The organism is Pseudomonas sp. S2_B07 (assembly GCF_054668435.1).
This window is the reverse complement of the sequence record NZ_CP162769.1, coordinates 4,271,374-4,328,370: the sequence shown is the minus strand read 5'-3', so window position 1 is coordinate 4,328,370 and position 56,997 is coordinate 4,271,374. Positions and strand designations below refer to the sequence as shown.

The 56,997-nt window shown below is 54.6% G+C and carries 57 protein-coding genes, 6 tRNA genes and 3 rRNA genes (2 of these 66 cut by a window edge); 5 read left to right on the top strand and 61 right to left on the bottom strand.

The features are described from left to right. From AB4N43_RS19935 to AB4N43_RS19920, 4 genes are all read left to right on the top strand, one after another. Positions 1–1,169 carry the 3' portion of a class I adenylate-forming enzyme family protein gene (locus AB4N43_RS19935; protein ID WP_460151842.1) on the top strand. It extends 388 nt beyond the left edge of the window, so 1,169 of the gene's 1,557 nt are visible here — the last part of the coding sequence; the start codon falls outside the window, past its left edge; the stop codon is at positions 1,167–1,169. Positions 1,170–1,378: 209 nt separating this feature from the next. Then, positions 1,379–2,617: a thiolase family protein gene (locus AB4N43_RS19930; protein ID WP_460151841.1), complete on the top strand. Its 1,239-nt coding sequence runs from the start codon at positions 1,379–1,381 to the stop codon at positions 2,615–2,617. 57 nt (positions 2,618–2,674) lie between these two features. Further along, positions 2,675–3,469, top strand: a complete 795-nt coding sequence (locus AB4N43_RS19925; protein WP_082240446.1) for an SDR family NAD(P)-dependent oxidoreductase — start codon at positions 2,675–2,677, stop codon at positions 3,467–3,469. Between the two features lie 64 nt (positions 3,470–3,533). Next, on the top strand, positions 3,534–3,923 hold the full coding sequence (locus AB4N43_RS19920; protein WP_460151840.1) for a hypothetical protein: 390 nt from the start codon (positions 3,534–3,536) through the stop codon (positions 3,921–3,923). Between the two features lie 964 nt (positions 3,924–4,887). Here the strand turns inward: AB4N43_RS19920 and AB4N43_RS19915 are convergent. The 6 genes from AB4N43_RS19915 to AB4N43_RS19890 all read right to left on the bottom strand — a co-directional run bounded on the left by AB4N43_RS19915 (position 4,888) and on the right by AB4N43_RS19890 (position 12,135). Further along, positions 4,888–5,298, bottom strand: a complete 411-nt coding sequence (locus AB4N43_RS19915) for a hypothetical protein (protein WP_460151839.1) — start codon at positions 5,296–5,298, stop codon at positions 4,888–4,890. A 3-nt stretch (positions 5,299–5,301) separates the two neighbouring features. Continuing rightward, positions 5,302–7,269, bottom strand: coding sequence for a hypothetical protein (locus AB4N43_RS19910; protein ID WP_460151838.1), 1,968 nt, complete (start codon positions 7,267–7,269; stop codon positions 5,302–5,304). Continuing rightward, entirely contained in the window at positions 7,266–8,828 is a 1,563-nt protein-coding gene (locus tag AB4N43_RS19905; protein WP_460151837.1) for a site-specific integrase, read from the bottom strand. The genes AB4N43_RS19910 and AB4N43_RS19905 overlap by 4 nt, the downstream gene beginning before the upstream one ends. Further along, a complete protein-coding gene (locus AB4N43_RS19900; protein ID WP_460151836.1) occupies positions 8,821–10,056 on the bottom strand; it encodes a tyrosine-type recombinase/integrase in 1,236 nt (411 codons plus the stop codon). Before AB4N43_RS19900 ends, AB4N43_RS19905 begins: the two co-directional genes overlap by 8 nt. Before the next feature lie 144 nt (positions 10,057–10,200). Further along, positions 10,201–10,728 (bottom strand): single-stranded DNA-binding protein, encoded by a 528-nt coding sequence (locus AB4N43_RS19895; RefSeq protein ID WP_017341065.1) that lies wholly within the window; start codon positions 10,726–10,728, stop codon positions 10,201–10,203. 9 nt (positions 10,729–10,737) lie between these two features. After that, a complete protein-coding gene (locus AB4N43_RS19890; protein ID WP_059182082.1) occupies positions 10,738–12,135 on the bottom strand; it encodes an MFS transporter in 1,398 nt (465 codons plus the stop codon). Positions 12,136–12,326: 191 nt separating this feature from the next. Here AB4N43_RS19890 and uvrA point away from each other — a divergent pair, with 191 nt between their 5' ends. After that, a complete protein-coding gene (uvrA, locus tag AB4N43_RS19885; protein ID WP_027924375.1) occupies positions 12,327–15,161 on the top strand; it encodes an excinuclease ABC subunit UvrA in 2,835 nt (944 codons plus the stop codon). Between the two features lie 64 nt (positions 15,162–15,225). Here uvrA and bfr read toward each other — a convergent pair whose 3' ends face one another. The 55 genes from bfr to AB4N43_RS19610 all read right to left on the bottom strand — a co-directional run. Next, positions 15,226–15,690 (bottom strand): bacterioferritin, encoded by a 465-nt coding sequence (gene bfr, locus AB4N43_RS19880; protein WP_027924376.1) that lies wholly within the window; start codon positions 15,688–15,690, stop codon positions 15,226–15,228. A 149-nt stretch (positions 15,691–15,839) separates the two neighbouring features. Beyond that, on the bottom strand, positions 15,840–17,294 hold the full coding sequence (locus AB4N43_RS19875) for a catalase (protein ID WP_027924377.1): 1,455 nt from the start codon (positions 17,292–17,294) through the stop codon (positions 15,840–15,842). A gap of 239 nt (positions 17,295–17,533) precedes the next feature. After that, positions 17,534–17,920, bottom strand: coding sequence for a 50S ribosomal protein L17 (gene rplQ, locus AB4N43_RS19870; protein WP_007918448.1), 387 nt, complete (start codon positions 17,918–17,920; stop codon positions 17,534–17,536). A 42-nt stretch (positions 17,921–17,962) separates the two neighbouring features. Then, positions 17,963–18,964, bottom strand: a complete 1,002-nt coding sequence (locus AB4N43_RS19865) for a DNA-directed RNA polymerase subunit alpha (protein ID WP_003186012.1) — start codon at positions 18,962–18,964, stop codon at positions 17,963–17,965. 22 nt (positions 18,965–18,986) lie between these two features. After that, on the bottom strand, positions 18,987–19,607 hold the full coding sequence (gene rpsD / locus AB4N43_RS19860; RefSeq protein ID WP_003210056.1) for a 30S ribosomal protein S4: 621 nt from the start codon (positions 19,605–19,607) through the stop codon (positions 18,987–18,989). 18 nt (positions 19,608–19,625) lie between these two features. After that, positions 19,626–20,015: a 30S ribosomal protein S11 gene (gene rpsK / locus AB4N43_RS19855; RefSeq protein WP_002555466.1), complete on the bottom strand. Its 390-nt coding sequence runs from the start codon at positions 20,013–20,015 to the stop codon at positions 19,626–19,628. Between the two features lie 30 nt (positions 20,016–20,045). Then, entirely contained in the window at positions 20,046–20,402 is a 357-nt protein-coding gene (gene rpsM / locus AB4N43_RS19850) for a 30S ribosomal protein S13 (protein ID WP_003186020.1), read from the bottom strand. Positions 20,403–20,532: 130 nt separating this feature from the next. Continuing rightward, positions 20,533–20,649 carry a 50S ribosomal protein L36 gene (gene rpmJ, locus AB4N43_RS19845; protein ID WP_002555468.1) on the bottom strand — a complete coding sequence of 39 codons (117 nt, stop codon included), beginning with the start codon at positions 20,647–20,649 and terminating at the stop codon, positions 20,533–20,535. A gap of 27 nt (positions 20,650–20,676) precedes the next feature. Further along, positions 20,677–22,005, bottom strand: a complete 1,329-nt coding sequence (secY, locus tag AB4N43_RS19840) for a preprotein translocase subunit SecY (protein WP_003228718.1) — start codon at positions 22,003–22,005, stop codon at positions 20,677–20,679. Then, a complete protein-coding gene (gene rplO, locus AB4N43_RS19835) occupies positions 22,006–22,443 on the bottom strand; it encodes a 50S ribosomal protein L15 (RefSeq protein WP_007896782.1) in 438 nt (145 codons plus the stop codon). Between the two features lie 3 nt (positions 22,444–22,446). Beyond that, positions 22,447–22,623: a 50S ribosomal protein L30 gene (gene rpmD / locus AB4N43_RS19830; protein WP_003186033.1), complete on the bottom strand. Its 177-nt coding sequence runs from the start codon at positions 22,621–22,623 to the stop codon at positions 22,447–22,449. A gap of 2 nt (positions 22,624–22,625) precedes the next feature. Next, the gene (rpsE, locus tag AB4N43_RS19825) at positions 22,626–23,126 is read right to left on the bottom strand and encodes a 30S ribosomal protein S5 (RefSeq protein WP_007943782.1); all 501 of its coding nucleotides are present in this window, start codon (positions 23,124–23,126) and stop codon (positions 22,626–22,628) included. 3 nt (positions 23,127–23,129) lie between these two features. Continuing rightward, positions 23,130–23,480, bottom strand: a complete 351-nt coding sequence (gene rplR / locus AB4N43_RS19820) for a 50S ribosomal protein L18 (RefSeq protein ID WP_003186037.1) — start codon at positions 23,478–23,480, stop codon at positions 23,130–23,132. Positions 23,481–23,490: 10 nt separating this feature from the next. Beyond that, positions 23,491–24,024, bottom strand: coding sequence for a 50S ribosomal protein L6 (rplF, locus tag AB4N43_RS19815; protein WP_003176412.1), 534 nt, complete (start codon positions 24,022–24,024; stop codon positions 23,491–23,493). Positions 24,025–24,036: 12 nt separating this feature from the next. Continuing rightward, positions 24,037–24,429, bottom strand: coding sequence for a 30S ribosomal protein S8 (gene rpsH / locus AB4N43_RS19810; protein ID WP_003186040.1), 393 nt, complete (start codon positions 24,427–24,429; stop codon positions 24,037–24,039). Positions 24,430–24,638: 209 nt separating this feature from the next. Then, on the bottom strand, positions 24,639–24,944 hold the full coding sequence (rpsN, locus tag AB4N43_RS19805) for a 30S ribosomal protein S14 (protein ID WP_003176414.1): 306 nt from the start codon (positions 24,942–24,944) through the stop codon (positions 24,639–24,641). 13 nt (positions 24,945–24,957) lie between these two features. Then, entirely contained in the window at positions 24,958–25,497 is a 540-nt protein-coding gene (gene rplE / locus AB4N43_RS19800; RefSeq protein ID WP_003176415.1) for a 50S ribosomal protein L5, read from the bottom strand. A 20-nt stretch (positions 25,498–25,517) separates the two neighbouring features. Next, positions 25,518–25,832: a 50S ribosomal protein L24 gene (rplX, locus tag AB4N43_RS19795; protein ID WP_003176416.1), complete on the bottom strand. Its 315-nt coding sequence runs from the start codon at positions 25,830–25,832 to the stop codon at positions 25,518–25,520. Positions 25,833–25,843: 11 nt separating this feature from the next. After that, complete coding sequence (gene rplN, locus AB4N43_RS19790; RefSeq protein ID WP_002555479.1) at positions 25,844–26,212, bottom strand: 50S ribosomal protein L14; 369 nt, start codon at positions 26,210–26,212, stop codon at positions 25,844–25,846. A 23-nt stretch (positions 26,213–26,235) separates the two neighbouring features. Further along, positions 26,236–26,502 carry a 30S ribosomal protein S17 gene (gene rpsQ, locus AB4N43_RS19785; RefSeq protein WP_003176419.1) on the bottom strand — a complete coding sequence of 89 codons (267 nt, stop codon included), beginning with the start codon at positions 26,500–26,502 and terminating at the stop codon, positions 26,236–26,238. Positions 26,503–26,504: 2 nt separating this feature from the next. After that, on the bottom strand, positions 26,505–26,696 hold the full coding sequence (gene rpmC, locus AB4N43_RS19780; protein WP_002555481.1) for a 50S ribosomal protein L29: 192 nt from the start codon (positions 26,694–26,696) through the stop codon (positions 26,505–26,507). Continuing rightward, positions 26,696–27,109: a 50S ribosomal protein L16 gene (gene rplP / locus AB4N43_RS19775; protein ID WP_007943783.1), complete on the bottom strand. Its 414-nt coding sequence runs from the start codon at positions 27,107–27,109 to the stop codon at positions 26,696–26,698. Before rplP ends, rpmC begins: the two co-directional genes overlap by 1 nt. Positions 27,110–27,121: 12 nt before the next feature. Further along, positions 27,122–27,808, bottom strand: coding sequence for a 30S ribosomal protein S3 (gene rpsC / locus AB4N43_RS19770; protein ID WP_003176422.1), 687 nt, complete (start codon positions 27,806–27,808; stop codon positions 27,122–27,124). A gap of 13 nt (positions 27,809–27,821) precedes the next feature. After that, entirely contained in the window at positions 27,822–28,154 is a 333-nt protein-coding gene (rplV, locus tag AB4N43_RS19765) for a 50S ribosomal protein L22 (protein ID WP_003103908.1), read from the bottom strand. An 11-nt stretch (positions 28,155–28,165) separates the two neighbouring features. Then, on the bottom strand, positions 28,166–28,441 hold the full coding sequence (rpsS, locus tag AB4N43_RS19760; protein ID WP_002555486.1) for a 30S ribosomal protein S19: 276 nt from the start codon (positions 28,439–28,441) through the stop codon (positions 28,166–28,168). A gap of 16 nt (positions 28,442–28,457) precedes the next feature. Continuing rightward, complete coding sequence (gene rplB / locus AB4N43_RS19755) at positions 28,458–29,282, bottom strand: 50S ribosomal protein L2 (RefSeq protein WP_003176423.1); 825 nt, start codon at positions 29,280–29,282, stop codon at positions 28,458–28,460. A gap of 14 nt (positions 29,283–29,296) precedes the next feature. Continuing rightward, the gene (gene rplW, locus AB4N43_RS19750; protein WP_002555488.1) at positions 29,297–29,596 is read right to left on the bottom strand and encodes a 50S ribosomal protein L23; all 300 of its coding nucleotides are present in this window, start codon (positions 29,594–29,596) and stop codon (positions 29,297–29,299) included. Next, positions 29,593–30,195, bottom strand: coding sequence for a 50S ribosomal protein L4 (rplD, locus tag AB4N43_RS19745; RefSeq protein ID WP_007896707.1), 603 nt, complete (start codon positions 30,193–30,195; stop codon positions 29,593–29,595). Before rplD ends, rplW begins: the two co-directional genes overlap by 4 nt. Before the next feature lie 12 nt (positions 30,196–30,207). After that, a complete protein-coding gene (rplC, locus tag AB4N43_RS19740) occupies positions 30,208–30,843 on the bottom strand; it encodes a 50S ribosomal protein L3 (protein WP_003186059.1) in 636 nt (211 codons plus the stop codon). Positions 30,844–30,923: 80 nt separating this feature from the next. After that, complete coding sequence (rpsJ, locus tag AB4N43_RS19735) at positions 30,924–31,235, bottom strand: 30S ribosomal protein S10 (protein ID WP_003186070.1); 312 nt, start codon at positions 31,233–31,235, stop codon at positions 30,924–30,926. Between the two features lie 159 nt (positions 31,236–31,394). Further along, positions 31,395–32,588 (bottom strand): elongation factor Tu, encoded by a 1,194-nt coding sequence (gene tuf / locus AB4N43_RS19730; protein ID WP_027924378.1) that lies wholly within the window; start codon positions 32,586–32,588, stop codon positions 31,395–31,397. 30 nt (positions 32,589–32,618) lie between these two features. Beyond that, positions 32,619–34,724, bottom strand: a complete 2,106-nt coding sequence (gene fusA, locus AB4N43_RS19725; protein WP_027926089.1) for an elongation factor G — start codon at positions 34,722–34,724, stop codon at positions 32,619–32,621. Positions 34,725–34,754: 30 nt separating this feature from the next. Then, positions 34,755–35,225: a 30S ribosomal protein S7 gene (rpsG, locus tag AB4N43_RS19720; protein WP_002555493.1), complete on the bottom strand. Its 471-nt coding sequence runs from the start codon at positions 35,223–35,225 to the stop codon at positions 34,755–34,757. 118 nt (positions 35,226–35,343) lie between these two features. Then, positions 35,344–35,715, bottom strand: coding sequence for a 30S ribosomal protein S12 (gene rpsL / locus AB4N43_RS19715; RefSeq protein ID WP_002555494.1), 372 nt, complete (start codon positions 35,713–35,715; stop codon positions 35,344–35,346). 216 nt (positions 35,716–35,931) lie between these two features. Continuing rightward, complete coding sequence (rpoC, locus tag AB4N43_RS19710; protein ID WP_007896632.1) at positions 35,932–40,131, bottom strand: DNA-directed RNA polymerase subunit beta'; 4,200 nt, start codon at positions 40,129–40,131, stop codon at positions 35,932–35,934. A 64-nt stretch (positions 40,132–40,195) separates the two neighbouring features. Next, positions 40,196–44,269 carry a DNA-directed RNA polymerase subunit beta gene (gene rpoB / locus AB4N43_RS19705; protein WP_027926088.1) on the bottom strand — a complete coding sequence of 1,358 codons (4,074 nt, stop codon included), beginning with the start codon at positions 44,267–44,269 and terminating at the stop codon, positions 40,196–40,198. A 220-nt stretch (positions 44,270–44,489) separates the two neighbouring features. Further along, positions 44,490–44,855, bottom strand: a complete 366-nt coding sequence (rplL, locus tag AB4N43_RS19700) for a 50S ribosomal protein L7/L12 (protein WP_027926087.1) — start codon at positions 44,853–44,855, stop codon at positions 44,490–44,492. Positions 44,856–44,933: 78 nt separating this feature from the next. Further along, positions 44,934–45,434 (bottom strand): 50S ribosomal protein L10, encoded by a 501-nt coding sequence (gene rplJ, locus AB4N43_RS19695; RefSeq protein ID WP_027926086.1) that lies wholly within the window; start codon positions 45,432–45,434, stop codon positions 44,934–44,936. 198 nt (positions 45,435–45,632) lie between these two features. After that, a complete protein-coding gene (rplA, locus tag AB4N43_RS19690; protein WP_003186095.1) occupies positions 45,633–46,328 on the bottom strand; it encodes a 50S ribosomal protein L1 in 696 nt (231 codons plus the stop codon). Further along, positions 46,328–46,759: a 50S ribosomal protein L11 gene (gene rplK, locus AB4N43_RS19685; protein ID WP_007933726.1), complete on the bottom strand. Its 432-nt coding sequence runs from the start codon at positions 46,757–46,759 to the stop codon at positions 46,328–46,330. The genes rplA and rplK overlap by 1 nt, the downstream gene beginning before the upstream one ends. 117 nt (positions 46,760–46,876) lie before the next feature. After that, positions 46,877–47,410 carry a transcription termination/antitermination protein NusG gene (gene nusG, locus AB4N43_RS19680; RefSeq protein WP_007896622.1) on the bottom strand — a complete coding sequence of 178 codons (534 nt, stop codon included), beginning with the start codon at positions 47,408–47,410 and terminating at the stop codon, positions 46,877–46,879. Between the two features lie 9 nt (positions 47,411–47,419). Further along, positions 47,420–47,788, bottom strand: a complete 369-nt coding sequence (gene secE, locus AB4N43_RS19675) for a preprotein translocase subunit SecE (protein WP_007896620.1) — start codon at positions 47,786–47,788, stop codon at positions 47,420–47,422. 45 nt (positions 47,789–47,833) lie between these two features. Continuing rightward, positions 47,834–47,909: transfer RNA gene (locus AB4N43_RS19670), tRNA-Trp, on the bottom strand. A 53-nt stretch (positions 47,910–47,962) separates the two neighbouring features. Next, positions 47,963–49,156 carry an elongation factor Tu gene (tuf, locus tag AB4N43_RS19665; RefSeq protein WP_027924378.1) on the bottom strand — a complete coding sequence of 398 codons (1,194 nt, stop codon included), beginning with the start codon at positions 49,154–49,156 and terminating at the stop codon, positions 47,963–47,965. A gap of 84 nt (positions 49,157–49,240) precedes the next feature. Further along, positions 49,241–49,316 (bottom strand) — tRNA-Thr (locus AB4N43_RS19660). A gap of 26 nt (positions 49,317–49,342) precedes the next feature. Continuing rightward, positions 49,343–49,416: transfer RNA gene (locus tag AB4N43_RS19655), tRNA-Gly, on the bottom strand. A 24-nt stretch (positions 49,417–49,440) separates the two neighbouring features. Further along, positions 49,441–49,525 (bottom strand) — tRNA-Tyr (locus tag AB4N43_RS19650). Positions 49,526–49,669: 144 nt separating this feature from the next. Then, positions 49,670–50,110, bottom strand: a complete 441-nt coding sequence (locus AB4N43_RS19645; RefSeq protein ID WP_027924379.1) for a hypothetical protein — start codon at positions 50,108–50,110, stop codon at positions 49,670–49,672. A 7-nt stretch (positions 50,111–50,117) separates the two neighbouring features. Further along, the gene (locus AB4N43_RS19640) at positions 50,118–50,867 is read right to left on the bottom strand and encodes a pantothenate kinase (protein ID WP_027924380.1); all 750 of its coding nucleotides are present in this window, start codon (positions 50,865–50,867) and stop codon (positions 50,118–50,120) included. Beyond that, complete coding sequence (birA, locus tag AB4N43_RS19635; protein ID WP_027924381.1) at positions 50,857–51,816, bottom strand: bifunctional biotin--[acetyl-CoA-carboxylase] ligase/biotin operon repressor BirA; 960 nt, start codon at positions 51,814–51,816, stop codon at positions 50,857–50,859. The genes AB4N43_RS19640 and birA overlap by 11 nt, the downstream gene beginning before the upstream one ends. A gap of 135 nt (positions 51,817–51,951) precedes the next feature. Further along, positions 51,952–52,067: ribosomal RNA gene (rrf, locus tag AB4N43_RS19630) — 5S ribosomal RNA — on the bottom strand. Positions 52,068–52,218: 151 nt separating this feature from the next. Beyond that, positions 52,219–55,109: ribosomal RNA gene (locus AB4N43_RS19625) — 23S ribosomal RNA — on the bottom strand. Positions 55,110–55,359: 250 nt separating this feature from the next. Beyond that, a tRNA-Ala gene (locus AB4N43_RS19620) sits at positions 55,360–55,435 on the bottom strand. A gap of 30 nt (positions 55,436–55,465) precedes the next feature. Further along, a tRNA-Ile gene (locus AB4N43_RS19615) sits at positions 55,466–55,542 on the bottom strand. Between the two features lie 81 nt (positions 55,543–55,623). Next, positions 55,624–56,997, bottom strand: a 16S ribosomal RNA gene (locus tag AB4N43_RS19610) (it continues 163 nt past the right edge of the window). Together the 16S, 23S and 5S rRNA genes with 2 tRNA genes alongside form the textbook arrangement of a ribosomal RNA operon.

The window sequence follows — 56,997 nt, the reverse complement described above, 5'->3', positions numbered from 1 at the left end:
CCGACGCTGTCGATGCACCTTCGTTGGAACTATGGAGTGCCGGCCAGCCGGCGAGCCGTCCCGAAGTCGCCTATGACATGGACGACGTGGTGGCGGTCTCACCCACTGGTGGAACAACGGGCACGCCAAAGGGCGTGATGAACACCCACCGCAGCGTGCAGACGTTCATCGCCCACTTCATGCTGACCTGTGCTTATCGCAATGGTGAAAAGCCGGTGAATATGGCCGCCGCACCGATGACCCACACTGCCGGCCTGTTGTCCGTACCCTGCACGGCGCAAGGTGGCACTGTAGTGGTCATTACCAAACCCGATCCGGCATTGATGTTGAACACCATTGCGCAGCACAGGGTCAGCGAGCTCTTTCTGCCGCCAACGGTGATCTACAGGCTGTTGGAAATTCCCGGTATCGAGACGCTGGATTTCTCCTCGGTGAAGTACCTGATGTACGGCGCGGCTCCCATGTCGGTAGACAAGCTGAAGAAAGCTATCGATATTTTCGGCCCGGTCATGACCGGCGGCTATGGTCAGACCGAAGCACCGGCCAGCATCGCCAACTTTCGTCCCGACGAACATCTGGTGGGTGACCAATTCGCCGACGACGAACGCCTGTCCTCGGTCGGCCGCCCTAACCCGCTGGTGCGCGTCGAAGTGATGAGCGACACCCACCAGATCCTGCCGCGCGGTGAAACCGGTGAAATATGCGTGCGCGGCGACCTGATCATGAAGGGTTACTACAAGCAGCCGGAGAAGACCGCCGAAACCATCGTCGACGGTTGGCTGCATACCGGCGACATCGGCCATATCGATACCGAAGGCTATCTGCACCTCACCGATCGCAAAAAGGACATGATCATTTCCGGCGGCTTCAACGTCTATCCCAGCCAGGTCGAGCAAGTGCTGTGGGGACATCCGGCCGTTCAGGACTGCGCCGTGATTGGCGTACCCGATGAAAAATGGGGCGAGGCCGTCAAGGCCGTGGTCGAGCTCAACCCAGGCCAGGAAACCACCGAGCAGGAGCTTATCGAGCTGTGCAAGGCCAGGCTGGGCAGCGTGATGGCACCGAAGTCTGTCGACTTCACTACCACCCTGCCACGTAGTCCGGTGGGCAAGGTGCTGAAAAAAGAACTGCGTCAGCCGTATTGGAAAAACTCGACCCGCAAGATCTGACACAACCGCAGATCTCAGGCCCGTCGAACGACCCGATCGGGAAAAAAATCGAGTCGATCTCAACCTCGGCCTGCACGTGGCCGAGATACGCCTGCCTGAACCTGGTAACGACCAGCAACTTCAGTAAGCCGCTGCCCAGGCGCACCCAACGTCAACCACTCCGTGGGGTGCGAATTGGACACTGACCCACTGAATATAAGGACCGTTCAATGAGCAATATCTATATCGCCGGCATCGCCATGACCGTCTTCGGTCGACACATTGAACGCAGCCTCGACGACTTGGCACGTGAGGCTTTCCAGGGCGCATTGAAGGACGCCCACTGCACTGCCGCCGATCTCGATATCGCTTTTTATGCAGGCATGACCAATGGCCCATTGCAAGGTCAGCTCTCGATCCCAGGTCAGGTCGTGTTCAGCAAGATCGGTATTGAAGGCATTCCTATCTATAACATCGAGAATGCCTGCGCTTCGGGTAGCTCAGCCTTCAATTTGGCCGTGCAAAGTCTCAAAGCCGGTACAGCCAGTATCGCGCTGGCGTTGGGTGCGGAAAAGATGAACATCCCGGATAAACTGAAGGCCCTCTCGCTGTTCGAGGCTGGTTGGGACGTCTCTCGCGCCAAAGAGAATTATCAGACGCTGGTAAAAATGGGCGAAGGTGTAGTGCCGCCCGCCGGGTCGGAATCGGACAAGCCTTACAGTAAGTTCATGGCCATCTACGCCGCATTGTGCCGCCAGCATATGAAAACCTACGGCACCACGCAGCGGCAGATCGCAGCGGTGTCGGCAAAAAACCACACTCACTCGGTCCATAACCCCTACTCGCAATTTCGCAAAGCCTTCGGTATCGACGAAATCCTTGCCGCCCCTCCGATCACCTACCCGCTCACCCTACCAATGTGCGCGCCGCTGTCGGACGGCGCAGCAGCAGCCATCCTTTGCACCGAGGAAGGACTCGCACGCATCGGTGCAGACAGAAGCCGCTGCATCAAGATAGCGGCCAGCGTCATCCGTAGCTTTAGCCATCGCCGGCTCGATCAGCCGGAACTGAACGTCGGTCACCTGACAGCTAACCAAGCCTATGAACAGGCGGGCCTGGGGCCGCAAGACATGCATGTCGCCGAAGTCCATGACGCCTCGGCGATGGGCGAAATCATTCAGGTCGAAAACTTGGGCCTGGTCCCGTTCGGTCAGGGCGGACCTGCGGCTGAACGTGGCGAATTCACGCTGGGCGGGCGCATCCCGGTCAATACCTCAGGTGGCCTGGAATCGAAAGGCCATCCACTCGGCGCTACCGGGATCGGACAACTCTACGAACTTGTGACGCAACTGCGCGGAGAGGCTGGCGCACGCCAGGTATATGGCGCACGCCATGCAATCCAGGAGAACGGCGGCGGTTTGCAGGGTATTGAGGAGGCAGCCGTCGCGATCCACATTCTCAGCAAATAGTTCTTGTCAGAAAAATCTGTAGTGGCCAAACCAATCAAAACAAGAAGGATAAAAAACATGTTCCAAAACAAAGTAGTCGTCATCACCGGCGCAGGATCAGGCATTGGTCGGGAGTTGGCTATCCAGATGGTTGAAGCTGGCGCGCATGTCGCCCTGTCGGACATCAACCAGGTTGGTCTCGACAAAACCATGAAGCTATTGCCTGACGCCAGCAAAGCGAAAGGTTACCTCCTGGACGTATCGTCCTGGGACGCCTTCCAGGCCCATGCCGACGAGGTAAAGCGAGATTTTGGCACGGCGCACTTCGTCATCAATAACGCAGGTGCCGCAGTCATAGGGACGGTTGCCAACACCTCCATCGATGAGTACGAGTGGCAACTCGGTATCAACCTGTGGGGCGTTTTGTACGGTACCAAAGCGTTCCTGCCGATGATGCAGGCCCAGCGGGAAGGCTGCATCGTCAACATTTCCAGCGTATTTGGCCTGGTAGGTTTCCCGATGCAAAGCGCTTACAACATGTCGAAGTTCGCCGTGCGTGGTCTGACCGAAGCACTATGGTCGGAACTTGAGGGCAGCGGCGTGCGCGCCGTGTGTGTGCACCCTGGCGGAATCAAAACCAATATTGAAAAGGCCGGACGACGCTGTAAAGCTGCCGGTAGTACAGAAGAAAAGTTCAAAGCGCTTGCCGACAAGATGCTACTGACGCCAGCGGCGGATTGTGCCGGCGACATCATCAAAGGGCTGCGCAAAGGAACCAAACGCATTATCACAGGGAACAAGTCGAGCACCTTGTTCTGGATAAGCAGGCTATTTCCGAATAGTTATCCGGCATTACTAAAGCTGCTTGGCTGAGACCCAAAAATTACAAGATATCTCTGTGTGATGCGAGGCATCACCTCCTATCAGGAACAATCTCATGACCGACAGCTATACCCGCAAGCTTTTTATTTCTGCCGCTTGTTTCAACGTACTTGCGGGTCTTCCATTACTCGTAGCTTTGCGACCCGTAGCTGCAATGTTGGGACTGCAAATTACCCCTACCTCAACCCTATTCATTCAACTCACCACGTGCTTAGTTATCATATTCGGCTGGGCCTATTGGATGATCGCTCGCGATCCGCTGCAGTATCGTCCCTATATCCTACTCGGGGTAATCCTAAAAATACTCTTTGTTGTAGTAGTTTATGGCCACTGGCTGGCGGGCAACATAAACTGGCCATTGCCAGTAGTGGCATCGGGTGACATCGTCTATACAATACTGTTCTGGCGTTATTTCCAGCGTGCTGAGCGTTGCACTACGTTGTGAAAAGAACGCACCGATAAGCAAGTGACCGAAAAGCAGCTTCCTTTTATGTAGGTGGCTGCGAGATTCGAGAGCAATCACAGCTTTAAAGCCCTACACCGAGCGTCAGGAGCGGCGAGTTTAGGATTAGGATCGGTGTTACTAGTCAAAGGTAAGCGAACGACCAACACGCCTGCCGAACTCCAAAATTAAGGGCAATCGCGTCCGCCTTTTTTAAGGCGGACGCGATTGTCCTTAATGCGCCAGCGAAGCTCTTACCCTAAACAGATTAAAGCCCAGGTAATTCAGGAATGCCTGCATTCAAGCGCAACCATCTCCAGTATCGCCATCAGCCACGGGCGTCGACGCCCAACCTTACTCGTAAGTGGATGTCGCTTTGACACACGAAAACCTTTTGTCCATCTCCTCCGAAATAGGTGAGGATTCCACCGAGAGAGAGAGTTCGCAGTGGATTTGGTACCGTCCACGACCTTGCAGGATATTCCGAGCTGACCGCTAGAAGTGGCGAACAAGATCTTTGGAGGGTTTGGCGGAACTCCTGCAAAAATGTATCGTCACCAAAACCGTAACTATACGGTTCAATTGCCCCTGATTTGGCACTTCAGTTTGGGTCCAAAACGTCGAATTTGGAGATATGAGTAAAGGTCTCGGACGCGAAGGCTTGGTTCCATCGACCCTTGACGTTGAGATCCAAAGCTCCGCCAGCGAATAGAGACTTTCGTAGATCTGGCGCTTGCCCCTCTTCCTCCCAGCGCACCGTTCCGTTTACATCGAGACGTTGTACAACTCGAAGCTCGTCATGGTTTTCACAATCATCTGTCACCGGTAGAGTTTGAAAAGCGTTACGCAATGAGCTTGCAAAGTGTCTAGAAAATCCGGGGGGATTAAGATCGCCGAAAATTCGGGATGCGATCCTGCAAAACTTTTGCCGTAATTAATCGTAAAACTCGTGCCGCTCATACGCACGTCACTCTTTCGTTCGTTCGCGATCAATTTTGGGTAATGGAATCGTTAACTCGCCTTCCGTCATTCCTTTCTTGTAGGCGTTGTACTGGAGCAACGTCAGATACTCCAGCAAAGCGGAATTTTGTAGTTGCAAGTCAGAAATTTTGCTTTCAAGGTTTCGAATTCTACTTGCCGCAACTGTCAGACTCGATGGCTTCGCAATTAAAGGCTCCGAATTCTTGAGCTTGGCCTTCTTTGCAGTGTAGGCGTTCACTATTTCTGTATGGCCATTCAACGACTGCCGTGTCGGTCGCTTACCCACTACACCAGCAACCGCATCACATACTTCCTCCCATGTGATCTTGGCGTCTTCCCAGCCATATATAATATTTACGATTGCCGCCACATCAAACTTTGTCAAATGTTTGGCCATTCTTCATTTATCCAATGGGTCCGTCCCAATCCGATGAAAAACCCTAGTCAACTGACTAAAATCAGCCCCGCGCAATTTTATGAGTGCGCCGTTAGCGATTTCAGGGTCTTCCATCAACGCTAACAAGCTTTTGACCCTTTGTATCGTATTGACATGATGAGTAACCCACTTATCCGCACCGTACTCTCCTAGGCTTTCTCCTTCCAAGGCCAAGGCTAAAACTCGCTCAAGCTTGTCCAAACGGATCGCCAGACGCTCTCGATTACGCTCGTGGCCTTTGATACAAATCTGTTCTGTACAATTGATACAGTCGCGAAATTTCGTGCAGGGACTGATAATAAAATTATGAACACAGTAGCCAAACTCTGTGATATGCGCGGCGCCATCCCTATAAATCAGTGCATCATCACTATCAATCGGCATCCGCACTTCATGGAGCAGTCCATTGGAGCTCGCATCTTGCCCCAATGTCCTTAGCATTCGTAGCTTTTCAAACACTTCCGCGTCACTGACGTGATTGTAAACTTGATTGCTACGGATATTCGCTCGACCAGACCACTTGGCCAGTGCAAAATTGCTTAGTCCGCCCCGCTGCGCAATCGTGTTCAATAGGTGCCTAGGTTGATGGGTAGTCAGTTTGTAAGGCTCACCAGATGGATGATGGTAGCCATAACGCTCAAACACGCTTCGATGGTATTCGACATTCCGTCGAGGCCCTAAATCTTGCCACAAGGTACTAACAGTCGCTTTCTGAAGTATGACCGGACTGGTCAATCTTCTGGCGTGGAGTTGATTGTCCAGAATCGAGAAAATGCAGTTAGAGTATTTCACACCCTTGGCCTTATCAAACCATGGAAAATCCGGAGGCAATTTAGTAAGCAAATATTCACACAAAGTTTTTAACGAATAGGCGCCGTCTTTTGTACTCAACTTTCGCCCACATGCGAATCGGCCAGCCCCCAGACGATCGATAAACTTGTAGCCAAGAGCTTCCGTTAGCTCATATAAAATCAGTGGTTTATCATCCTCTACGTCAGGACACATTTCATGTCTGTAAAATTCGTAAGGGTGTTCTTCTAGCCATAATGCGAGCTCCCGCGCGCGCCTACTTAACGCAAGCATCCTTTTGAACGCCGCTTTAGCGATATTCACCATCGAGGACGGGATCCATTTGATATCGCCAGCAAAGTTCTTACTGGAATAAAATCGCCAGCCATATCTTAGAATTCCCTCTTGATCCTCCTCCTCGACTTCAGCATCCGCTCGAAGGGCGAGAATCTCGTTGGCCCGCGATGGTGCGCACATTAGAAGAGCAAACGCTGAAGTCGTGAATACATCTTTGGGCTCAGTCGGGTCGCTAGCAAATATCTCAGCAATTGCGTCCAGCTCCTTCTCACCTGGCAGTTTTTTGGAGCGAGACTCTTCGCCCTCGCGACTGGTTGAATTTAACAGGTCCACTGGCCGTGGTAGGGGGCTCACCCAATCCTTGATATTTTGCCCACACATAAAGTTACTGCTCAAAAACTCCGCCAGTTGCATCAAATAAAGACCGGTTCCATAAGCGAAATCACGAGAATAGTGATCCTGCGCTACCTGAGCGGCTTCATCCAGGTCGCCGATCGTGCAGAGGTGGATGCTGCCGGAACCGTGCGCCGTTACGATCGCCGCCTCCAATGAGCGGAACATGCTCCCCAGCTGCCCAGCATGTGCTCGCGGATCCACTGCTTTGCGGTGAAGGATGTAGGCTTTCGCAAAGCTCATGAAGTTGATGTCCATGATCATTTGCGGTGGAATCCGAGTGCTTTTGCATCCAAGTTTGGAAAAGCCTAGACCCGGCCAACGAACCGCATCCCATTCCGCCTCAGTTCCCACGAAGCATCTTTTCATATGGACGATGAAGTTTCGGACGTTGACCGAGGCGGTCCTATCCCTACGCGAAACAAACGGAATGACGCGCGCGGTGTCGATCATATGGCCCCCGGATCGGACGAAAGCGAATCCGGCGCCTTGCGTGCCTTGCAAGCTTCGACGACCTGGGTTACAGCGAGGATGCTGCGGTCCAGCACCGAAGCGACGGTCAAATCCTGGGTGACGTCAATCAAGCGTATTCGGTCCGCCAGTAGCTCGGAGAGTACCTCTTGGTGGGGTCCGTCCAACCAAGGCTGAAAATGAACGCAGGTGTAACAAGGAATCGGTACATTGGCGGCACAGAACGCAAAGCAGCCACAGGTACCTGTGCCGCGTCCGCTGACCGAACGGATATCGCTATCTGGATCAGTGCCTCGGACTGCCGCCGCTTTTGACGTGACGATCACCCCAGCAAATGCCTGGGCAAAGGGTGCAAGCTGAGAAGCCACCGCCTGGTCGATGCGTGCCGCGTGCTCTGGAACATTCTGGATATACACACCAACGTTCTGGGTATCCGAATGGTCGAGTAACTCGGCGATGACCATCGGGCCGTACCCTTCGCGTGCCGCCCTCGTACCGATGGTATATCTGAAACGCACTGCTGATAAACTAAGCATTTGACCGGTTCGTTCAGACATCAAACCGATTTCTTCGGTTACCTGTTGTAAAATCCTGGTCACCCTATTGCTTGGAAGATGAAGCTGATCGTTCTTTGTGGCGGCAAGAAACTCCGCTTCATTCTCAATTCGCTTTATAGCCTTCCAGCTAGGAAATAGGGGCAGTTGCTTAAGAAGGTTCTCATTAAGCTTGAAAGGCCAACACGCTGATGCCGTCGCGATGACATAGGCTGCTTGAGCCTTCAGAATTTTAAATAATTCCTCCGTGAGTGCCCGCCGACGAAAACGAAGCCGAAACCATTGACCGGGTTGTTTGCCGCGGGGCATTAAAATAGAGTAAAACTGCTCGCCCTGTTCATTCACGGAGTCGGCGAGGTCCACTAACCGGGTGTTGGTGATTTGCACAGGACGACTGCCGGTATGGCTCGTTAGCATCGACAGCGCTAGTTCAGTGATGCTGACGCTGCCCATTTCGTAGGCTTGAACGAGGCTATCGTTAAACCCAAGCAATTCAATATCCGACAGTGGTCCTTTTTCATTGTCGAGTTGTTTGACCGCCTCGCCTTTACGGTTTCCTCGAATTACAAGCTCACCTAAAAAAACAACTAATTCTGAGTCCAGCCCTGGATAACCTAAGCGGTGCCATTGTTTGATCAACACTCTTATCGCTGCGAGGTACCATTCATGAGCCGGGTCGAGGGTTTGACGATATTTCGCAATAAGCGTAGGAGTAACTGCCTCACCACCGCTATATTTTAGCAGCGCATGATATCGGTCAAATAAATTTGAAGTATGTGCAGCTGACATATTTACTGAAAAAAATTTTAAGGTACGACGTAACCCTTCAAAAGATTCTGGCGAAAGAAGATGGCTGACCTGCTCAATGTTCAAGGCAATATTTCGATTAAGGCTCCAGCGATCGCCATCAAACGTACAACTGTATCCGTCAAAGGAGGTAAAAAGCTCGATAGCTTGGGGGGCTAAGCCGATCTGAAAATCATTCATTGCGCTCTCCCTTTTTTGACCGGGCTTTACGCTGGAGGGCGAGTCCCGCCTCGTCAGCTTTGGCCTGGATAAATCGCCTGTTGTAGATAGCGGCAGTTCCCGACCCCTCTATCCACCCCATCCAGCGTGACCTTATTTGCTCTTGTTCTTCCGGTGAGGGCGGGTTCGGCAGTTCATCCATTTCCTTAGAAAATGAATGATTCCACATATGGCGAAGGCGATGTCCTGTTACCGCTCGAAGTTCAGCGACTGATGACTGCAAGACGTCCCATATCTTTTGATAAGCAGAAATGGACAGCGGTTGACCAACTGTCGGCCCATTTTTATGGGTCACAAACAAATAAGGGCATCGATTGGCATTGCGCACCGCACGTCTTTGCACCATGATGTACCTGTGGATTTCAGCCATCAAACTGTCCGTCACCGGCAACTTCCGCTCAAGAGTTTTCACTAAAGGCTGGTATTTTCGGGGGTCGTCCACCTGATCCGCCCGGCGGGCGATGAGCAATGTGTTATTAGAGAAGTTGCAGTCGGAAACCCTGATATTCAGCAGCTCGCCACCTCTGATGCCCAATTCCATTTCAATCAGCACCATCAGCCGGTTTCGCACTTGCACGTCATCACCAAATGGGTTGTTGAGTGCATCTACTTCGAGACACTGCGCGAGCAACGCCTGTTCTCGCTCGCTCAAGGCACGGTCTATTAACTGTTGATTTCGTGCCTTATGAATGGGACGCAACGCCAAGATTTGCTCACCCAGTTGACTGAGCGCCTCAGGCTCGGGACTTAGGTGGTCGAAAAAGCGCCTGCCAAACCAGACGATGTATCGTTTAGCGGTGGTCAGACGGGAATAGAGAACGTCCTTGTGAACGACACCGCGCGAGGCCAATAACTCTTCGACCGTAAACATCTGTGGATCGACGGTGCAGCGCTCCCATTCTCGGAATCGATAGGAGAGGAAATCTCGTAAGCTGTCGACCTCGTATGGGTGAAGGAATGCCTTCGATTGGCACCGTTCTACAAGGTCAATGTTTCGTACCGCGAAAAACCGATACAGGAAGGTCAGGTGCCCCGCCGCAGCGACCATCGACGCATAGGAAGCGCTGGCATTACGCACCTGGGTAGTGATGAACAGATTAGAAGCGTAGTGCGGGATCCGTGTGCACTCATCAATCAGTACCACATAACGCTCACCCGACTTCATCACGAACCGTTGAGCACGCAGCATGGCCCACCTTCAAAATTTACATTTTGGTCTAGGTAGCTAAGTTCCTCTTTATCCAGCTGTCAACGCGTTAGCAGATGTAATAAAAAAGCCCTGAATAATCAGGGCTTTAATTAAAATATTTTACAGAAACCTCATAGGTCCATTCTAGAACGGGATATCGTCGTCAAAGCTGTCGAAATCCGGAGCCGGCTGAGGCGCGGCCTGCTGCTGTGGAGCCGGACGCGATTGTTGCGGTGCCGACGACTGCTGCGGACGTGGAGCCTGCTGGCGTGGAGCCGGGGCGGACTGCTGGTAGTTGTTGCCCCCGCCTTGTTGGTCGCCCTGTTGTGGACGGCCGCCCAGCAGTTGCATGGTGCCTTGCATGTCGACCACGATTTCAGTGGTGTAACGCTTGATACCGTCTTTTTCCCACTCGCGGGTCTGCAGCTTGCCTTCGATGTACACCTGCGAACCTTTCCGCAGGTATTCGCCGGCGATTTCCGCAACCTTGCCGAACATCGACACACGGTGCCATTCGGTCTTCTCGACCTTCTGACCGGTTTGCTTGTCGGTCCATTGCTCGCTGGTCGCCAGACTCAGGTTGGTCACGGCGTTACCGTTAGGCAAGTAGCGAACTTCGGGATCCTGGCCGCAAGTGCCGACCAATATGACTTTGTTAACCCCACGGGCCATAACGTTCTCCTAGGCTACGCACGCTGCCTCGGGCGGGTTGTTCACCAGGCGCTCGAGGGTGGTGCGATCCAATAGTTCGGTGTCCAATTTGATGTAAATCGCCGCTTCGTCTGCGACGATCACTGCATCTGTTACCCCTACGACAGCCTTCAGGCGCTCGACCAGACCCGCTTCGCGGATCGCCTCGGGCGACAGCGGCAAGCGCAGACTCGTCACGTAGGGAGGTTCGCGCATGGTAACAGCAAAGGCCAGCCAGAGGGCAGCCAGACCGGCGCATCCCAGGAACACAACCGACAGACCGCCATGCTGGAACATCCAGCCGCCGAGAATACCGCCGAGCGCCGAACCGAGGAACTGACTGGTGGAATAAACCCCCATCGCCGTGCCTTTGCCGCCTGCCGGTGAAACCTTGCTGATCAGCGAAGGCAACGAAGCTTCCAGCAGATTGAACGCGGTGAAAAACACCACCGTCCCGATCACCAGAGCCCGCAAGCTATCGCCGAACTGCCAGAAGAATAGCTCAGTGAGCATCAGCGTCAGCACCGCGCCCAATAAAACTCGTTTCATTTTGCGTTTCTTCTCGCCGTAGATAATGAACGGGATCATGGCGAAGAAGGAGATCAGCAGCGCGGTGAGGTAGACCCACCAGTGCTGTTCTTTAGGCAGGCCGGCTTTTTCGACCAGCGCCAGGGGCAAGGCAACGAAGCTCGACATCAACATCGCGTGCAACACAAAAATGCCGAGGTCCAGGCGCAGCAGGTCCGGGTGCTTGAGCGTCGGGATCAGCGCCTGGCGCGCGACACCGGACTCGCGGTGCTGCAACGGCCCGGTGGATTTTGGCACCATGAACATCACGATCACGATGCCGAACAGCGCCATGCCGCCGGTGGCGAGGAACAATCCGGACAGGCCGAAGGCACGGGTCAGCAACGGTCCTACGACCATGGCGACCGCGAACGACAGACCAATCGTCATGCCGATCATGGCCATGGCTTTGGTCCGATGCTGCTCGCGGGTCAGGTCTGACAGCAAGGCCATGACGGCGGCGGAAATCGCCCCGGCGCCCTGCAGGATTCGTCCGGCGATAACGCCCCAGATCGAATCGGCATTGGCCGCCAGCACGCTGCCGAGGGCGAAGACGATCAGCCCCAGGTAAATCACCGGACGACGACCGATGCGGTCGGAAATGAAACCGAAAGGAATCTGGAAGATCGCCTGGGTCAGGCCGTAAGCGCCAATCGCCAGCCCGATGAGGGCCGGTGTCGCGCCTGCCAGATCCATCCCATAGGTCGCCAGAACCGGCAACACCATGAACATGCCAAGCATACGGAAGGCGAACACCAGGGCCAGCCCGCTTGCTGCGCGGGTCTCGCTGCCACTCATGCGTTCGCTGTGGGGATCGTGCATGGAAAAACCTCATGTGAACCGGCCGCGATTCTACCAGTCCCATCGATTGACAGGGTATATCGCGACGCTTTGACGCGCTCCGCTGACAGACTCTTCATGTAAGACATCAACCCGCTCGTTTGATAGTGTGCATCCATCCAGTATTTGGCCGTATACTCCTACGTTTTCGACGCCCGCCAAGCGAGGCCACTTTGGACAAGATCCTGATTCGTGGGGCCCGGACCCACAACCTGAAGAACATCGACCTGACCCTGCCACGGGACAAGCTGATCGTCATCACCGGCCTGTCCGGGTCGGGCAAATCGTCCCTGGCATTCGACACGCTGTACGCCGAAGGCCAGCGTCGCTATGTCGAATCGCTGTCGGCCTATGCCCGGCAGTTTCTGTCGATGATGGAAAAGCCTGACGTCGACACCATCGAAGGTTTGTCGCCCGCCATTTCGATCGAACAGAAGTCGACCTCGCACAACCCGCGTTCGACGGTCGGCACCATCACCGAAATCTACGATTACCTGCGCCTGCTGTATGCACGCGTGGGTATTCCGCGCTGCCCGGATCACGACATTCCGCTGGAAGCGCAGACCGTCAGCCAGATGGTCGACCTGGTCCTCGCCCAACCGGAAGGCAGCAAACTGATGCTGCTGGCGCCGGTGATCCGCGAGCGCAAGGGCGAACATCTGTCGGTGTTCGAAGAATTGCGCGCGCAAGGCTTTGTGCGGGCCCGGGTCAATGGCCGGCTCTGCGAACTGGACGAGCTGCCGAAGCTGGATAAACAGAAGAAGCACTCGATCGATGTCGTGGTCGACCGCTTCAAGGTCCGCGCCGATCTGCAACAGCGTCTGGCCGAATCGTTCGAGACCGCGCTGAAGCTGGCGGACGGCATCGCACTGGTAGCGCCAATGGACGACGAGCCGGGTGAAGAAATAATCTTCTCCGCCCGCTTCGCCTGCCCGATTTGCGGCCATGCCATCAGCGAGCTGGAACCCAAGCTGTTCTCCTTCAACAACCCGGCCGGCGCTTGCCCGACCTGCGATGGCCTGGGCGTGAAGCAGTTTTTCGACATCAAGCGCCTGGTCAACGGCGAGCTGACACTGGCCGAGGGCGCGATTCGCGGCTGGGACAGGCGCAACGTCTATTACTTCCAGATGCTCGGGTCGTTGGCGTCTCACTACAAATTCAGCCTGGAAGTGCCGTTCAACGAACTGCCGGCCGATCAGCAGAAGTTCATCCTGCACGGCAGCGGCTCGCAGAACGTCGATTTCAAATACCTGAACGACCGTGGCGACATCGTCAAGCGCTCGCACCCGTTCGAAGGCATCGTGCCGAACCTTGAACGCCGCTACCGCGAAACCGAATCCGCTTCGGTGCGTGAAGAGCTGGCCAAGTTCCTCAGCACCCAGCCTTGCCCGGATTGCCGTGGCACGCGCCTGCGTCGTGAGGCGCGGCATGTCTGGGTGGGCGAGAAAACCCTGCCAGCGGTGACGAACCTGCCGATTGGCGACGCGTGTGAGTACTTCGGCGTGCTGAAGCTGACAGGCCGTCGTGGCGAAATTGCCGACAAGATTCTCAAGGAAATCCGCGAGCGCCTGCAGTTCCTGGTCAACGTGGGTCTCGACTACCTGTCGCTGGATCGCAGTGCCGACACCTTGTCCGGCGGTGAAGCTCAGCGGATTCGTCTGGCCAGCCAGATTGGCGCCGGTCTTGTGGGCGTCCTGTACATCCTCGACGAACCATCGATTGGTCTGCACCAACGGGACAATGATCGACTGCTGGGCACGCTCAAGCACCTGCGCGACATCGGCAACACGGTAATTGTGGTCGAGCACGACGAAGACGCGATTCGCCTGGCGGATTACGTGGTGGATATCGGGCCGGGCGCTGGCGTACACGGCGGGCATATCGTCGCCGAAGGCACACCGGCCGAGGTCATGGCTCACCCTGACTCACTGACCGGCAAATACTTGTCGGGCCGGGTGAAGATCGCTGTTCCGGCCAAGCGCACACCGCGTAACAAGAAGCTGTCGCTGTCCCTCAAGGGCGCTCGTGGCAACAACTTGCGCAACGTCGACCTGGAGATCCCGATCGGCCTGCTGACCTGCGTGACCGGCGTGTCCGGCTCCGGCAAGTCGACGCTGATCAACAACACGCTGTTCCCCTTGAGCGCTACGGCTCTCAACGGCGCCACGACGCTTGAGGCCGCCGCGCACGACAGCATCAAGGGCCTGGAGCATCTGGACAAGGTCGTCGACATCGACCAAAGCCCGATCGGCCGGACGCCGCGTTCCAACCCTGCCACCTACACCGGGCTGTTCACACCAATTCGCGAACTGTTCGCCGGCGTGCCGGAATCTCGCTCACGGGGTTATGGCCCGGGACGTTTCTCCTTCAACGTGAAGGGAGGACGCTGCGAAGCCTGCCAGGGCGACGGGTTGATCAAGGTGGAAATGCACTTCCTGCCAGACATCTACGTCCCGTGCGACGTCTGCAAGAGCAAGCGCTACAACCGTGAAACCCTTGAGATCAAGTACAAGGGCAAGAGCATCCATGAAACCCTCGAGATGACTATCGAGGAAGCCCGGGTGTTCTTCGACGCGGTTCCAGCGCTGGCACGCAAACTTCAGACGCTGATGGATGTTGGCTTGTCGTACATCAAGCTCGGGCAATCGGCGACCACGCTGTCCGGTGGTGAGGCACAACGGGTGAAACTGTCCCGCGAACTGTCCAAACGCGATACCGGCAAGACCCTGTATATCCTCGATGAGCCAACGACCGGCCTGCACTTCGCGGATATTCAGCAACTGCTTGATGTACTGCATCGACTGCGCGACCATGGCAACACGGTGGTGGTGATCGAGCACAACCTGGACGTGATCAAGACCGCCGATTGGCTGGTGGACCTTGGGCCAGAGGGCGGCTCCAAGGGCGGGCAGATTATTGCCGTCGGCACACCGGAAGAAGTGTCGGAGATGAAGCAGTCTCATACCGGCTTCTACCTCAAGCCGCTGCTGGCTCGCGACAAGGCCTGAATCACGGCCATGAAAAAGCCCCTGTCACTTTCTCGGTGACAGGGGCTTTTTTGTCTTCGTTGAATCAGGTGTGCGATTGCAGGTAATTTTCCAGACCGATCAGTTTGATCAGGCCTAGCTGCTTTTCGAGCCAGTAGGTGTGATCTTCTTCGGTGTCGTTCAATTGGATTCGCAGCATCTCACGGCTGACGTAATCTCCGTGCTGCTCGCAGAGTTCGATGCCTTTGCAGAGCGCGGCCCGGACTTTATATTCCAGCCGCAGGTCGGCAGCGAGCATGTCCGGCACGGTGGTGCCGACATCAAGGTCGTCCGGACGCATACGCGGCGTGCCTTCGAGCATCAGAATTCGGCGCATCAAGGCATCAGCGTGCCCGGCTTCTTCTTCCATCTCGTGGTTGATACGTTCGTAGAGCTTGGTGAAACCCCAGTCCTCATACATCCGCGAATGGACGAAATATTGATCACGCGCCGCCAGTTCGCCGGTCAGTAACGTGTTGAGGTAATCGATTACGTCTGGGTGGCCTTGCATCGCCCTACATCTCCCTGCTTGAAAGTCTGTAGTTTGAACCACGAAGACTGATTGGTCACTCCGCTAGCGCGATAAAAGCGAAGATATTCCGAGAAAAGTGGTTTAAATAACGCAAAAACCGCCCAATCGAGGGCGGTTCTGCTTCTCATTTAGACTTCGTTAAGCTGTACGTTGAGCAGCGTTGCGATTGCTTCTCCGTACGCCGGATCCGCTTTGTAGAAATGCTGCAATTGACGGTCAACCACATCGCTGGATACCCCCGCCATCGCACCGGCAATGTTGCTGACCAGCAGCGCTTTCTGCTCGTCGTTCATCAAACGGAATAACGCACCGGCGTGGCTGTAGTAGTCGGTATCTTCGCGGTGATCGTAACGATCAGCTGCACCGCTCAGCGCCAATGGCGGTTCTGCATAACGAGGCGCTTGCTTCGGTGCGTCAACGTAGCTGTTCGGCTCGTAGTTGGGAGCCGCACCGCCGTTACTGCCAAACGCCATCGAACCGTCGCGCTGGTAGCTGTTCACCGGGCTGCGAGGCGCGTTCACCGGCAATTGCTGGTGATTGGTGCCGATACGGTAGCGGTGAGCATCCGCGTAAGCGAAAACGCGACCTTGCAGCATGCGGTCAGGCGACAAGCCGACACCTGGGACCATGTTGCTCGGACCGAACGCCGCCTGCTCGACTTCAGCAAAGTAATTCAGCGGATTGCGATTGAGCTCCAGCTCACCGACTTCGATCAGTGGAAACTCTTTCTGCGACCAGGTTTTGGTCACATCGAACGGGTTCTCGTGGTGCGCCGCAGCTTGAGCTTCCGTCATGATTTGTACGCACACGCGCCATTTCGGGAAGTCACCGCGCTCGATCGCGCCGAACAGATCGCGCTGGGCATAATCAGGATCAGTACCCGCCAGGCGTGCCGCTTCTGCCGGAGCGAGGTTTTTGATTCCCTGTTTGGTTTTGTAGTGCCACTTCACCCAGTGACGCTCGCCATTGGCGTTGATCAGGCTGTAGGTGTGGCTGCCGAAGCCGTGCATGTGACGGTAGCCGTCAGGGATGCCGCGATCGGAGAACAGGATCGTGACCTGGTGCAACGCCTCAGGCGAATGCGACCAGAAGTCCCACATCATCTGCGCACTTTTCAGGTTGCTTTGAGGCAGGCGCTTTTGCGTGTGGATGAAGTCCGGAAATTTCAACGGATCACGGATGAAGAACACGGGCGTGTTGTTGCCAACAATGTCCCAGTTACCTTCTTCGGTGTAGAACTTCAGGGCAAAACCACGTGGATCGCGCTCGGTATCGGCCGAACCACGCTCACCGCCAACGGTGGAGAACCGCAGGAAAGTGGAGGTTTGCTTGCCGACGGACTCAAACAGTTTGGCGCTAGTGTACTCGGTGATATCCCGCGTGACGGTGAACGTACCGTAAGCACCCGAGCCCTTGGCGTGTACACGGCGTTCCGGGATGTTTTCGCGGTTGAAGTGGGCAAGCTTCTCGATCAGGTGAAAGTCGTCGAGCAGCAGCGGGCCACGGGGGCCGGCGGAACGGGAATTCTGGTTATCGGCGACAGGAGCGCCACTGGCGGTGGTAAGCGTTTTACTCTGGCTCATGCGATCTCTTCCTTTGTCAGTCTATAGCTGCCGGCTAATCGGCTTGGGACGGAGTATTGACCATTGATCAAGAAGGCTACAAATTCATTAATTTGCAGAGATCAATAGAAAAATACTACCAACGAATGCCGTTAACAGAATGAAGGCATGAAACGCAGGAAAGCTTGTATAAACCGCGCGTTTCTTACAGGCACAAAAAACCGGGCACTAGGCCCGGTTTTTCGTTTCAGACTGACGTCTTACTCGGCGGATACAGCTTCGCCGGCAGTAGCACGATCAACCAACTCGACGTACGCCATAGGCGCGTTGTCGCCAGTGCGGAAGCCGCACTTGAGGATGCGCAGGTAGCCACCCTCACGGGTAGCGTAACGCTTGCCCAGGTCGTTGAAGAGCTTGCCAACGATAGCTTTCGAACGAGTACGGTCGAAAGCCAGACGGCGGTTAGCCAGGCTGTCTGTCTTGGCCAAAGTGATCAGCGGCTCAGCAACGCGACGCAGTTCTTTAGCTTTCGGCAGTGTAGTTTTGATCAGCTCGTGCTCGAACAGCGACACTGCCATGTTTTGAAACATGGCCTTGCGGTGCGAGCTAGTGCGGCTCAGGTGACGACCACTTTTACGATGACGCATGGTTCATTCCTTACCAAACACGACGTTCGGTGATTACGACGATCAGGCAGTCGCCTTGTCGTCCTTCTTAAGACTTGCAGGCGGCCAGTTGTCGAGGCGCATGCCGAGGGACAGACCGCGGGAGGCCAGAACGTCCTTGATTTCAGTCAAGGATTTCTTGCCAAGGTTCGGAGTCTTCAACAGCTCTACTTCGGTACGCTGAATCAGGTCACCGATGTAGTAGATGTTTTCCGCCTTAAGGCAGTTAGCCGAACGTACAGTCAGTTCCAGATCGTCAACCGGGCGAAGCAGGATCGGATCGATCTCGTCTTCCTGCTCGACAACCACTGGCTCACTGTCACCTTTGAGATCGACGAACGCAGCCAACTGCTGTTGCAGAATGGTTGCAGCGCGGCGGATAGCCTCTTCAGGATCCAGGGTACCGTTGGTTTCCAGATCAATAACCAGCTTGTCCAGGTTAGTACGCTGCTCGACACGGGCGTTTTCCACCACGTATGCGATACGGCGAACCGGGCTGAACGAAGAGTCAAGCTGCAAGCGACCGATGCTGCGGCTTTCGTCTTCATCGCTCTGACGCGAGTCTGCCGGTTCATAACCACGACCACGAGCTACGGTGAGCTTCATGTTCAGGGCGCCGTTAGACGCCAGGTTAGCGATTACGTGATCGGGGTTAACGATCTCGACATCATGATCCAGCTGAATATCGGCAGCGGTAACCACCCCCGAACCCTTCTTCGACAAGGTCAGCGTAACTTCGTCACGACCGTGCAGCTTGATAGCCAGACCTTTAAGGTTCAACAGGATTTCAATTACGTCTTCCTGTACGCCTTCGATGGCGCTGTACTCATGGAGTACACCGTCAATCTCGGCCTCGACTACTGCACAGCCGGGCATTGAGGACAACAGGATGCGGCGCAGCGCGTTGCCCAGGGTGTGGCCGAAACCACGCTCGAGAGGCTCGAGAGTGATCTTGGCGCGGGTTGGACTGACAACCTGCACATCAATGTGGCGGGGTGTCAGGAACTCATTTACCGAAATCTGCATGGATGCACCTATTTTCTAGCCCTTACTTGGAGTAGAGCTCGACAATCAGGCTTTCGTTGATGTCGGCGGACAGATCACTGCGAGCTGGAACGTTCTTGAAAACGCCCGACTTCTTCTCAGTGTCTACTTCTACCCATTCTACGCGGCCACGTTGGGCACACAGATCGAGAGCTTGGACAATGCGAAGTTGGTTCTTTGCTTTCTCGCGAATCGCGACCACGTCACCAGCACGAACCTGGTACGACGGTACGTTTACGGTCTGACCGTTAACGCTGACGGATTTGTGCGATACCAGCTGACGGGATTCGGCACGAGTAGAGCCAAAACCCATACGGTATACAACGTTGTCCAGACGGCATTCGAGCAGTTGCAGCAGGTTTTCACCGGTTGCACCTTTCTTGCCAGCAGCTTCTTTGTAGTAGCCGCTGAATTGACGCTCGAGAACGCCGTAGATACGACGGACCTTCTGCTTTTCACGCAGTTGGGTGCCGTAATCGGACTGGCGACCGCGGCGTTGGCCGTGGATACCAGGTGCTGCTTCAATGTTGCACTTCGATTCGATCGCGCGCACGCCGCTCTTCAGAAAGAGATCGGTGCCTTCGCGACGAGCGAGTTTGCATTTTGGACCAATGTAACGAGCCATTCTTTACAATCTCCTGGATTACACGCGGCGCTTCTTCGGCGGACGGCACCCGTTGTGCGGGATTGGCGTCACGTCGGTGATGCTGGCGATCTTGTAGCCACAGCCGTTCAAAGCGCGGACTGCAGATTCACGACCTGGGCCTGGACCTTTGACGTTAACGTCGAGGTTTTTCAGACCGTATTCCAGCGCAGCTTGACCAGCACGTTCAGCAGCTACTTGAGCAGCAAACGGGGTGGACTTGCGGGAACCGCGGAAACCCGAACCACCGGAGGTAGCCCAGGAAAGAGCGTTGCCTTGACGGTCGGTGATGGTCACGATTGTGTTGTTAAAAGATGCATGGATGTGGGCGATGCCATCAACCACTGTCTTTTTAACTTTTTTACGAGGACGAGCAGCAGGTTTTGCCATGATAATTTTCCTGTCGATTCGCGGGGGCGATTACTTGCGGATCGGCTTACGCGGACCTTTACGGGTACGCGCGTTAGTCTTGGTACGCTGACCGCGCACTGGAAGACCACGACGATGACGCAGACCGCGATAGCAACCGAGGTCCATCAAACGCTTGATTTTCATGTTGATTTCGCGACGCAGGTCACCTTCAGTGGTGAACTTCGCCACTTCGCCACGCAGCTGTTCAATCTGCTCGTCGCTCAGATCTTTGATCTTTGCGGCTGGGTTTACCCCAGTCACTGCACAGATCTTCTGTGCAGTAGTGCGACCAACACCATAGATGTAGGTCAGCGAGATAACAGTATGCTTGTTATCTGGAATGTTAACGCCTGCAATACGGGCCATTCAGTGGGACTCCAATTGACAGCTACCTACGCCCCGGAAGCCAAGAAATAGGGCGCGAGATAATATCGCTGTAATAACAAATAATCAACCCGGTAGCGCACTAGCTACCGGGCTTGAAGCACAATCACACTCAGCCTTGGCGCTGTTTGTGACGCGGTTCCGCGCTGCAAATTACTCGAACAACACCTTCGCGGCGAATAATTTTGCAGTTACGGCACAGCTTTTTCACCGATGCACGAACTTTCATCACCAACTCCTCGAACCTTATGGGTACTCAGCGCAACATGCCGCTGCCGTAACCCTTCAGGTTGGCTTTCTTCATCAGGGATTCGTACTGGTGCGAAACGAGGTGCGATTGTACTTGGGACATGAAGTCCATCACAACCACGACGACGATCAGCAACGAGGTCCCGCCAAGGTAGAACGGTACGTTTGCTGCAACCACCAGGAACTGGGGCAACAGGCACACGGCCGTCATGTAAAGAGCACCGAACATGGTCAAGCGGGTCAGAACGCCATCAATGTAGCGCGCAGACTGCTCACCTGGACGGATGCCCGGAATAAAGGCACCGGACTTCTTCAGGTTTTCCGCTACGTCTTTCGGATTGAACATCAACGCCGTATAGAAGAAGCAGAAGAAAATAATCCCTGCACTAAACAGCAGAATATTCAACGGCTGACCAGGAGCGATCGACTGCGAGATGTCCTGCAACCAGCCCATACCTTCAGACTGACCAAACCAGGCACCCAACGAAGCCGGGAACAGCAAAATGCTGCTCGCGAAAATGGCCGGAATAACACCGGCCATGTTCACCTTCAGCGGCAAGTGGCTAGTCTGCGCAGCAAAGACCTTACGGCCCTGCTGACGCTTGGCGTAGTGAACAGCAATACGACGCTGACCACGCTCAATGAACACCACGAAACCGATAATCGCTACTGCCAGCAAACCGATGGCAACCAGGGCGAAGATGTTGATATCACCCTGACGTGCAGACTCGAAAGACTGCCCGATCGCTCTCGGAAGACCGGCGACGATACCCGAAAAAATCAACATCGAGATACCGTTGCCAACACCACGCTCAGTAATCTGCTCACCCAGCCACATCATGAACATCGCACCAGCCACAAAAGTGGATACCGCGACGAAATGGAAGCCAAAGTCACCAGTGAACGCAACGCCCTGCCCTGCCAGACCAATGGACATGCCAATTGCCTGAACGAGAGCGAGGACGACAGTGCCGTAGCGGGTGTACTGGCTGATCTTGCGACGGCCAGCTTCACCTTCCTTCTTCAACTGTTCCAGCTGCGGGCTGACGGCGGTCATCAGTTGCATGATGATCGATGCCGAAATGTACGGCATGATCCCCAGTGCAAAGATGCTCATCCGTTCCAGCGCGCCGCCGGAAAACATGTTGAACAAGCTAAGAATGGTCCCCTCATTCTGTCGAAACAGGTCCGCGAGTCGGTCCGGGTTGATACCTGGAACCGGGATGTGTGCGCCTATTCGGTAGACGATAATCGCCAGGAACAGAAAACGCAGACGAGCCCAGAGTTCAGACATACCGCCTTTGCCGAGCGCAGAGAGAGCACCTTGCTTAGCCATTTATTCCTCGAACTTGCCGCCAGCTGCTTCGATAGCCGCACGCGCACCTTTGGTGGCGCCGATTCCCTTTCCGATGGTGACAGCGCGAGTAACTTCGCCGGACAGCATGATTTTCACACGCTGAACGTTGACGTTGATCACGTTGGCATCTTTCAGGGACTGCACGGTGACGATGTCGCCTTCCACTTTAGCCAGCTCGGACAGACGCACTTCTGCGCGGTCCATGGCCTTCAGGGAAACGAAACCGAACTTCGGCAGGCGACGATGCAGCGGCTGTTGACCGCCTTCAAAGCCTGGAGCAATGGTGCCACCGGAGCGGGAGGACTGACCTTTGTGGCCACGGCCACCGGTCTTGCCCAAACCACTACCGATACCACGGCCCGGACGATGCTTTTCGCGACGGGAACCCGGCGCTGGACTCAGATCATTGAGTTTCATCGATTAACCCTCGACACGCAGCATGTAGTAAGCCTTGTTGATCATCCCGCGATTCTCGGGAGTATCAAGTACTTCTACAGTGTGACCGATGCGACGCAGACCCAGACCCTTAACGCACAGTTTGTGGTTAGGGATACGGCCGGTCATGCTTTTGATCAGCGTAACTTTAACGGTAGCCATGATCAGAAGATCTCCTTGACGCTTTTGCCACGCTTGGCGGCAATGGATTCAGGAGACTGCATAGCTTTCAAACCTTTGAAAGTGGCGTGAACCACGTTTACCGGGTTAGTCGAGCCGTAGCACTTGGCCAGAACGTTCTGAACGCCAGCAACTTCGAGGACAGCACGCATAGCGCCGCCAGCGATGATACCGGTACCTTCAGAAGCAGGCTGCATGTACACCTTCGAAGCGCCGTGACCGGACTTCATTGCGTACTGCAGAGTGGTGCCGTTCAGATCAACTTGGATCATGTTGCGGCGAGCAGCTTCCATTGCCTTCTGGATCGCAGCAGGCACTTCACGCGACTTGCCACGGCCGAAGCCAACACGCCCTTTACCATCACCAACCACGGTCAACGCGGTGAAAGTGAAGATACGGCCGCCTTTAACGGTTTTGGCTACGCGGTTAACTTGAACCAGCTTCTCGATGTAGCCTTCGTCGCGCTTTTGGTCGTTATTTGACATAACTTAGAACTCCAGCCCAGCTTCACGAGCAGCATCAGCCAGCGCCTTGACGCGGCCGTGGTACTTGAAGCCAGAGCGGTCGAAAGCCACCTGCGAGACGCCAGCGGCTTTAGCACGCGTAGCGACCAGCTGGCCAACCTTAGTGGCCGCGTCGATGTTGCCAGTGGCGCCATCACGCAGTTCTTTATCCAAAGTCGAGGCAGATGCCAGGACTTTGTTGCCGTCGGCCGAAATGACCTGGGCGTAGATGTGCTGCGACGAGCGGAACACGCAGAGACGCACGACTTCGAGTTCGTGCATTTTCAGGCGTGCTTTGCGAGCGCGACGCAGTCGAGTAACTTTTTTGTCGGTCATTTGCTATGCCCTACTTCTTCTTGGCTTCTTTACGACGGACGACTTCGTCCGCGTAGCGCACACCTTTGCCTTTGTACGGCTCTGGTGGACGGAAGTCGCGGATCTCGGCGGCCACTTGACCTACCAGCTGCTTATCGATGCCCTTGATCAGGATATCGGTCTGGCTAGGAGTCTCAGCGGTGATGCCTTCCGGCAGTTCATAATCCACTGGGTGCGAGAAGCCAAGAGCCAGGTTCAGCACTGTGCCTTTTGCTTGCGCTTTGTAACCAACACCGACCAGCTGGAGCTTGCGCTCGAAGCCTTGGCTTACGCCTTGGACCATGTTGTTTACCAACGCACGAGTGGTACCAGCCATTGCGCGAGTTTGTTGATCGCCATTGCGAGCAGCGAAACGCAGCTCACCAGCTTCTTCAACGATCTCAACGGACGAATGGATGTTCAGTTCGAGAGTGCCCTTGGCACCCTTCACCGAAAGCTGTTGGCCTGCGAATTTGACTTCGACACCGGCTGGCAGCTTAACGGGGTTCTTAGCGACGCGTGACATGCTTATCCCCCCTTAGAACACAGTGCAAAGAACTTCGCCGCCGACACCGGCAGCGCGCGCAGCACGATCCGTCATCACACCTTTGTTGGTGGAGACGATAGACACACCGAGACCGCCACGAACTTTTGGCAGATCATCGACGGACTTGTACTGACGCAGGCCTGGACGGCTAACGCGCTTCACTTCCTCGATGACCGGACGGCCTTCGAAGTACTTCAGCTCGATGGACAGCAGTGGTTTGATTTCGCTGCTGATCTGATAACCCGCAATGTAACCTTCGTCCTTCAGGACTTTGGCAACAGCTACCTTCAAAGTAGAAGATGGCATGCTTACGACGGACTTTTCAGCCATCTGGGCATTACGGATTCGAGTTAGCATGTCCGCTAACGGGTCCTGCATACTCATGGGCTAGACGCTCCTAATACAAAAAAATTAGCCTTGCGGCTACTACTTGTCGCCGAGCTCATCCATGCGGAAAAAGCACGGGCTCAGGCGAGCCGGGTATTCTAGACACACCCCACAAATGAATCAAGCCCCAAAAGGGGCTTGATTCAAGTTCAAGGTCACCGGTGGTCAGGATCTTGCGATCCCGAACACCGAGACTTTGATAGTGCTTACCAGCTGGCTTTAACCAGACCAGGTACGTCACCACGCATTGCAGCTTCACGCAGTTTGTTACGGCCGAGGCCGAACTTGCGGTAAACGCCGTGTGGACGACCGGTCAGGCGGCAGCGGTTACGCATGCGCGAGGCGCTTGCGTCACGTGGCTGCTTCTGCAGAGCTACTGTAGCTTCCCAACGTGCTTCTGGACTTGCGTTCAGATCAACGATGATAGCTTTCAGTGCTGCACGCTTTTTGGCGTACTTGGCAACCGTGAGCTGACGCTTCAGCTCGCGGTTTTTCATGCTCATCTTGGCCATTTTCCTACTCCAATCAGTTGCGGAACGGGAATTTGAAAGCACGCAACAGGGCGCGACCTTCATCATCGTTCTTGGCAGTGGTGGTCAGGGTAATGTCCAGACCGCGGAGAGCATCGATCTTGTCGTAGTCGATTTCCGGGAAGATGATCTGCTCTTTAACGCCCATGCTGTAGTTACCACGACCATCGAAGGACTTGGCATTCAGGCCGCGGAAGTCGCGAACCCGAGGCAGGGAGATCGACAGCAGACGATCCAGGAACTCGTACATACGCTCACGGCGCAGGGTCACTTTGACGCCGATCGGCCAACCTTCACGGACTTTAAAGCCAGCGATGGATTTCCGAGCGTAGGTCACAACGACTTTCTGGCCGGTGATCTTTTCCAGGTCGGCAACAGCGTGCTCGATGACTTTTTTGTCACCGACTGCTTCGCCCAGACCCATGTTCAGGGTGATTTTTGTAACGCGTGGAACTTCCATCACGTTCGAAAGCTTAAGTTCTTCCTTAAGTTTCGGTGCGATTTCCTTCCAGTAAATCTCTTTTAGTCGTGCCATGGTCTTCTACCTAGCAGTGTTCAAGCATCAACCGCTTTTTGGGTCGACTTGAAGACACGAATTTTCTTGCCGTCTTCTACTTTGAAACCAACGCGGTCAGCCTTGTTGGTTTCGCCGTTGAAAATGGCGACGTTAGAAGCGTCCAGTGGAGCTTCTTTTTCGACGATACCGCCTTGTACGCCCGACATCGGGTTAGGCTTGGTATGACGCTTAACCAGGTTCAGACCGCCGATAACCAGACGGTTATTTGCGAGAACCTTAAGCACCTTACCGCGCTTACCTTTGTCTTTGCCGGCGATCACGATGATCTCGTCGTCACGACGAATCTTTTGCATGTCGGATCTCCTTACAGCACTTCTGGGGCGAGCGAGACGATCTTCATGAACTTCTCAGTACGAAGTTCACGGGTCACTGGCCCAAAGATACGGGTGCCGATCGGCTCTTGCTTGTTGTTCAGAAGAACAGCAGCGTTGCCATCAAAGCGGATAATGGAGCCATCAGCACGACGTACGCCGTGACGAGTGCGGACTACAACAGCAGTCATCACTTGGCCTTTTTTCACTTTACCGCGAGGAATTGCTTCCTTCACGGTAACTTTGATGATGTCACCGATACCAGCGTAACGACGATGGGAGCCACCCAGCACCTTGATGCACATAACACGGCGAGCGCCGCTGTTATCGGCCACATCGAGCATGGATTGAGTCTGAATCATATAATTTCTCCGACCCCTAGTCCTTAGACTTCCACAGCGCGTTCGAGAACATCAACCAGCGCCCAAGACTTGGTCTTGGCCAAAGGACGAGTTTCACGAATAGTGACTTTGTCGCCGATGTGGCACTGATTGGTTTCGTCGTGCGCGTGCAGCTTAGTCGAACGCTTAACGTATTTACCGTAGATCGGGTGCTTAACGCGACGCTCGATCAGTACGGTGATGGTTTTGTCCATCTTGTCGCTGACAACACGGCCAGTCAGCGTACGGACAGTTTTTTCGGCTTCAGCCATGATTACTTACCTGCCTGCTGGTTGAGCACAGTCTTCACGCGAGCGATGTCACGCTTAACTTGCGAGAGCAGATGAGACTGCCCCAACTGGCCAGTTGCTTTCTGCATACGCAGATTGAACTGGTCGCGCAGCAAGCCGAGCAGTTGCTCGTTCAGCTGCTGTGCGGATTTTTCACGAAGTTCATTCGCTTTCATCACATCACCGTCCGTTTAACAAAGGCGGTGGCGAGCGGCAGCTTTGCAGCAGCCAGGGCAAAAGCCTCACGCGCCAGCTCTTCAGAAACACCCTCGATTTCATACAGGACTTTGCCTGGCTGAATCTGGGCAACCCAGTACTCCACACTACCCTTACCTTTACCCATCCGAACTTCGAGGGGCTTTTTGGAAATAGGCTTGTCCGGGAATACACGGATCCAGATCTTGCCGCCACGTTTAACGTGACGGGTCAGAGCACGACGCGCTGACTCGATCTGACGAGCGGTGAGACGACCACGAGCTACAGACTTCAGCGCATATTCGCCGAAGCTGACTTTGCTACCGCGCTGTGCCAGACCACGGTTGTGGCCTGTCATCTGCTTGCGGAACTTCGTACGCTTTGGTTGCAACATTTGGCGTACCCCTTACTTAGCAGCTTTTTTACGAGGCGCTGGTGCTTGTGGTTTCAGTTCTTCTTGGCGACCACCAATTACTTCGCCTTTGAAGATCCAAACCTTTACACCGATCACACCGTAAGTGGTGTGAGCTTCGTAGTTGGCATAGTCGATGTCGGCACGCAGGGTGTGCAGTGGCACACGACCTTCGCGATACCATTCAGTACGTGCGATTTCAGCACCGCCGAGACGACCGCTCACTTGGATTTTGATGCCTTTGGCACCAATGCGCATGGCGTTCTGAACAGCGCGCTTCATAGCGCGACGGAACATTACGCGACGCTCCAGCTGCTGAGCTACGCTCTGCGCAACCAGCATACCGTCGAGCTCCGGCTTGCGGATCTCTTCGATATTGATGTGCACAGGCACACCCATTTGCTTGGTCAGGTCCTGACGCAGTTTCTCAACATCTTCACCTTTCTTCCCGATAACGATACCTGGACGAGCGGTGTGGATGGTGATACGTGCAGTCTGAGCCGGACGATGGATATCGATACGGCTTACGGACGCGCTTTTTAGTTTGTCTTGGAGATACTCACGCACCTTCAGATCAGCGAACAAATAGTCCGCATAAGTCCGACCGTCTGCGTACCAGACGGAGGTGTGCTCCTTGACGATTCCCAGGCGAATGCCAATGGGATGTACTTTCTGACCCATCTCTTCGACTCCGTTACTTGTCAGCAACCTTGACAGTGATATGGCAAGACCGCTTGACGATGCGATCAGCACGGCCTTTGGCACGTGGCATGATGCGCTTCAGCGAACGCCCTTCGTTGACGAAAACGGTGCTGACTTTAAGGTCATCAACGTCTGCGCCTTCGTTATGCTCGGCGTTGGCTACGGCCGACTCCAGCACTTTCTTCATGATCTCGGCGGCTTTCTTACTGCTGAAAGCCAACAAGTTGAGCGCTTCGCCCACCTTCTTCCCGCGGATCTGGTCGGCGACCAAGCGGGCTTTCTGGGCGGAGATTCGAGCGCCCGACAACTTAGCGGCTACTTCCATTTCCTAACCCCTTAACGCTTGGCTTTCTTGTCTGCCACGTGCCCACGATAAGTGCGGGTACCGGCGAACTCGCCCAGTTTGTGGCCGACCATGTCTTCGTTAACGAGAACTGGGACGTGTTGACGACCGTTGTGTACTGCGATGGTCAAACCGACCATTTGTGGCAGGATCATCGAACGACGCGACCAGGTTTTCACCGGTTTGCGATCATTCTTTTCCGCCGCCACTTCGATCTTCTTCAGTAGGTGAAGATCGATAAAAGGACCTTTTTTCAGAGAACGTGGCACTGTCGTATCCCTCTATTTACTTGCGACGACGGACGATCATTTTGTCGGTACGCTTATTACCACGAGTCTTCGCGCCCTTAGTCGGGAAGCCCCATGGCGATACCGGATGACGACCACCAGAGGTACGACCTTCACCACCACCATGTGGGTGGTCAACCGGGTTCATGGCAACACCACGAACGGTTGGGCGAACGCCACGCCAGCGTTTGGCACCAGCTTTACCCAGCGAACGCAGGCTGTGCTCGGAGTTCGAGACTTCACCCAGGGTCGCGCGGCATTCAGCCAGCACTTTACGCATCTCACCAGAACGCAGACGCAGGGTCACGTAGACACCTTCACGAGCGATCAGCTGAGCCGAAGCACCAGCGGAACGAGCGATCTGTGCGCCTTTACCTGGCTTCAATTCGATGCCGTGTACGGTGCTACCAACTGGAATGTTACGCAGTTGCAGAGCGTTGCCCGGCTTGATCGGTGCCAGAGCACCTGCGATCAGCTGGTCACCAGCACTCACGCCTTTAGGGGCGATGATGTAGCGACGCTCGCCATCTGCGTACAGCAGCAGAGCGATGTGAGCAGTACGGTTTGGATCGTATTCAATACGCTCGACAGTGGCAGAGATGCCATCTTTGTCGTTGCGACGGAAATCGACCAGACGATAATGCTGCTTATGGCCACCACCGATGTGACGAGTGGTAATGCGACCATTGTTGTTACGACCACCAGTCTTCGATTTTTTCTCGAGCAGCGGTGCGTGAGGAGCGCCTTTATGCAGCTCCTGATTGACCACCTTGACCACAAAACGGCGGCCAGGGGAAGTCGGTTTGCATTTAACGATTGCCATGATGCACCCCTTCCTTACTCAGCACTGCTGCTGAAATCGAGATCTTGGCCTGGCTGAAGGGAGATAACTGCCTTCTTCCAGTCATTACGCTTGCCCAGACCGCGAGCAGTGCGCTTGCTCTTACCCAGAACATTCAGGGTAGTAACACGCTCTACTTTCACGCTGAACAGGCTTTCGACGGCCTTCTTGATTTCCAGCTTGGTTGCGTCAGTTGCAACCTTGAAAACGAACTGGCCTTTCTTGTCAGCCAGAACCGTAGCCTTCTCGGAAACGTGCGGGCCAAGCAGAACTTTAAATACGCGTTCCTGGTTCATCCCAGCAGCTCCTCGAATTTCTTCACGGCCGACACGGTGATCAACACCTTGTCGTATGCGATCAGACTAACTGGATCGGAACCTTGCACGTCACGTACATCAACGTGTGGCAGGTTACGAGCAGCCAGGTACAGGTTCTGATCAACGACTTCAGACACGATCAAGACGTCAGTCAAGCCCATGCCGGTCAGTTTGTTCAGCAGATCTTTGGTCTTCGGTGCATCAACAGCGAAGTCCTGAACCACTACCAGACGATCAGTACGCACCAGCTCAGCAAGGATGGAACGCATTGCTGCGCGATACATCTTCTTGTTCAGCTTCTGGGTGTGATCCTGAGGACGAGCTGCGAAAGTGGTACCGCCGCCACGCCAGATTGGGCTACGGATAGTACCGGCACGAGCACGGCCAGTACCTTTCTGACGCCATGGGCGCTTACCGCCACCACGAACGTCGGAACGGGTCTTTTGCTGCTTGGAACCCTGACGGCCGCCGGCCATGTAGGCCACGACTGCTTGGTGAACCAGCGTCTCGTTGAATTCGCCGCCAAATGTCAGTTCGGAAACTTCGATCGCTTGAGCGTCATTTACATTTAATTGCATGTCAGCTTCCCCTTAACCGCGAGCCTTGGCTGCTGGACGTACAACCAAGTTGCCGCCAGTAGCGCCAGGAACAGCGCCCTTGACCAACAACAGATTGCGTTCAGCGTCCACGCGCACTACTTCGAGGGACTGCACGGTCACGCGCTCAGCGCCCATATGACCGGACATTTTTTTGCCCTTGAATACACGACCAGGAGTCTGGCACTGGCCGATAGAGCCTGGAACGCGGTGGGACACGGAGTTACCGTGGGTATTATCTTGCCCGCGGAAGTTCCAACGCTTGATCGTACCCTGGAAGCCTTTACCCTTGGACTGACCGGTTACATCAACCAGTTGACCAGCGGCGAAGATTTCAGCGTTGATCAGATCGCCGGCCTGGTACTCGCCTTCTTCAAGACGGAATTCCATTACGGTACGACCAGCAGCAACGTTCGCTTTAGCGAAGTGGCCAGCTTGAGCAGCTGTAACACGCGAAGCACGACGCTCGCCTACAGTGACTTGCACTGCACGATAGCCATCGGTCTCTTCAGTTTTGAACTGGGTGACGCGATTCGGTTCGATCTCAATGACCGTGACCGGAATGGAGACACCTTCTTCGGTGAAAATACGGGTCATACCGCATTTACGACCGACTACACCAATAGTCATGTTGTAAACCTCATGAGTGTACGGGGCTTTCACCCGCTATGGCCGCCCATTTCAGAGCGTTACACGACTAAGACCGAGTCTTAGCCGAGGCTGATCTGCACTTCCACACCGGCCGCAAGATCAAGCTTCATAAGAGCATCAACGGTTTTATCCGTTGGCTGGACGATGTCCAGAACGCGCTTATGAGTACGGATCTCGTACTGGTCACGCGCGTCTTTGTTGACGTGCGGGGAGACCAGAACAGTGAACCGCTCTTTACGGGTAGGCAGTGGAATTGGACCACGCACTTGAGCACCAGTACGTTTCGCGGTTTCCACGATTTCCTGGGTGGATTGGTCGATCAGGCGATGGTCAAAAGCCTTCAACCTGATACGGATTTGCTGATTTTGCATTGGATTTCAGACTCCGGCTGCTATTCCCACCGAGCGCAATACGCCCGTTAAAAGGAGGCGCAATTCTATAGACGCCCCAGATAGGTGTCAACCCAATAAAAAAGGCCCCCGCTAAGCGGAGGCCTTCTCAAAAAAACCGAGCTATCTCAGAAGAGATAATTACTCGATGATTTTAGCTACAACGCCAGCACCAACGGTACGGCCGCCTTCACGGATAGCGAAGCGCAGACCGTCTTCCATCGCGATGGTTTTGATCAGGGTAACAGTCATCTGAATGTTGTCACCTGGCATTACCATTTCAACGCCTTCTGGCAATTCGCAGTTACCGGTCACGTCAGTAGTACGGAAGTAGAACTGTGGACGGTAGCCTTTGAAGAACGGAGTATGACGGCCGCCTTCTTCCTTGCTCAGAACGTAAACTTCTGCGGTGAACTTGGTGTGCGGCTTAACCGAACCCGGCTTAACCAGAACCTGGCCACGCTCAACGTCGTCACGCTTGGTGCCGCGCAGCAGCACGCCGCAGTTCTCGCCAGCACGACCTTCGTCGAGCAGCTTACGGAACATTTCAACACCGGTGCAGGTGGTGACGGTAGTGTCACGCAGACCAACGATTTCCAGTGGATCCTGAACGCGAACGATACCGCGCTCGATACGACCAGTCACAACAGTACCGCGACCGGAGATCGAGAATACGTCTTCGATTGGCATCAGGAACGGCTTGTCGGTCAGACGAACTGGTTCTGGGATGTAGCTGTCCAGAGTCTCAACCAGTTTACGAACGGCAGTGGTGCCCATTTCGTTGTCGTCTTTGCCTTCCAGAGCCATACGCGCCGAACCGATGATGATCGGAGTGTCGTCGCCCGGGAAGTCGTAAGTGCTCAGCAGATCGCGCACTTCCATCTCAACCAGTTCCAGCAGCTCAGCGTCGTCTACCAGGTCAGCCTTGTTCAGGAAAACCACGATGTACGGAACGCCTACCTGACGGGACAGCAGGATGTGCTCACGGGTTTGTGGCATCGGACCATCAGCGGCCGAGCAAACCAGGATAGCGCCGTCCATCTGGGCAGCACCAGTGATCATGTTCTTCACATAGTCAGCGTGACCTGGGCAGTCAACGTGAGCGTAGTGACGGATCTTCGAGTTGTACTCGACGTGCGCGGTGTTGATGGTGATACCACGAGCTTTTTCTTCTGGCGCGCTGTCGATTTTATCGAAATCAACGATGGCCGAACCGAATACTTCGGAGCAGACGCGAGTCAGAGCTGCAGTCAGAGTGGTTTTACCGTGGTCAACGTGACCGATGGTGCCAACGTTGACGTGCGGTAGGGAACGATCAAATTTTTCTTTAGCCACGACAATTAACTCCTTGCCTAAAGGGCTGAATCAGCCTTGTTTTTTGGTAACAGTTTCGACGATGTGCGACGGAGCTGTATTGTATTTTTTGAATTCCATAGAGTAGCTTGCGCGACCCTGGGACATGGAACGAACGTCGGTCGCATAACCGAACATCTCGCCCAGCGGAACTTCGGCGCGAATTACTTTGCCGGAGACCGTGTCTTCCATACCCAAAATCATGCCGCGACGACGGTTAAGGTCGCCCATCACGTCACCCATATAGTCTTCAGGCGTAACAACCTCTACCGCCATGATCGGCTCGAGCAACTCACCACCGCCCTTCTGGGCCAGTTGCTTGGTCGCCATGGAAGCAGCCACCTTAAACGCCATCTCGTTGGAGTCGACGTCGTGGTAAGAACCATCAAACACGGTAGCCTTCAGGCCGATCAGCGGATAGCCGGCAACAACGCCGTTCTTCATCTGCTCTTCGATACCCTTCTGGATCGCCGGGATGTATTCCTTAGGAACCACACCACCCACGACTTCGTTCACGAATTGCAGACCTTCCTGACCTTCGTCAGCAGGAGCAAAACGAATCCAGCAATGGCCGAACTGGCCACGACCGCCGGATTGACGAACGAATTTGCCTTCGATTTCACAGTTCTTCGTGATGCGCTCACGATAGGAAACCTGAGGCTTACCAATGTTGGCTTCGACGTTGAACTCACGGCGCATCCGGTCAACCAGGATGTCCAGGTGCAGCTCGCCCATGCCGGAGATGATCGTTTGACCAGTCTCTTCATCGGTTTTGACGCGGAAAGATGGATCTTCCTGAGCAAGCTTGCCCAGAGCGATACCCATTTTTTCCTGGTCATCCTTGGTCTTAGGCTCTACGGCAACCGAAATAACCGGCTCCGGGAAGTCCATACGAACCAGGATGATTGGCTTGTCAGCGTTGCACAAAGTCTCACCAGTGGTGACGTCCTTCATGCCGATCAAGGCCGCGATGTCACCAGCGCGCACTTCCTTGATTTCTTCACGGGCGTTTGCGTGCATTTGCACCATACGACCCACGCGCTCTTTCTTGCCTTTAACCGAGTTGATCACGCCGTCGCCGGAGGCCAACACGCCCGAGTAAACTCGAACAAAGGTCAAGGTACCCACGAATGGGTCGGTAGCGATCTTGAACGCCAGAGCCGAAAACGGCTCGCTGTCGTCTGCGTGACGCTCCATTTCCTTGGTCTCGTCATCCGGGTCAGTACCCTTGATGGCAGGAATGTCGGTTGGAGCAGGCAGGTAGTCGATAACGGCGTCGAGAACCAGGGGAACACCCTTGTTCTTGAAGGAAGAACCGCAAACAGCCAAAACGATCTCACCAGCGATAGTACGCTGACGCAGAGCCGCTTTGATTTCCGCGTTGGTGAGTTCTTCACCCTCGAGGTACTTGTTCATCAGCTCTTCGCTGGCTTCTGCCGCGGCTTCAATCATGTTGCCGCGCCATTCGTTAGCCAGCTCCTGCAGTTCAGCAGGGATAGGCTTACGAACTGGAACCATGCCTTTGTCAGAGTCATTCCAGTAAACAGCTTCCATAGCCATCAGATCGATCTGACCCTGGAAGTTGTCTTCGGAACCGATGGCCAATTGAATTGGCACCGGAGTGTGACCCAGACGCTGCTTGATCTGGCCGATCACGCGCAGGAAGTTGGCACCAGCACGGTCCATCTTGTTTACGTAAACAAGACGTGGAACGCCGTACTTGTTGGCTTGACGCCATACGGTTTCCGACTGAGGCTCAACACCCGAGGTGCCGCAGAACACAACGACCGCGCCGTCGAGAACACGCAGGGAACGCTCAACTTCAATAGTGAAGTCAACGTGGCCCGGGGTGTCGATGACGTTGAAACGGTATTGGTCCTTGTGCTGCTTCTCGGAACCCTGCCAGAAGGCGGTAATAGCAGCAGAAGTAATGGTAATACCACGCTCCTGCTCCTGCACCATCCAGTCTGTGGTCGCGGCGCCGTCATGCACCTCGCCCATCTTGTGGCTTTTGCCAGTGTAAAAAAGGACGCGCTCGGTGGTGGTGGTTTTACCAGCATCCACGTGAGCAACGATACCAATGTTACGGTAGCGGTTAATCGGTGTAGTACGAGCCATAAAGCCCTCGCAAAATTAGTGACGCTGAAATTAGAAGCGGTAGTGCGAGAAAGCCTTGTTGGCTTCAGCCATACGGTGCACGTCTTCACGCTTCTTAACTGCAGCACCTTTACCTTCAGCGGCGTCCAACAGTTCGCCAGCCAAACGCAGAGCCATAGACTTCTCGCCGCGCTTGCGGGCGAAGTCTACCAACCAGCGCATTGCCAGAGCGTTACGACGGGACGGACGAACTTCGACCGGAACCTGGTAAGTAGCACCGCCTACACGGCGCGACTTTACTTCGACCAGCGGAGCGATGGCGTCGAGAGCTTTCTCGAAGATTTCCAGGGGATCGCTGTTCTTGCGTTCTTTAACTTTTTCCAGCGCGCCATAAACGATACGTTCGGCAACGGCTTTCTTGCCGCTTTCCATAACGTGGTTCATGAACTTGGCCAGGATCTGGCTGCCGTACTTTGGATCGTCAAGCACTTCGCGCTTGGCTGCTACGCGTCTTCTTGGCATGGATAAGCCCTCAAACGGTCTTCAGGTTCGCTCGGAATCGGTGCCCTTGCGGGACGCCTCCGACCTTACTCTTATCGACTCAGAAAAATAGAAAATCAGTTTTTACAAAAAGCCGCTACTACTTAGGCTTCTTGGTACCGTACTTCGAACGACCCTGGTTACGACCTTTAACGCCGGAAGTATCCAAAGAACCGCGTACGGTGTGGTAACGAACACCTGGCAAGTCTTTTACACGACCGCCGCGGATCAGTACCACGCTGTGCTCTTGCAGGTTGTGGCCTTCACCGCCGATGTACGAGGAAACCTCGAAACCGTTGGTCAGACGCACACGGCATACTTTACGCAGTGCCGAGTTAGGTTTTTTCGGCGTGGTGGTATACACACGGGTGCATACGCCACGACGTTGCGGGCAGTTCTGCAGCGCAGGCACGTCGGATTTCTCGACGATACGCTTACGCGGCTGACGTACCAGCTGGTTGATAGTTGCCATCTACTAGCTCCACTGTTGTCTTGCGACGCTATTGTCTTGCAAGAAAAGCAAAATGGCAGGAACGAATTCCCGCCAAATTTAGGGGTACAAGAGTCTAAAGAGGATCTTGTCCCCAGTCAAGGCAAGGCCCCGACCTCCCCACCCATCCAACCTCGACAAATTGTCTCGATTCGATGAACGGAGCAGCCAGGGCCTTACGCTCATTTATCGCAGAACTCAGTTACCGCTAGAGTTCAGCGCTTCGGTCAGTGCAGCTTCCACTTCACTGGCGCTTACGCGCAACGGTTTGTCAGCATCACGGCGACGCTTGCGCTCGCTGTGATAAGCCAGACCGGTACCAGCCGGGATCAGACGACCCACGACCACGTTTTCTTTCAGGCCGCGCAGGTAATCGCGCTTGCCGGTTACCGCCGCTTCGGTCAGTACGCGAGTGGTTTCCTGGAAGGAAGCCGCCGAGATGAACGATTCGGTGGACAACGACGCCTTGGTGATACCCAACAGCACGCGAGTGAACTTGGAAACGAATTTCTCGTCGCCAGCCAGACGCTCGTTCTCTACCAGAACGTGAGTCAATTCCATCTGGTCGCCCTTGATGAAACTGGAATCGCCGGATTCAGCGATTTCAACTTTACGCAGCATCTGACGCAGGATGGTCTCGATGTGCTTATCGTTGATCTTCACGCCTTGCAGACGGTAAACGTCCTGGATCTCGTTCACGATGTACTTGGCCAGCGCACTCACACCCAGCAGACGCAGGATGTCGTGTGGATCGCTCGGGCCGTCGGAGATAACTTCGCCGCGGTTTACCTGTTCGCCTTCGAAGACGTTCAGGTGACGCCACTTCGGAATCAGCTCTTCGTACGGATCGCTACCGTCGTTCGGGGTAATGACCAGACGACGCTTGCCTTTGGTCTCTTTACCGAACGCGATGGTGCCGCTGACTTCAGCCAGAATCGAGGCTTCTTTCGGACGACGTGCTTCGAACAAGTCGGCAACACGCGGCAGACCACCGGTGATGTCACGGGTCTTCGAAGTCTCTTGCGGAATACGAGCGATAACATCACCGATCGCGATTTTCGCACCGTCCGCAACACCGACCAGGGCGTTAGCAGGCAGGAAGTACTGAGCAATTACATCGGTACCCGGCAGCAAGAGATCCTTGCCATTGTCATCAACCATCTTCACAGCAGGACGGATATCTTTACCGGCAGCTGGACGATCTTTGGCGTCAAGTACTTCAATGTTGGTCATACCGGTCAATTCGTCAGTCTGACGCTTGATCGTGATGCCTTCTTCCATGCCCACGTAGGTCACGGTACCTTTCATTTCGGTAACGATTGGGTGAGTGTGCGGATCCCACTTGGCCACGATTGCGCCAGCGTCGACCTTGTCACCTTCTTTAACCGAAATCACAGCACCGTACGGCAGCTTGTAACGCTCGCGCTCACGACCGAAGTCATCAGCGATCGCCAGCTCACCGGAACGGGACACAGCAACCAGGCAACCATCCACTCGCTCAACGTGCTTCAGGTTGTGCAGACGGACGGTACCGCCATTCTTCACCTGAACGCTATCAGCTGCGGAGGTCCGGCTTGCCGCACCACCGATGTGGAACGTACGCATGGTCAGCTGGGTACCCGGCTCACCGATGGACTGGGCAGCAATAACGCCGACCGCTTCACCGATGTTCACCTGGTGACCACGAGCCAGATCACGGCCGTAGCACTTGGCGCAAATGCCGTAGCGGGTTTCGCAGCTGATCGGCGAACGCACGATCACTTCGTCGATGCTGTTCAGCTCGATGAACTCGACCCACTTCTCGTCTACCAGCGTGCCGGCAGGAACGATGATTTCTTCAGTACCTGGCTTGAACACGTCACGGGCAATAACACGACCCAATACGCGCTCACCCAACGGCTCAACAACGTCACCGCCTTCAATGTGCGGAGTCATTACCAGGCCATGCTCGGTGCCGCAATCGATCTCGGTTACTACCAGATCCTGCGCCACGTCTACCAGACGACGAGTCAGGTAACCGGAGTTCGCAGTTTTCAACGCGGTATCCGCCAAACCTTTACGAGCACCGTGAGTGGAGATGAAGTACTGAAGTACGCTCAAACCTTCACGGAAGTTCGCAGTAATCGGCGTTTCAATGATGGAACCGTCCGGCTTGGCCATCAGGCCACGCATACCGGCGAGCTGACGGATCTGCGCAGCAGAACCCCGTGCGCCCGAGTCGGCCATCATGTACATCGAGTTGAAAGATTCCTGGTCGACTTCGACGCCATGACGGTCGATGACCTTCTCTTTCGAGAGGTTGGCCATCATCGCCTTGGAAACTTCGTCGTTCGCCTTGGACCAAAGGTCGATCACTTTGTTGTACTTCTCGCCCTGGGTTACCAGGCCGGAGGCGTACTGACTTTCGATCTCTTTCACTTCGTCGGTGGCAGCACCGATGATGCGGGCTTTTTCATCCGGGATAACGAAGTCGTTAACACCGATGGAAACGCCGGAGATGGTCGAATAAGCAAAACCGGTGTACATCAACTGGTCAGCGAAAATCACGGTCTCTTTCAAACCAACCACGCGGTAGCACTGGTTGATCAGCTTGGAGATCGCCTTTTTCTTCATCGGCTGGTTGACGACGTCGTACGACAGACCAGGTGGAACAACCTGGAACAACAGCGCACGGCCGACGGTGGTGTCGACGATACGGGTGTTCTTGACGCTGCCACCATCACGATCGTTGACGGTTTCGTTGATCCGCACTTTGACTTTAGCGTGCAGTGCGGCTTCGCCGGCACGGAACACACGGTCAACTTCCTGCAGATCCGCGAACACACGACCTTCGCCCTTGGCGTTGATCGCTTCACGAGTCATGTAGTACAGACCCAATACAACGTCCTGCGAAGGAACGATGATTGGCTCACCGTTGGCTGGCGACAGAATGTTGTTGGTCGACATCATCAACGCACGCGCTTCCAACTGGGCTTCCAGTGTCAGCGGTACGTGCACGGCCATTTGGTCGCCGTCGAAGTCGGCGTTGTACGCAGCACAGACCAGAGGGTGCAGCTGGATAGCCTTACCTTCGATCAGTACCGGTTCAAACGCCTGGATACCCAGACGGTGAAGGGTCGGTGCACGGTTGAGGAGAACCGGGTGTTCGCGAATCACTTCAGCGAGAACGTCCCAAACTTCCGGCAGCTCGCGCTCGACCATCTTCTTGGCAGCTTTGATGGTGGTCGCAAGACCACGCATTTCCAGCTTGCCGAAAATGAACGGCTTGAACAGCTCGAGAGCCATCTTCTTCGGCAGACCGCACTGGTGCAGACGCAGGGTCGGACCTACGGTAATTACCGAACGACCGGAGTAGTCAACACGCTTACCGAGCAAGTTCTGACGGAAACGACCTTGCTTACCCTTGATCATGTCAGCCAGGGATTTCAGAGGACGCTTGTTCGAACCGGTGATAGCGCGGCCACGACGACCGTTGTCGAGCAGTGCGTCGACGGCTTCCTGCAACATACGCTTTTCGTTGCGCACGATGATGTCCGGAGCGGACAGATCAAGCAGGCGCTTCAAGCGGTTGTTACGGTTGATCACTCGACGATACAGATCGTTGAGGTCGGAAGTCGCGAAGCGACCGCCATCCAGCGGGACCAGTGGACGCAGATCTGGCGGCAGAACCGGCAGAACGGTCAGCACCATCCACTCTGGAAGGTTGCCGGAACCCTGGAAGGCTTCCATCAACTTCAGACGCTTGGACAGCTTCTTGATTTTGGTTTCGGAGTTGGTTTGCGGAATTTCTTCACGCAGACGGCCAATCTCGTGTTCCAGGTCGATAGCGTGCAGCAGCTCACGGACAGCTTCGGCACCCATGCGGGCATCGAAATCGTCGCCGAACTCTTCCAGCGCTTCGAAGTACTGCTCGTCGTTGAGCAGCTGACCTTTTTCAAGGGTGGTCATGCCTGGATCGATAACGACATAGCTCTCGAAGTAGAGAACGCGTTCGATATCACGCAGGGTCATGTCCATCAGCAAGCCGATACGCGACGGCAGCGATTTCAGGAACCAGATGTGGGCAACTGGCGAGGCCAGTTCGATGTGCGCCATGCGCTCACGACGAACTTTAGCCAGCGCGACTTCAACGCCGCACTTCTCGCAGATCACACCACGGTGCTTCAAGCGCTTGTACTTACCGCACAGGCACTCGTAATCCTTTACCGGGCCAAAGATCTTGGCGCAGAACAGGCCGTCACGTTCAGGTTTGAACGTACGGTAGTTAATGGTTTCCGGCTTTTTAACTTCACCGAACGACCACGAACGGATCATCTCAGGCGATGCCAATCCAATACGGATGGCGTCGAACTCTTCGACTTGACCCTGGTTTTTCAGCAAATTCAGTAGGTCTTTCAAGGCCTTTCCTCCTGGCGGAGCAGAGAGCGGGCAATCCTGCCCCGCTCTCGATTCGCGTCACGTGTTATTCGGTTTCCAGATCGATATCGATGCCGAGGGAACGAATTTCCTTGATCAACACGTTGAAAGACTCGGGCATGCCCGGCTCCATACGGTGATCGCCATCCACGATGTTTTTGTACATCTTGGTACGGCCGTTCACATCGTCCGACTTCACTGTGAGCATTTCTTGCAGAGTGTAAGCGGCACCGTAAGCTTCCAGTGCCCAGACCTCCATCTCCCCGAAACGCTGACCACCGAACTGCGCCTTACCACCCAGCGGCTGCTGGGTAACCAGGCTGTACGAACCGGTAGAACGAGCGTGCATCTTGTCGTCTACCAAGTGGTTCAGCTTCAGCATGTACATGTAGCCAACAGTAACCGGGCGCTCGAACTTGTTGCCGGTACGGCCGTCGGTCAGCTGCATCTGGCCGCTTTCCGGCAGGTCTGCCAGTTTCAGCATGGCCTTGATTTCGCTTTCCTTGGCGCCGTCGAACACTGGAGTGGCCATTGGAACGCCGCCACGCAGGTTCTTCGCCAGATCCAGGATTTCCTGGTCGGAGAAGCTATCCAGATCTTCGTTACGACCGCCGATCTGGTTGTAGATCTCGTCCAGGAAGGTACGAAGCTCAGCCACTTTGCGCTGCTCTTCGATCATCCGGTTGATCTTCTCGCCCAGACCTTTGGCCGCGAGGCCGAGGTGGGTTTCAAGGATCTGACCAACGTTCATACGCGAAGGTACGCCCAACGGGTTGAGGACAACGTCGACCGGGGTGCCATTGGCATCGTGCGGCATGTCTTCAACCGGCATGATCACGGAGACCACACCTTTGTTACCGTGACGACCGGCCATCTTGTCGCCCGGCTGAATGCGGCGACGGATTGCCAGGTAAACCTTGACGATTTTCAGCACGCCTGGAGCCAGGTCATCGCCCTGCTGCAGTTTGCGCTTCTTGTCTTCGAACTTGTCGTCCAGCAGACGGCGACGATCAACGATGTAGGCCTGAGCCTTCTCGAGCTGCTCGTTCAGAGCATCTTCAGCCATGCGCAGTTTGAACCACTGACCATGCTCAAGACCGTCGAGAACTTCGTCGGTGATGTCCTGACCTTTCTTCAGACCGGCGCCGCCTTCGGCTTTGTGGCCGACCAGAGCGGAACGCAGACGTTCGAAAGTTGCGCCTTCAACGATACGGAACTCTTCGTTCAGATCCTTGCGGATCTCGTCGAGTTGAGTCTTCTCGATCGACAGTGCACGAGCATCACGCTCAACGCCGTCGCGGGTGAAGACCTGTACGTCGATGACGGTACCCTTGGTGCCAGTAGGCACGCGCAGGGAGGTGTCTTTAACGTCGCTGGCTTTTTCACCGAAGATGGCACGCAACAGCTTCTCTTCCGGAGTCAGTTGGGTCTCGCCTTTCGGAGTGACCTTACCGACCAGAATGTCGCCTGCGCCAACTTCAGCACCTACGTAAACGATACCGGCTTCGTCCAGTTTGTTCAGTGCAGCTTCACCCACGTTCGGGATGTCTGCAGTGATTTCCTCTGGCCCAAGCTTGGTGTCACGCGCCACACAGGTCAGTTCCTGAATGTGGATCGTGGTGAAGCGATCTTCCTGAACCACACGCTCGGACAGGCAGATGGAGTCTTCGAAGTTGAAGCCGTTCCATGCCATGAACGCAATGCGCATGTTCTGACCCAGAGCCAGTTCACCCATGTCGGTGGACGGACCGTCAGCCATGATGTCGCTACGCTGAACCCGATCACCTTTACGCACCAGCGGACGCTGGTTGATGCAGGTGTTCTGGTTGGAGCGGGTGTACTTGGTCAGGTTGTAGATGTCGACACCAGCTTCGCCGGTTTCAACTTCGTCATCAGCAACACGAACCACGATACGGCTGGCGTCGACAGAATCGATAACACCGCCACGACGAGCCACGACGCAAACGCCGGAGTCACGAGCTACGTTACGCTCCATGCCGGTACCGACCAGCGGCTTGTCAGCGCGCAGGGTTGGTACAGCTTGACGCTGCATGTTCGAACCCATCAACGCACGGTTGGCGTCATCGTGCTCGAGGAACGGGATCAGCGACGCAGCAACCGAAACTACCTGCTTCGGCGATACGTCCATCAAGGTGACGTCTTCAGGCGCCTTGACGGTGAACTCGTTCAAGTGACGAACAGCTACCAGCTCGTCGATCAGGACTTTTTTATCGTTCATCGTGGCCGAAGCCTGAGCGATCACGTGATCAGCTTCTTCGATGGCGGACAGGAACACGATCTCGTCGGTGACCAGAGCGTCTTTCACCACACGGTACGGGCTCTCGAGGAAGCCGTACTGGTTGGTGCGCGCATAGGCAGCCAGGGAGTTGATCAGACCGATGTTCGGACCTTCCGGCGTTTCAATCGGGCATACACGACCGTAGTGAGTCGGGTGTACGTCACGAACTTCAAAGCCGGCACGCTCACGAGTCAAACCGCCAGGGCCGAGTGCAGACACACGACGCTTGTGGGTGATCTCGGACAGCGGGTTGTTCTGGTCCATGAACTGGGACAGCTGGCTGGAACCGAAGAACTCTTTCACCGCCGCAGCCACTGGCTTGGCGTTGATCAGGTCTTGCGGCATCAGGCCTTCGCTTTCAGCCATCGACAGACGCTCTTTGACCGCACGCTCAACACGTACCAGGCCAACGCGGAACTGGTTCTCGGCCATTTCGCCTACGCAGCGAACACGACGGTTACCCAAGTGGTCGATGTCATCGACGATGCCTTTACCGTTACGGATGTCGACCAGAGTCTTCAGTACCGCGACAATGTCTTCTTTGCACAACACACCCGAACCTTCGATCTCGGTACGACCGATACGACGGTTGAACTTCATCCGGCCGACCGCAGACAGGTCATAGCGCTCAGGGCTGAAGAACAGGTTGTTGAACAGAGTCTCGGCAGCGTCTTTGGTTGGCGGCTCGCCTGGACGCATCATGCGATAGATCTCGACCAGCGCTTCCAATTGGTTGCTGGTGGAGTCGATCTTCAGAGTGTCGGAGACAAACGGACCGCAGTCGATATCGTTGGTGTACAGAGTTTCGATGCGAACAACCTGGGCCTTGGCGATTTTCGCGAGGATCTCGGTGTTCAGCTCGGTGTTGCACTCTGCCAGGATTTCGCCGGTTGCCGGATGCACGATGACCTTGGCGGTAGTGCGACCCAGGACGTAGTCCAGAGGCACTTGCAGCTCTTTGATCCCTGCTTTTTCCAGCTGGTTGATGTGGCGAGCGGTGATACGACGACCTTGCTCGACAATAACCTTGCCTTTGTCATCCAGGATATCCAGGACAGCAATTTCACCACGCAGACGCTGAGGCACCAGTTCCAGGCTGAGGTTTTCACCTTGCACGTGGAAGACGTTGGTGGTGTAGAACGCATCCAGCACTTCTTCAGTGGTATAGCCCAGCGCGCGCAGCAATACCGATGCAGGCAGCTTGCGACGACGGTCGATACGCACGAACACGCAGTCTTTCGGGTCGAACTCGAAGTCCAACCACGAACCGCGGTAAGGAATGATGCGCGCGGAGTACAGCAGTTTGCCGGAGCTGTGCGTCTTGCCACGGTCGTGGTCGAAGAACACGCCCGGGGAACGGTGCAGCTGGGAAACGATTACACGCTCGGTACCGTTGATTACGAAGGTACCGTTCTCAGTCATCAGGGGGATTTCACCCATGTAGACTTCTTGCTCTTTAATGTCCTTGATCGCTTTGTTCGACGATTCTTTGTCGAAAATGATCAGGCGCACTTTTACCCGCAAAGGTACGGCGTAAGTTACACCGCGCAATACGCATTCTTTGACATCAAATGCCGGTTCGCCCAGGCGATAACCGACGTACTCCAGCGCAGCATTGCCGGAGTAGCTGATGATCGGGAAAACGGATTTGAAGGCCGCATGCAGGCCCACGTCGCGGAACTGATCTTTAGTCGCTCCCGCTTGCAAGAATTCACGATACGAATCCAGCTGGATGGCCAGGAGGTACGGCACATCCATGACGTCCGGCAACTTGCTAAAGTCCTTGCGGATACGTTTTTTCTCAGTATATGAGTAAGCCATCAGCGTTCCCCAGCTTGGTCACCTGCTTGTTTGGCCCCTCCCGACGGGAGCAGCCAGAAAATCGTGCAAACCCCATGGTTTGCGCCACCACATCGGGTGGTTACAGCTCGTTATCAGCACCGACCCAGTCGGCTGCCAATAACGGAAAAAGGCCGGTGGCAAGAGCCACCAGCCATCAGCCTTTCGCTTTACGCTCGGGCTGGAGGAGCAAAGTCGATGCTTACTTCAGCTCGACTTTAGCGCCTGCTTCTTCCAGAGTAGCTTTGGCTTTGTCAGCTGCGTCTTTCGAAACAGCTTCCAGAACCATGGCAGGAGCGCCGTCAACTACAGCCTTGGCTTCTTTCAGGCCCAGACCGGTCAGTTCACGTACTGCCTTGATCACGTTTACTTTCTTCTCGCCAGCTTCGGTCAGCATGACGTTGAATTCGGTTTGCTCTTCAACAACAGCGGCAGCAGCAGCTGGACCAGCCGATGCAGCAGCAGCGGTAACGCCGAATTTTTCTTCGAAAGCTTTGATCAGCTCAACAACCTGCAGAACCGACATTTCAGCTACGGCGTTGAGGATATCGTCTTGGGAGATAGACATTGCTGTATTTCCTGAATTGGGGGACGGCCTACGCGGCCATCGAAATAAACAAAAATACGCGAAAGGAGATGTTCAGCCTTAGGCTGCAACAGCTTCTTTTTGGTCGCGAACTGCAGCCAGAGTACGAGCCAACTTGCTGGTAGCGCCTTGAATCACGCTCATCAGCTGAGAAATTGCTTCGTCACGGGTCGGCAGTGTTGCCAGTACGTCGATTTGGTTAGCTGCGAGGAACTTGCCCTCGAACGCAGCTGCCTTGATCTCGAACTTATCCTGACTCTTGGCGAATTCCTTGAACAAACGGGCAGCAGCGCCAGGATGATCCTTGGAGAACGCGATCAGAGTCGGGCCGGTGAACACGTCGTTGAGGACACTGTATTCAGTGTCAGCAACAGCGCGCTTGAGCAGGGTATTACGTACAACACGTACGTAAACGCCAGCTTCACGAGCCTCTTTACGGAGTCCGGTCATCGCGCCTACTGTTACGCCACGGGCATCAGCCACGACAGCGGACAGAGCGACTTTGGCAGCCTCGTTGACTTCAGCGACGATGGCCTTCTTGTCTTCGAGATTAATTGCCACGGGTTTAACTCCTGCTTGTTACCGTTTCATCTGGCCGAAGCCGGATGTCGTTTTGGTGTCTGATTCGGTAAGGAACCGGGAGCACCATCTGCGTAGGCTTGAGGTTTAAGACTTGCGTCGCCTACGGTCTTGGATAGCCCCCGCCAGGCAGGGACCCCAATCTTTCAATTGGCGCGATCGCTCGCGCCAACCTGTGTCTTACGCGTCGAGCGAGCTTTGGTCGATGACCAGACCTGGGCCCATAGTGGTGCTCAGGGTAACGCGCTTGACGTAAATGCCTTTCGAGGAAGCTGGCTTGATACGCTTCAGATCAGCGATCAGGGCTTCAACGTTTTCCTTCAGCTTGACGGCGTCGAAGCCGATCTTGCCAACGGAAGTGTGGATGATGCCGTTTTTGTCGGTGCGATAACGAACCTGACCAGCTTTGGCGTTTTTAACCGCGGTAGCTACGTCTGGAGTTACGGTGCCGACTTTAGGGTTAGGCATCAGGCCGCGTGGACCGAGGATCTGACCCAACTGACCAACAACGCGCATTGCATCCGGGGATGCGATAACTACGTCATAGTTCAGGTCGCCGCCTTTCATTTCGGCAGCCAGGTCGTCCATACCTACACGGTCAGCGCCGGCAGCCAGAGCGGCCTCAGCAGCTGGACCCTGGGTGAACACAGCAACGCGAACGGTCTTGCCAGTGCCGTGTGGCAGCACAGTAGCGCTACGAACAACCTGGTCAGATTTACGCGGGTCAACACCCAGGTTAACAGCAACGTCGAACGACTCGCTGAACTTGACAGTCGACAGCTCAGCCAGCAGAGCAGCAGCGTCTACAAAGTTGTAGGCCTTGCCTGCTTCGATTTTGCCGGCGATAGCCTTTTGACGCTTGGTCAACTTAGCCATTACACACCCTCCACGTTAAGGCCCATGCTACGAGCAGAACCGGCGATAGTACGCACGGCTGCTTCCATATCAGCTGCAGTCAGATCCGCGTTTTTGGTTTTCGCGATTTCTTCCAGCTGAGCACGGGTCACGGTGCCAACCTTAACGGTGTTCGGACGAGCGGAACCGCTAGTCAGACCAGCAGCCTTCTTCAGCAGAACCGAAGCAGGGGTGGACTTGGTTTCAAAAGTGAAGCTACGGTCGCTGTAGACAGTGATGATCACTGGAGTCGGCAGACCTGGCTCAAGACCCTGAGTACGGGCATTGAAGGCCTTGCAGAATTCCATGATGTTCACGCCGTGCTGACCCAGAGCAGGACCAACAGGTGGGCTTGGGTTAGCCTGAGCGGCCTTCACTTGCAGCTTGATGTAAGCGGTAATTTTCTTGGCCATGAGGCACTCCAATTACGGGTTCAAACGCCTCGAAAGGCTCCCCGGTTACTTGCGCGTTTATCCCAGTGACGACAAAACCCCACAGCCTAGGGCTGCGGGGTTGGGATGCTTGCTCAGCTAGACCTTTTCGACCTGGCTGAACTCTAGCTCTACCGGGGTAGAGCGACCGAAAATGAGCACTGCCACTTGGATCCGGCTCTTCTCGTAGTTAACTTCTTCAACCGTGCCAGTAAAATCAGCAAACGGCCCGTCATTGACCCGTACCGACTCGCCCGGCTCGAACAATGTCTTCGGCTTCGGCTTATCACTACCATCAGCAACGCGACGCAGAATTGCTTCTGCCTCTTTATCTGTAATTGGCGCAGGCTTATCGGCAGTACCGCCAATGAAGCCCATCACCCGAGGCGTATCCTTGACCAAGTGCCAAGTACCCTCGTTCATATCCATCTGTACCAGCACGTAACCTGGGAAGAACTTGCGCTCGCTTTTGCGCTTCTGGCCATTACGCATTTCAACCACTTCTTCAGTGGGAACCAGAATTTCGCCGAAGCCATCTTCCATGCCAGCCAGCTTTACGCGCTCTACCAACGAGCGCATGACATGCTTCTCGTAACCGGAGTAAGCATGCACAACGTACCAACGCTTAGCCACGGGACACCCTTAGCCGACAATCAAGGAAACAAGCCAGCCGAGGAGGGAATCAAGCCCCCACAACAGCAACGCCATAACCAGAACAACAGCCACAACAATCAACGTGGTCTGCGTGGTTTCTTGGCGAGTTGGCCATACGACTTTACGAATCTCAGTGCGAGCTTCCTTAACCAGTACAAAGAAAGACTTGCCCTTGACTGTCTGCAGGCCTACAAAGGCAGCTACAGCAGCAATGACGAGCAGTGCAAGTACACGGTACAGGATCGGCGAAGCAGAGTAATACTGATTGCCAACAACGCCAACAACCACCAAAGCGACTACTACTAGCCACTTGAGCAGATCGAAGCGAGAGCCTTGAGCTTCAGCTTTAGGAGTCATCTATGAAGATCCTGTGAAAAGAAAGCCAGACACACCAAGTGAATCTGGCAGGTCAGGAGGGAATCGAACCCCCAACCTACGGTTTTGGAGACCGTCGCTCTGCCAATTGAGCTACTGACCTAAAACAAAATCAGGCCGACCATTATGCCGGCCCGAAAAAGACATTACAACAATTTACTCGATGATTTTGGCTACGACGCCAGCGCCGACGGTACGACCGCCTTCACGGATAGCGAAACGCAGACCATCTTCCATCGCGATGGTTTTGATCAGGGTAACAGTCATCTGAATGTTGTCACCTGGCATTACCATTTCAACGCCTTCTGGCAGCTCGCAGTTACCAGTCACGTCAGTAGTACGGAAGTAGAACTGTGGACGGTAGCCTTTGAAGAACGGAGTATGACGGCCGCCTTCTTCCTTGCTCAGAACGTAAACTTCTGCGGTGAACTTGGTGTGCGGCTTAACCGAACCCGGCTTAACCAGAACCTGGCCACGCTCAACGTCGTCACGCTTGGTGCCGCGCAGCAGCACGCCGCAGTTCTCGCCAGCACGACCTTCGTCGAGCAGCTTGCGGAACATTTCAACACCGGTGCAGGTGGTGACGGTAGTGTCACGCAGACCAACGATTTCCAGTGGATCCTGAACGCGAACGATACCGCGCTCGATACGACCAGTCACAACAGTACCGCGACCGGAGATCGAGAATACGTCTTCGATTGGCATCAGGAACGGCTTGTCGGTCAGACGAACTGGTTCTGGGATGTAGCTGTCCAGAGTCTCAACCAGTTTACGAACGGCAGTGGTGCCCATTTCGTTGTCGTCTTTGCCTTCCAGAGCCATACGCGCCGAACCGATGATGATCGGAGTGTCGTCGCCCGGGAAGTCGTAAGTGCTCAGCAGATCGCGCACTTCCATCTCAACCAGTTCCAGCAGCTCAGCGTCGTCTACCAGGTCAGCCTTGTTCAGGAAAACCACGATATACGGAACGCCTACCTGACGGGACAGCAGGATGTGCTCACGGGTTTGTGGCATCGGACCATCAGCGGCCGAGCAAACCAGGATAGCGCCGTCCATCTGGGCAGCACCAGTGATCATGTTCTTCACATAGTCAGCGTGACCTGGGCAGTCAACGTGAGCATAGTGACGAATCTTCGAGTTGTACTCGACGTGTGCGGTGTTAATGGTGATACCGCGAGCTTTTTCTTCTGGCGCGCTGTCGATTTTATCGAAATCAACGATGGCCGAACCGAAAACCTCGGAGCAAACGCGAGTCAGAGCAGCAGTCAGCGTAGTCTTACCATGGTCAACGTGACCGATAGTACCAACGTTAACGTGCGGCAGCGAACGATCGAACTTTTCCTTAGCCATCGAAACAACCCCCAACAAAAGAATTGAGCAAGTAATATCAACCATTAAAACAAAGGCAGATATTTTCATATCTGCCTTGTTATATGGAGCTCTTGAGCGGATTTGAACCGCTGACCTCACCCTTACCAAGGGTGTGCTCTACCAACTGAGCTACAAGAGCGTAACACTTTGCAGGATCTGCAAACTTGGAGCGGGTAGCGGGAATCGAACCCGCATCATCAGCTTGGAAGGCTGAGGTTCTACCACTAAACTATACCCGCGGAGCTTGCAGCTCTCGCTAAAATTGGTGGAGGGGGAAGGATTCGAACCTTCGAAGTCGTAGACGTCAGATTTACAGTCTGATCCCTTTGGCCGCTCGGGAACCCCTCCTAAGCGAGCCGGCATTCTACATCATGCCAGCCTTCTGTCAAGCATTTTTCTCATTAAAAACCTGAGGTTAGCTGCATTGACACCGCTTCCGCACTGCTGACCGCTAAAGGTCTTCACTGCGAAGCGGGCGCCATTCTATGCAAACTATTCAGCCGGTGCAACCCCCTCACACGGCATTATTTTATGTTTTAACTCATTGAATTCTTTAGAAAGGTTTAGCAGCTGCAAATCATCCAGCAAACGCTGGCTTTCGGGGGCTACACGCACCCAATAACCAGACGACTCGACGGCGTCTTTCGGCAAAGACTGATACTTGACGCCTATCTCTCCCAGTCGGCGCCCTACCAGCAGGACGGTCTCCTGGCGAGCAAAGCCCCCCAAATAGAGACAACCATTAACCGCCTCTGCGGATTTTCCTTTATCTCGAGTCGTTTCCGCCGCCTCGCTTAACAAGCGAATATCCTGTTGCGCCCCTCGGTACAAGCTCAAAGGCGTTACATCTTTCGCCCGCAGCGGGGCCTCTTGTTGATGCCAAATGTAATAGAAGACGTTGAGTACGAGCAGCAAGAGGAACAACCAGCGCATAAAAACCTCAGGACAATGGACATGCCATCGCTAAACCTACAAAAATCAGGTCTGGAACCAGCCTGGCTTCGGGCACGATTCCGGAAACCAGCGTCGCATCGCCCCCGGTAAGGAATACAGTAAACTCATCCCCCCAGTAACTACGCGCCAACTCCAACTGAGTCAGGACAAACCCCCTCAGCATAAGAGAGCACCCTCGCTCTACCGCTTCGACGGTTGTACGGCCAGGAGCGAGACTTTCGAGCGCTCGCTCGGCAGCCAGGTCACCGTATCGAATTTTTCGAGTATGGGTTCGCAACTGGTTGCGCATTAAGGGCATCCCAGGACAGATAAAGCCACCGAGGTGCTCCCCGTCCGCTGCAATGAAGTCGGCCGTCACAGCGGTACCGAAATCAAGCACCAGACACGCGCCGGAAGCCAGATGAAACCCTCCGAGCATCGCAAGCCAGCGATCGAGACCCAGCCGCTCAAACTCGTCATACCCGTTGCGTACTCCGGCCATTTCGCGGGCTGGAGTCGCGCACACCACGGATACACCGAAAGCTTGCGTCAATATAGAAGCTAAAGCAGCGGTTTCTTCAGCCGTTCTAACGCTGACCAACCGACAATGCTTAAGTGCGAGCCCATCTAGATTGCTCAAGCCCTCCAACAAAGCATCATCCGAATCAACCACACCTTCACTAAACACTCGCCGGACATCTGCACAGAGCACACGCCATTTGATAAAACTGTTTCCACAGTCGAGCTCAAGAATCATCGCGCAACCTCAAACTGAGCTCACCACCACTAAAGACTTTTTCAACGCCATTTACTTTCAAGCGCAAAGCCCCCTGACTGTCGATACCCAATACCTCACCATCTATCTGGCTTACGCCGGCAATCAAAGACACTGCCCGCCCCTGCCAAAGATGGTTTTGCTCCCACTCCGACTGGATAGAGGAAAATCCGTCTAACTGGTGTCGAGCCAGGTATTTCTGGAGCATCGAGCCCAATTCCGAAACCAGGTGATTGCGGTCAAAGGCCTTACCTGACTCCAGACGCATTGACGTCCATAGCTGATCAACCTCTTCAGTCATCTGCATATTGACGTTTATTCCAACACCCAGCACTACGTGACAGACATCCGCAGGATCACCCACCAATTCGAGCAATATCCCGGCGATCTTTTTCTGCCCCACCAAAACATCGTTGGGCCATTTTAATCCCGCTCCTGGAACACCGAGCGCTCGCAATGTCTGCATGACAGCAAGACCGACAACGAGGCTCAAACCCTCCAGCTGCCGCATTCCACCATCAATGCGCAATACCAGGCTGTAATAGACGTTCTCTGCAAAAGGGCTGACCCACTTGCGCCCTCGCCGCCCGCGACCAGCTGTCTGGCGCTCGGCAAGCACCAAAAATGGCGCAGCCTGACCACGCTCGATAGCGCGCAAGGCCTCAGCGTTGGTGGAGTCTATTGAGTCGAAGAGCAAAATTGGCCAGCCACAAGCAGGCGCCTCGTCCGATATGGCGACAGGATCCAATAGCGTCAACGGTGCAGCCAGCTGATATCCGCGACCGCGCACCTTATGAACTGACAAGCCAAGCTCAGCCTCTAGATGCTGAAGCTGCTTCCACACCGCACTACGACTGATCCCCAGTGCAGCACCCAGGGTCTGGCCCGAATGGAACCGGCCATCTTTAAGAAGCTTTAACAACGTCAGCATGCAAGTCTCGCCTCACAATGAGGCCCGCATGATAGCCATGCCCCGAGCCGTTGCATAGAAAACCGACAAGACGGATTTCCAGCGGGCAAAACAAAACCCCTACCTGCATACGCAGATAGGGGTTTCGGAATTTAATCTTGACGATGACCTACTCTCACATGGGGAAACCCCACACTACCATCGGCGATGCATCGTTTCACTGCTGAGTTCGGGATGGGATCAGGTGGTTCCAATGCTCTATGGTCGTCAAGAAATTCGGTAGCCAGGTCGTTTTCTCTTGCGAGATCACGCTCCAGCGAATGGGTATGCAATAGATTTGTGTGTTTCGTTTCGAATTTTCGACTTTGTATCGTCTTCACACACCGCAATCTGGCCTTTCGACGCAAATTGCTTGGGTGTTATATGGTCAAGCCTCACGGGCAATTAGTATTGGTTAGCTCAACGCCTCACAGCGCTTACACACCCAACCTATCAACGTCGTAGTCTTCGACGGCCCTTCAGGGGACTCAAGGTCCCAGTGAGATCTCATCTTGAGGCTAGTTTCCCGCTTAGATGCTTTCAGCGGTTATCTATTCCGAACATAGCTACCCGGCAATGCCACTGGCGTGACAACCGGAACACCAGAGGTTCGTCCACTCCGGTCCTCTCGTACTAGGAGCAGCCCCTCTCAAATCTCAAACGTCCACGGCAGATAGGGACCGAACTGTCTCACGACGTTCTAAACCCAGCTCGCGTACCACTTTAAATGGCGAACAGCCATACCCTTGGGACCGGCTTCAGCCCCAGGATGTGATGAGCCGACATCGAGGTGCCAAACACCGCCGTCGATATGAACTCTTGGGCGGTATCAGCCTGTTATCCCCGGAGTACCTTTTATCCGTTGAGCGATGGCCCTTCCATACAGAACCACCGGATCACTAAGACCTACTTTCGTACCTGCTCGACGTGTCTGTCTCGCAGTCAAGCGCGCTTTTGCCTTTATACTCTACGACCGATTTCCGACCGGTCTGAGCGCACCTTCGTACTCCTCCGTTACTCTTTAGGAGGAGACCGCCCCAGTCAAACTACCCACCATACACTGTCCTCGATCCGGATAACGGACCTGAGTTAGAACCTCAAAGTTGCCAGGGTGGTATTTCAAGGTTGGCTCCACGCGAACTGGCGTCCACGCTTCAAAGCCTCCCACCTATCCTACACAAGCAAATTCAAAGTCCAGTGCAAAGCTATAGTAAAGGTTCACGGGGTCTTTCCGTCTAGCCGCGGATACACTGCATCTTCACAGCGATTTCAATTTCACTGAGTCTCGGGTGGAGACAGCGCCGCCATCGTTACGCCATTCGTGCAGGTCGGAACTTACCCGACAAGGAATTTCGCTACCTTAGGACCGTTATAGTTACGGCCGCCGTTTACCGGGGCTTCGATCAAGAGCTTCGCGTTAGCTAACCCCATCAATTAACCTTCCGGCACCGGGCAGGCGTCACACCCTATACGTCCACTTTCGTGTTTGCAGAGTGCTGTGTTTTTAATAAACAGTCGCAGCGGCCTGGTATCTTCGACCGGCATGGGCTTACGCAGTAAATGCTTCACCCTCACCGGCGCACCTTCTCCCGAAGTTACGGTGCCATTTTGCCTAGTTCCTTCACCCGAGTTCTCTCAAGCGCCTTGGTATTCTCTACCCAACCACCTGTGTCGGTTTGGGGTACGGTTCCTGGTTACCTGAAGCTTAGAAGCTTTTCTTGGAAGCATGGCATCAACCACTTCGTGTTCTAAAAGAACACTCGTCATCAGCTCTCGGCCTTAGAATCCCGGATTTACCTAAGATTCCAGCCTACCACCTTAAACTTGGACAACCAACGCCAAGCTGGCCTAGCCTTCTCCGTCCCTCCATCGCAATAACCAGAAGTACAGGAATATTAACCTGTTTTCCATCGACTACGCTTTTCAGCCTCGCCTTAGGGACCGACTAACCCTGCGTCGATTAACGTTGCGCAGGAAACCTTGGTCTTTCGGCGTGGGTGTTTTTCACACCCATTGTCGTTACTCATGTCAGCATTCGCACTTCTGATACCTCCAGCAAGCTTCTCAACTCACCTTCACAGGCTTACAGAACGCTCCTCTACCGCATCACCTAAGTGATACCCGTAGCTTCGGTGTATGGTTTGAGCCCCGTTACATCTTCCGCGCAGGCCGACTCGACTAGTGAGCTATTACGCTTTCTTTAAAGGGTGGCTGCTTCTAAGCCAACCTCCTAGCTGTCTAAGCCTTCCCACATCGTTTCCCACTTAACCATAACTTTGGGACCTTAGCTGACGGTCTGGGTTGTTTCCCTTTTCACGACGGACGTTAGCACCCGCCGTGTGTCTCCCATGCTCGGCACTTGTAGGTATTCGGAGTTTGCATCGGTTTGGTAAGTCGGGATGACCCCCTAGCCGAAACAGTGCTCTACCCCCTACAGTGATACATGAGGCGCTACCTAAATAGCTTTCGAGGAGAACCAGCTATCTCCGAGCTTGATTAGCCTTTCACTCCGATCCACAGGTCATCCGCTAACTTTTCAACGGTAGTCGGTTCGGTCCTCCAGTTAGTGTTACCCAACCTTCAACCTGCCCATGGATAGATCGCCCGGTTTCGGGTCTATTCCCAGCGACTAGACGCCCTATTAAGACTCGCTTTCGCTACGCCTCCCCTATTCGGTTAAGCTCGCCACTGAAAATAAGTCGCTGACCCATTATACAAAAGGTACGCAGTCACCCAACAAGTGGGCTCCCACTGCTTGTACGCATACGGTTTCAGGATCTATTTCACTCCCCTCTCCGGGGTTCTTTTCGCCTTTCCCTCACGGTACTAGTTCACTATCGGTCAGTCAGTAGTATTTAGCCTTGGAGGATGGTCCCCCCATATTCAGACAAAGTTTCTCGTGCTCCGTCCTACTCGATTTCATGACTAAGAGATTTTCGCGTACAGGGCTATCACCCACTATGGCCGCACTTTCCAGAGCGTTCCGCTAATCTCAAAGCCACTTAAGGGCTAGTCCCCGTTCGCTCGCCACTACTAAGGGAATCTCGGTTGATTTCTTTTCCTCAGGGTACTTAGATGTTTCAGTTCCCCTGGTTCGCCTCTTAAGCCTATGTATTCAGCTTAAGATAACCATCTTATGATGGCTGGGTTCCCCCATTCAGACATCTCCGGATCAAAGTCTGTTTGCCGACTCCCCGAAGCTTTTCGCAGGCTACCACGTCTTTCATCGCCTCTGACTGCCAAGGCATCCACCGTATGCGCTTCTTCACTTGACCATATAACCCCAAGCAATCTGGTTATACTGTGAAGACGACATTCGCCGAAAATTCGATAATACTCAATTAAGAGCAACTCACAAATTTTACCTTAGCCTGATCCGTTACCAGTGAAAGTAACGTTCAGTCTATCTTTCTATCACATACCCAAATTTTTAAAGAACGAACTAGTCAAAGACTAGAAATCAACATTCACCATCTCAACGATGGAATGCTCATTTCTAAGCTTTCTTACTAACAGAAGCAGTAGTGGTGGAGCCAAACGGGATCGAACCGTTGACCTCCTGCGTGCAAGGCAGGCGCTCTCCCAGCTGAGCTATGGCCCCGTATTTCTACAGGCGTTTCCCACACAAAATTGGTGGGTCTGGGCAGATTCGAACTGCCGACCTCACCCTTATCAGGGGTGCGCTCTAACCAACTGAGCTACAGACCCAATTTCGGGCTGCTTCTTTCGTCTTCTTCAATGAATCAAGCAATTCGTGTGGGAACTTATGGAGCAGCTGATGTCGTCGATTAAGGAGGTGATCCAGCCGCAGGTTCCCCTACGGCTACCTTGTTACGACTTCACCCCAGTCATGAATCACACCGTGGTAACCGTCCTCCCGAGGGTTAGACTAGCTACTTCTGGTGCAACCCACTCCCATGGTGTGACGGGCGGTGTGTACAAGGCCCGGGAACGTATTCACCGCGACATTCTGATTCGCGATTACTAGCGATTCCGACTTCACGCAGTCGAGTTGCAGACTGCGATCCGGACTACGATCGGTTTTCTGGGATTAGCTCCACCTCGCGGCTTGGCAACCCTCTGTACCGACCATTGTAGCACGTGTGTAGCCCAGGCCGTAAGGGCCATGATGACTTGACGTCATCCCCACCTTCCTCCGGTTTGTCACCGGCAGTCTCCTTAGAGTGCCCACCATAACGTGCTGGTAACTAAGGACAAGGGTTGCGCTCGTTACGGGACTTAACCCAACATCTCACGACACGAGCTGACGACAGCCATGCAGCACCTGTCTCAATGTTCCCGAAGGCACCAATCCATCTCTGGAAAGTTCATTGGATGTCAAGGCCTGGTAAGGTTCTTCGCGTTGCTTCGAATTAAACCACATGCTCCACCGCTTGTGCGGGCCCCCGTCAATTCATTTGAGTTTTAACCTTGCGGCCGTACTCCCCAGGCGGTCAACTTAATGCGTTAGCTGCGCCACTAAGAGCTCAAGGCTCCCAACGGCTAGTTGACATCGTTTACGGCGTGGACTACCAGGGTATCTAATCCTGTTTGCTCCCCACGCTTTCGCACCTCAGTGTCAGTATCAGTCCAGGTGGTCGCCTTCGCCACTGGTGTTCCTTCCTATATCTACGCATTTCACCGCTACACAGGAAATTCCACCACCCTCTACCATACTCTAGCTCGTCAGTTTTGAATGCAGTTCCCAGGTTGAGCCCGGGGATTTCACATCCAACTTAACGAACCACCTACGCGCGCTTTACGCCCAGTAATTCCGATTAACGCTTGCACCCTCTGTATTACCGCGGCTGCTGGCACAGAGTTAGCCGGTGCTTATTCTGTCGGTAACGTCAAGATTGCAACGTATTAGGTTACAACCCTTCCTCCCAACTTAAAGTGCTTTACAATCCGAAGACCTTCTTCACACACGCGGCATGGCTGGATCAGGCTTTCGCCCATTGTCCAATATTCCCCACTGCTGCCTCCCGTAGGAGTCTGGACCGTGTCTCAGTTCCAGTGTGACTGATCATCCTCTCAGACCAGTTACGGATCGTCGCCTTGGTGAGCCATTACCTCACCAACTAGCTAATCCGACCTAGGCTCATCTGATAGCGCAAGGCCCGAAGGTCCCCTGCTTTCTCCCGTAGGACGTATGCGGTATTA

What these genes read in the sequence shown, in the direction of transcription:
- fusA (WP_027926089.1), bottom strand. Translation starts at nt 34,724, where the DNA reads ATGGCTCGTACTACACCGATTAACCGCTACCGTAACATTGGTATCGTT.
- AB4N43_RS19930 (WP_460151841.1), top strand. Translation starts at nt 1,379, where the DNA reads ATGAGCAATATCTATATCGCCGGCATCGCCATGACCGTCTTCGGTCGA.
- rplK (WP_007933726.1), bottom strand. Translation starts at nt 46,759, where the DNA reads ATGGCCAAGAAAATTACCGCTTACATCAAGCTGCAAGTGAAGGCCGCT.
- rpsN (WP_003176414.1), bottom strand. Translation starts at nt 24,944, where the DNA reads ATGGCCAAGATGAGCATGAAAAACCGCGAGCTGAAGCGTCAGCTCACG.
- rplX (WP_003176416.1), bottom strand. Translation starts at nt 25,832, where the DNA reads ATGCAAAAGATTCGTCGTGACGACGAGATCATCGTGATCGCCGGCAAA.
- rplO (WP_007896782.1), bottom strand. Translation starts at nt 22,443, where the DNA reads ATGAAACTCAATGATCTGAGTCCAGCGCCGGGTTCCCGTCGCGAAAAG.
- rpmJ (WP_002555468.1), bottom strand. Translation starts at nt 20,649, where the DNA reads ATGAAAGTTCGTGCATCGGTGAAAAAGCTGTGCCGTAACTGCAAAATT.
- AB4N43_RS19875 (WP_027924377.1), bottom strand. Translation starts at nt 17,294, where the DNA reads ATGAGCCAGAGTAAAACGCTTACCACCGCCAGTGGCGCTCCTGTCGCC.
- AB4N43_RS19925 (WP_082240446.1), top strand. Translation starts at nt 2,675, where the DNA reads ATGTTCCAAAACAAAGTAGTCGTCATCACCGGCGCAGGATCAGGCATT.
- AB4N43_RS19865 (WP_003186012.1), bottom strand. Translation starts at nt 18,964, where the DNA reads ATGCAGATTTCGGTAAATGAGTTCCTGACACCCCGCCACATTGATGTG.
- rpsJ (WP_003186070.1), bottom strand. Translation starts at nt 31,235, where the DNA reads ATGCAAAATCAGCAAATCCGTATCAGGTTGAAGGCTTTTGACCATCGC.
- rplF (WP_003176412.1), bottom strand. Translation starts at nt 24,024, where the DNA reads ATGTCACGCGTCGCTAAGAACCCCGTTAAGCTGCCAGCCGGTGTCGAA.
- rplD (WP_007896707.1), bottom strand. Translation starts at nt 30,195, where the DNA reads ATGCAATTAAATGTAAATGACGCTCAAGCGATCGAAGTTTCCGAACTG.
- rpsG (WP_002555493.1), bottom strand. Translation starts at nt 35,225, where the DNA reads ATGCCAAGAAGACGCGTAGCAGCCAAGCGCGAAGTGCTTGACGATCCA.
- rpsL (WP_002555494.1), bottom strand. Translation starts at nt 35,715, where the DNA reads ATGGCAACTATCAACCAGCTGGTACGTCAGCCGCGTAAGCGTATCGTC.
- rplR (WP_003186037.1), bottom strand. Translation starts at nt 23,480, where the DNA reads ATGACCGACAAAAAAGTTACTCGACTGCGTCGCGCTCGCAAAGCACGC.
- rplB (WP_003176423.1), bottom strand. Translation starts at nt 29,282, where the DNA reads ATGGCAATCGTTAAATGCAAACCGACTTCCCCTGGCCGCCGTTTTGTG.
- secY (WP_003228718.1), bottom strand. Translation starts at nt 22,005, where the DNA reads ATGGCTAAGCAAGGTGCTCTCTCTGCGCTCGGCAAAGGCGGTATGTCT.
- rpmD (WP_003186033.1), bottom strand. Translation starts at nt 22,623, where the DNA reads ATGGCTACCGTTAAAGTTACGCTGATCAAAAGCATGACCGGCCGTATC.
- rpsD (WP_003210056.1), bottom strand. Translation starts at nt 19,607, where the DNA reads ATGGCTCGTTACATTGGTCCAAAATGCAAACTCGCTCGTCGCGAAGGC.
- rplC (WP_003186059.1), bottom strand. Translation starts at nt 30,843, where the DNA reads ATGACTATTGGTGTAGTCGGTCGTAAATGCGGTATGACCCGTATTTTC.
- rpsH (WP_003186040.1), bottom strand. Translation starts at nt 24,429, where the DNA reads ATGAGTATGCAGGACCCGTTAGCGGACATGCTAACTCGAATCCGTAAT.
- secE (WP_007896620.1), bottom strand. Translation starts at nt 47,788, where the DNA reads ATGACTCCTAAAGCTGAAGCTCAAGGCTCTCGCTTCGATCTGCTCAAG.
- rpmC (WP_002555481.1), bottom strand. Translation starts at nt 26,696, where the DNA reads ATGAAAGCGAATGAACTTCGTGAAAAATCCGCACAGCAGCTGAACGAG.
- rplQ (WP_007918448.1), bottom strand. Translation starts at nt 17,920, where the DNA reads ATGCGTCATCGTAAAAGTGGTCGTCACCTGAGCCGCACTAGCTCGCAC.
- rpsM (WP_003186020.1), bottom strand. Translation starts at nt 20,402, where the DNA reads ATGGCCCGTATTGCAGGCGTTAACATTCCAGATAACAAGCATACTGTT.
- rplL (WP_027926087.1), bottom strand. Translation starts at nt 44,855, where the DNA reads ATGTCTATCTCCCAAGACGATATCCTCAACGCCGTAGCTGAAATGTCG.
- AB4N43_RS19900 (WP_460151836.1), bottom strand. Translation starts at nt 10,056, where the DNA reads ATGCTGCGTGCTCAACGGTTCGTGATGAAGTCGGGTGAGCGTTATGTG.
- AB4N43_RS19910 (WP_460151838.1), bottom strand. Translation starts at nt 7,269, where the DNA reads ATGATCGACACCGCGCGCGTCATTCCGTTTGTTTCGCGTAGGGATAGG.
- AB4N43_RS19645 (WP_027924379.1), bottom strand. Translation starts at nt 50,110, where the DNA reads ATGCGCTGGTTGTTCCTCTTGCTGCTCGTACTCAACGTCTTCTATTAC.
- bfr (WP_027924376.1), bottom strand. Translation starts at nt 15,690, where the DNA reads ATGCAAGGCCACCCAGACGTAATCGATTACCTCAACACGTTACTGACC.
- AB4N43_RS19915 (WP_460151839.1), bottom strand. Translation starts at nt 5,298, where the DNA reads ATGGCCAAACATTTGACAAAGTTTGATGTGGCGGCAATCGTAAATATT.
- AB4N43_RS19905 (WP_460151837.1), bottom strand. Translation starts at nt 8,828, where the DNA reads ATGAATGATTTTCAGATCGGCTTAGCCCCCCAAGCTATCGAGCTTTTT.
- birA (WP_027924381.1), bottom strand. Translation starts at nt 51,816, where the DNA reads ATGCTGACGTTGTTAAAGCTTCTTAAAGATGGCCGGTTCCATTCGGGC.
- rplA (WP_003186095.1), bottom strand. Translation starts at nt 46,328, where the DNA reads ATGGCTAAGTTGACCAAGCGTCAAAAGGCTATCGCCGGCAAAATCGAA.
- AB4N43_RS19890 (WP_059182082.1), bottom strand. Translation starts at nt 12,135, where the DNA reads ATGCACGATCCCCACAGCGAACGCATGAGTGGCAGCGAGACCCGCGCA.
- rplV (WP_003103908.1), bottom strand. Translation starts at nt 28,154, where the DNA reads ATGGAAGTAGCCGCTAAGTTGTCGGGCGCTCGAATCTCCGCCCAGAAA.
- rpsC (WP_003176422.1), bottom strand. Translation starts at nt 27,808, where the DNA reads ATGGGTCAGAAAGTACATCCCATTGGCATTCGCCTGGGAATCGTCAAG.
- rplE (WP_003176415.1), bottom strand. Translation starts at nt 25,497, where the DNA reads ATGGCACGACTAAAAGAGATTTACTGGAAGGAAATCGCACCGAAACTT.
- AB4N43_RS19920 (WP_460151840.1), top strand. Translation starts at nt 3,534, where the DNA reads ATGACCGACAGCTATACCCGCAAGCTTTTTATTTCTGCCGCTTGTTTC.
- AB4N43_RS19640 (WP_027924380.1), bottom strand. Translation starts at nt 50,867, where the DNA reads ATGATTCTTGAGCTCGACTGTGGAAACAGTTTTATCAAATGGCGTGTG.
- rplN (WP_002555479.1), bottom strand. Translation starts at nt 26,212, where the DNA reads ATGATTCAGACTCAATCCATGCTCGATGTGGCCGATAACAGCGGCGCT.
- rpsK (WP_002555466.1), bottom strand. Translation starts at nt 20,015, where the DNA reads ATGGCAAAACCTGCTGCTCGTCCTCGTAAAAAAGTTAAAAAGACAGTG.
- rpoB (WP_027926088.1), bottom strand. Translation starts at nt 44,269, where the DNA reads ATGGCTTACTCATATACTGAGAAAAAACGTATCCGCAAGGACTTTAGC.
- rpsQ (WP_003176419.1), bottom strand. Translation starts at nt 26,502, where the DNA reads ATGGCTGAAGCCGAAAAAACTGTCCGTACGCTGACTGGCCGTGTTGTC.
- rpsE (WP_007943782.1), bottom strand. Translation starts at nt 23,126, where the DNA reads ATGTCAAATAACGACCAAAAGCGCGACGAAGGCTACATCGAGAAGCTG.
- tuf (WP_027924378.1), bottom strand. Translation starts at nt 49,156, where the DNA reads ATGGCTAAGGAAAAGTTCGATCGTTCGCTGCCGCACGTTAACGTTGGT.
- rplP (WP_007943783.1), bottom strand. Translation starts at nt 27,109, where the DNA reads ATGTTGCAACCAAAGCGTACGAAGTTCCGCAAGCAGATGACAGGCCAC.
- AB4N43_RS19895 (WP_017341065.1), bottom strand. Translation starts at nt 10,728, where the DNA reads ATGGCCCGTGGGGTTAACAAAGTCATATTGGTCGGCACTTGCGGCCAG.
- rplW (WP_002555488.1), bottom strand. Translation starts at nt 29,596, where the DNA reads ATGAACCAGGAACGCGTATTTAAAGTTCTGCTTGGCCCGCACGTTTCC.